Origin of the sequence: Isoptericola hypogeus (genome assembly GCF_039531145.1) — a bacterium.
Lineage (GTDB): Bacteria > Actinomycetota > Actinomycetes > Actinomycetales > Cellulomonadaceae > Isoptericola > Isoptericola hypogeus.
This window is the reverse complement of record NZ_BAAAPM010000010.1, coordinates 1-57,671: the sequence shown is the minus strand read 5'-3', so window position 1 is coordinate 57,671 and position 57,671 is coordinate 1. Positions and strand designations below refer to the sequence as shown.

The 57,671-nt window shown below is 70.5% G+C and carries 36 protein-coding genes and 1 pseudogene (1 of these 37 running past the window's edge); 21 read left to right on the top strand and 16 right to left on the bottom strand.

Annotated elements, in window-relative coordinates; all coding sequences use genetic code 11:
* The 5 genes and pseudogenes from ABD254_RS20295 to ABD254_RS20280 form a co-directional block, all read left to right on the top strand.
* Window positions 1–61 carry the 3' portion of a S8 family serine peptidase gene (locus tag ABD254_RS20295; protein ID WP_344250674.1) on the top strand. Its footprint begins 4,061 nt before the window's first position, so only the last 61 of its 4,122 coding nucleotides appear in the window; its start codon lies beyond the left edge, outside the window; the stop codon is at window positions 59–61.
* Between the two features lie 309 nt (window positions 62–370).
* Window positions 371–1,228, top strand: a pseudogene (locus ABD254_RS21465) (choice-of-anchor J domain-containing protein); the annotation flags it as partial.
* 111 nt (window positions 1,229–1,339) lie between these two features.
* Window positions 1,340–3,148 (top strand): Kelch repeat-containing protein, encoded by a 1,809-nt coding sequence (locus tag ABD254_RS20290; RefSeq protein WP_425553901.1) that lies wholly within the window; start codon window positions 1,340–1,342, stop codon window positions 3,146–3,148.
* A 62-nt stretch (window positions 3,149–3,210) separates the two neighbouring features.
* Window positions 3,211–7,629, top strand: a complete 4,419-nt coding sequence (locus ABD254_RS20285; RefSeq protein WP_344250672.1) for a S8 family serine peptidase — start codon at window positions 3,211–3,213, stop codon at window positions 7,627–7,629.
* 174 nt (window positions 7,630–7,803) lie between these two features.
* Complete coding sequence (locus ABD254_RS20280) at window positions 7,804–12,057, top strand: S8 family serine peptidase (RefSeq protein ID WP_344250671.1); 4,254 nt, start codon at window positions 7,804–7,806, stop codon at window positions 12,055–12,057.
* 342 nt (window positions 12,058–12,399) lie between these two features.
* On the opposite strand, the gene ABD254_RS20275 is transcribed toward ABD254_RS20280, so the two are convergent.
* The 3 genes from ABD254_RS20275 to ABD254_RS20265 all read right to left on the bottom strand — a co-directional run bounded on the left by ABD254_RS20275 (window position 12,400) and on the right by ABD254_RS20265 (window position 18,703).
* Window positions 12,400–14,586 (bottom strand): M66 family metalloprotease, encoded by a 2,187-nt coding sequence (locus ABD254_RS20275; protein ID WP_344250670.1) that lies wholly within the window; start codon window positions 14,584–14,586, stop codon window positions 12,400–12,402.
* Window positions 14,587–14,801: 215 nt separating this feature from the next.
* A complete protein-coding gene (locus ABD254_RS20270; protein ID WP_344250668.1) occupies window positions 14,802–17,756 on the bottom strand; it encodes a hypothetical protein in 2,955 nt (984 codons plus the stop codon).
* The gene (locus tag ABD254_RS20265) at window positions 17,753–18,703 is read right to left on the bottom strand and encodes a hypothetical protein (protein WP_344250667.1); all 951 of its coding nucleotides are present in this window, start codon (window positions 18,701–18,703) and stop codon (window positions 17,753–17,755) included. The genes ABD254_RS20270 and ABD254_RS20265 overlap by 4 nt, the downstream gene beginning before the upstream one ends.
* On the opposite strand from ABD254_RS20265, the gene ABD254_RS20260 reads away from it, so the two are divergent.
* Entirely contained in the window at window positions 18,690–18,902 is a 213-nt protein-coding gene (locus ABD254_RS20260) for a hypothetical protein (protein ID WP_344250666.1), read from the top strand. The two genes, ABD254_RS20265 and ABD254_RS20260, sit on opposite strands and share 14 nt — an antisense overlap.
* A gap of 773 nt (window positions 18,903–19,675) precedes the next feature.
* On the opposite strand, the gene ABD254_RS20255 is transcribed toward ABD254_RS20260, so the two are convergent.
* Window positions 19,676–22,336, bottom strand: coding sequence for a hypothetical protein (locus ABD254_RS20255; protein WP_344250665.1), 2,661 nt, complete (start codon window positions 22,334–22,336; stop codon window positions 19,676–19,678).
* 240 nt (window positions 22,337–22,576) lie between these two features.
* On the opposite strand from ABD254_RS20255, the gene ABD254_RS20250 reads away from it, so the two are divergent.
* From ABD254_RS20250 to ABD254_RS20230, 5 genes are all read left to right on the top strand, one after another.
* On the top strand, window positions 22,577–23,599 hold the full coding sequence (locus tag ABD254_RS20250) for a LacI family DNA-binding transcriptional regulator (protein WP_344250664.1): 1,023 nt from the start codon (window positions 22,577–22,579) through the stop codon (window positions 23,597–23,599).
* Window positions 23,600–23,779: 180 nt separating this feature from the next.
* On the top strand, window positions 23,780–25,894 hold the full coding sequence (locus ABD254_RS20245; RefSeq protein ID WP_344250663.1) for an alpha-galactosidase: 2,115 nt from the start codon (window positions 23,780–23,782) through the stop codon (window positions 25,892–25,894).
* A gap of 64 nt (window positions 25,895–25,958) precedes the next feature.
* Complete coding sequence (locus ABD254_RS20240; protein WP_344250662.1) at window positions 25,959–27,284, top strand: ABC transporter substrate-binding protein; 1,326 nt, start codon at window positions 25,959–25,961, stop codon at window positions 27,282–27,284.
* Window positions 27,285–27,347: 63 nt separating this feature from the next.
* Window positions 27,348–28,292 carry a carbohydrate ABC transporter permease gene (locus ABD254_RS20235; protein ID WP_344250661.1) on the top strand — a complete coding sequence of 315 codons (945 nt, stop codon included), beginning with the start codon at window positions 27,348–27,350 and terminating at the stop codon, window positions 28,290–28,292.
* On the top strand, window positions 28,289–29,179 hold the full coding sequence (locus ABD254_RS20230) for a carbohydrate ABC transporter permease (RefSeq protein ID WP_344250660.1): 891 nt from the start codon (window positions 28,289–28,291) through the stop codon (window positions 29,177–29,179). Before ABD254_RS20235 ends, ABD254_RS20230 begins: the two co-directional genes overlap by 4 nt.
* 85 nt (window positions 29,180–29,264) lie before the next feature.
* On the opposite strand, the gene ABD254_RS20225 is transcribed toward ABD254_RS20230, so the two are convergent.
* From ABD254_RS20225 to ABD254_RS20210, 4 genes are all read right to left on the bottom strand, one after another.
* Window positions 29,265–30,746, bottom strand: coding sequence for an MATE family efflux transporter (locus tag ABD254_RS20225; protein WP_344250659.1), 1,482 nt, complete (start codon window positions 30,744–30,746; stop codon window positions 29,265–29,267).
* 140 nt (window positions 30,747–30,886) lie between these two features.
* Window positions 30,887–31,330 carry a MarR family winged helix-turn-helix transcriptional regulator gene (locus ABD254_RS20220; RefSeq protein ID WP_344250658.1) on the bottom strand — a complete coding sequence of 148 codons (444 nt, stop codon included), beginning with the start codon at window positions 31,328–31,330 and terminating at the stop codon, window positions 30,887–30,889.
* A gap of 227 nt (window positions 31,331–31,557) precedes the next feature.
* Entirely contained in the window at window positions 31,558–34,227 is a 2,670-nt protein-coding gene (locus ABD254_RS20215) for a hypothetical protein (RefSeq protein WP_344250657.1), read from the bottom strand.
* 195 nt (window positions 34,228–34,422) lie between these two features.
* Window positions 34,423–34,938, bottom strand: a complete 516-nt coding sequence (locus ABD254_RS20210) for a hypothetical protein (protein ID WP_344250656.1) — start codon at window positions 34,936–34,938, stop codon at window positions 34,423–34,425.
* Between the two features lie 283 nt (window positions 34,939–35,221).
* Here ABD254_RS20210 and ABD254_RS20205 point away from each other — a divergent pair, with 283 nt between their 5' ends.
* Window positions 35,222–36,088 carry an endonuclease/exonuclease/phosphatase family protein gene (locus ABD254_RS20205; RefSeq protein ID WP_344250655.1) on the top strand — a complete coding sequence of 289 codons (867 nt, stop codon included), beginning with the start codon at window positions 35,222–35,224 and terminating at the stop codon, window positions 36,086–36,088.
* A gap of 15 nt (window positions 36,089–36,103) precedes the next feature.
* Here the strand turns inward: ABD254_RS20205 and ABD254_RS20200 are convergent, their stop codons facing one another.
* The 3 genes from ABD254_RS20200 to ABD254_RS20190 are packed head-to-tail and all read right to left on the bottom strand — an operon-like array spanning window position 36,104 to window position 42,388.
* Window positions 36,104–39,301 (bottom strand): DEAD/DEAH box helicase, encoded by a 3,198-nt coding sequence (locus ABD254_RS20200; protein ID WP_344250654.1) that lies wholly within the window; start codon window positions 39,299–39,301, stop codon window positions 36,104–36,106.
* The gene (locus tag ABD254_RS20195) at window positions 39,298–41,169 is read right to left on the bottom strand and encodes a phospholipase D family protein (protein WP_344250653.1); all 1,872 of its coding nucleotides are present in this window, start codon (window positions 41,167–41,169) and stop codon (window positions 39,298–39,300) included. The genes ABD254_RS20200 and ABD254_RS20195 overlap by 4 nt, the downstream gene beginning before the upstream one ends.
* Window positions 41,162–42,388 carry a DUF6361 family protein gene (locus ABD254_RS20190; RefSeq protein WP_344250652.1) on the bottom strand — a complete coding sequence of 409 codons (1,227 nt, stop codon included), beginning with the start codon at window positions 42,386–42,388 and terminating at the stop codon, window positions 41,162–41,164. Before ABD254_RS20190 ends, ABD254_RS20195 begins: the two co-directional genes overlap by 8 nt.
* A gap of 89 nt (window positions 42,389–42,477) precedes the next feature.
* Here ABD254_RS20190 and ABD254_RS20185 point away from each other — a divergent pair, with 89 nt between their 5' ends.
* Window positions 42,478–43,299 carry a GIY-YIG nuclease family protein gene (locus ABD254_RS20185; protein ID WP_344250650.1) on the top strand — a complete coding sequence of 274 codons (822 nt, stop codon included), beginning with the start codon at window positions 42,478–42,480 and terminating at the stop codon, window positions 43,297–43,299.
* 190 nt (window positions 43,300–43,489) lie between these two features.
* On the opposite strand, the gene ABD254_RS20180 is transcribed toward ABD254_RS20185, so the two are convergent.
* The 4 genes from ABD254_RS20180 to ABD254_RS20165 are packed head-to-tail and all read right to left on the bottom strand — an operon-like array spanning window position 43,490 to window position 45,266.
* The gene (locus ABD254_RS20180) at window positions 43,490–43,738 is read right to left on the bottom strand and encodes a hypothetical protein (protein ID WP_344250649.1); all 249 of its coding nucleotides are present in this window, start codon (window positions 43,736–43,738) and stop codon (window positions 43,490–43,492) included.
* A complete protein-coding gene (locus ABD254_RS20175; protein WP_344250648.1) occupies window positions 43,735–44,514 on the bottom strand; it encodes a hypothetical protein in 780 nt (259 codons plus the stop codon). Before ABD254_RS20175 ends, ABD254_RS20180 begins: the two co-directional genes overlap by 4 nt.
* Window positions 44,511–44,741, bottom strand: coding sequence for a hypothetical protein (locus ABD254_RS20170; protein WP_344250647.1), 231 nt, complete (start codon window positions 44,739–44,741; stop codon window positions 44,511–44,513). The genes ABD254_RS20175 and ABD254_RS20170 overlap by 4 nt, the downstream gene beginning before the upstream one ends.
* Window positions 44,742–44,759: 18 nt before the next feature.
* Window positions 44,760–45,266 (bottom strand): NYN domain-containing protein, encoded by a 507-nt coding sequence (locus tag ABD254_RS20165; RefSeq protein WP_344250646.1) that lies wholly within the window; start codon window positions 45,264–45,266, stop codon window positions 44,760–44,762.
* Between the two features lie 399 nt (window positions 45,267–45,665).
* Between ABD254_RS20165 and ABD254_RS20160 the strand changes: the two genes are divergently transcribed.
* Window positions 45,666–48,839, top strand: coding sequence for a PD-(D/E)XK nuclease family protein (locus tag ABD254_RS20160; RefSeq protein ID WP_344250645.1), 3,174 nt, complete (start codon window positions 45,666–45,668; stop codon window positions 48,837–48,839).
* Entirely contained in the window at window positions 48,836–52,168 is a 3,333-nt protein-coding gene (locus ABD254_RS20155; protein WP_344250644.1) for a UvrD-helicase domain-containing protein, read from the top strand. Before ABD254_RS20160 ends, ABD254_RS20155 begins: the two co-directional genes overlap by 4 nt.
* Before the next feature lie 3 nt (window positions 52,169–52,171).
* Here the strand turns inward: ABD254_RS20155 and ABD254_RS20150 are convergent, their stop codons facing one another.
* Window positions 52,172–52,576, bottom strand: coding sequence for a transposase (locus tag ABD254_RS20150; protein WP_344250643.1), 405 nt, complete (start codon window positions 52,574–52,576; stop codon window positions 52,172–52,174).
* Between the two features lie 426 nt (window positions 52,577–53,002).
* Between ABD254_RS20150 and ABD254_RS20145 the strand changes: the two genes are divergently transcribed.
* The 6 genes from ABD254_RS20145 (at window position 53,003) to ABD254_RS20125 (ending at window position 57,627) form a co-directional block, all read left to right on the top strand.
* Window positions 53,003–53,800: a hypothetical protein gene (locus tag ABD254_RS20145; protein ID WP_344250642.1), complete on the top strand. Its 798-nt coding sequence runs from the start codon at window positions 53,003–53,005 to the stop codon at window positions 53,798–53,800.
* 152 nt (window positions 53,801–53,952) lie between these two features.
* On the top strand, window positions 53,953–55,038 hold the full coding sequence (locus ABD254_RS20140) for a DNA methyltransferase (RefSeq protein WP_344250641.1): 1,086 nt from the start codon (window positions 53,953–53,955) through the stop codon (window positions 55,036–55,038).
* A 338-nt stretch (window positions 55,039–55,376) separates the two neighbouring features.
* Window positions 55,377–55,853, top strand: coding sequence for an EVE domain-containing protein (locus ABD254_RS20135; RefSeq protein WP_344250640.1), 477 nt, complete (start codon window positions 55,377–55,379; stop codon window positions 55,851–55,853).
* Between the two features lie 582 nt (window positions 55,854–56,435).
* Window positions 56,436–56,975 (top strand): transposase family protein, encoded by a 540-nt coding sequence (locus tag ABD254_RS20130; RefSeq protein ID WP_344250639.1) that lies wholly within the window; start codon window positions 56,436–56,438, stop codon window positions 56,973–56,975.
* A complete protein-coding gene (locus ABD254_RS21460) occupies window positions 56,942–57,127 on the top strand; it encodes a hypothetical protein (RefSeq protein WP_425553887.1) in 186 nt (61 codons plus the stop codon). The genes ABD254_RS20130 and ABD254_RS21460 overlap by 34 nt, the downstream gene beginning before the upstream one ends.
* 80 nt (window positions 57,128–57,207) lie before the next feature.
* A complete protein-coding gene (locus ABD254_RS20125) occupies window positions 57,208–57,627 on the top strand; it encodes an integrase core domain-containing protein (protein ID WP_425553886.1) in 420 nt (139 codons plus the stop codon).
* The last annotated feature ends 44 nt before the right edge of the window (window positions 57,628–57,671 follow it).

Sequence of the window (57,671 nt, the reverse complement as noted above, 5' to 3'; positions counted from 1 at the left end):
CACCGACACGCCGTGCCCGAACCAGTCAGTCAAGGTGACCCTCCGGGTCAGACAGCCCTGACCAGGGCGGCCCGCACCAGCAGAGCGACTAACCAGCCGGTCACGAGGACAAGAGGTCACCATGCCAGGACACGCTCCGGACCAGCGCACCGTGCGACCCGACCCACCGGCACCGGCCGGCACGCTCAGCCGTCGCCTGCTCGGTCGCTGCGATCGCTGTCGCGCTCAGCGTCGTCGCGCCACTTCGTCCAATGCCGCTGCGGGGGCCGATGGCGACCGCGTAGCTCCGCACCGTGACGGACCGCGGGCCGCACCCTGACGGACGGTCGTACAGCGAGCCACATACACACGATCTGAGGAGCTGGCTGGGATGAGGCAAGTCACACGAGCGGTACTCGCCGCCACTGCGGGCCTGATGGTTGCCGGGTCGGCGGTCTTCACCACCGCACCGGCCAGCGGCGCACAGCTCGGAAAAAGCCAGGCCGCTGGCGGGACCGCCACGATCACCGGGCGGGTCACTGACGGGTCCGGTCACGGCTGGCCGCTGTACGCCAAGATCACCATGGTCGGGGTTACGGACAGCACGCACTACACCCGGCCGGGCACCGGCGAGTACGCCATTGAGCTGCCCGCCGGATCCTCCTACGACCTGACGATCGACCCCGTCTACCCCGGATACCAGACCGTCACCGCGACCGTCGAGCTGGACGCCGACGGCGTCGACCATGACATCGCCGTCCCGGTCGACGAGGCCACCTGCGCCGCGGACGGCTACGAGTTCAGCTACGCCGCCGACTTCGACGACCGGGCACTGCCCGCGGGCTGGTCGGTCGTGGACCACAACGCCAACGGCGTCGGCTGGGTGTTCGACGACCCACGGAACCGAGGCAATCGGACCGGCGGTTCGGGCGGCTACGCCATCGTCGACAGCAACTTCTTCGGGGACGGCAACCGGCCGGACACCCTCCTGGTGTCGCCGGTGGTCGACCTGTCCGGCGTCACCGATCCGGAGATCGGGTTCAACCAGGAGTTCCAGTACCGCAGCGGCGAGATCGGCGACGTCGACCTGAGCCTCGACGGCGGAGCGACGTGGACGAACGTGCTGCGGCAGACCACGGCCAGGGGAGGGCAGCGGACCACCGTCCCGATCCCGCAGGCCGCCGGCCAGACCGACGTTCAGGTGCGGTTCCACTACTACAACGCGAGCTTCGACAAGTGGTGGCAGCTGGACGACATCTCCCTCGGGGAGCGGACCTGCGACCCGGTGGAGGGCGCCTACGTGCTCGGCACCGTCACGGACGCCAACACGGGGGCGGCCCTCGACGACGTGGCGGTGACGATGGGCAGCGTGTCCACGCGGACGGTAGCGACGCCGGACGACGCGGGCCTCGACGACGGATTCTTCTGGATGTTCACCACGACCCCCGGCCCGCAGGCCGTGACGGCTACCGGCGCGAGGGGATACGCGCCCAGCACCCGGCAGCTCGACGTCGACGCTGTGACCCAGGCCGAGTTCGCCCTGCGGGCCGGACAGCTCTCGGTGTCGCCGGGGGGCGTCGAATCGAGCCTCGAGCTCGGTGACCGGACCGCCACCCAGACGGTCAGCGTCACCAACACCGGCACCGCACCGGCGCGCGTCCGGCTCGGCGAGGCCAGCGGCGACTTCGTGATGCAGACGCCGGACGGGCAGACCCAGAGCCTCCAGCAGATCGAGACGTCCGACGGCGCTCCGCTCCAGACCTCGGACGTGCCGGTGACTCTCGCGGCCTTCGCCGACCCGTCCGAGGACCAGGCCTCGGCCGAGCCGACGGCCGCACCGTGGACGGGCATCGCGAACTACCCGCAGGCGATCATGGACAACCGCGTGGTCACGCTGGACGGCACCGTCTACTCGCTCGGAGGTAGCAGCGGCGGGCGGCCCACGGCGAGCGTGTGGATGTACGACCCGGCCACCCTGGCGTGGGAGCAGGCCGCCCCGCTGCCCGCCGCCCGCAGCGCGATGACCGTCGGCGTGGTGGGCGGCAGCATCGTCGCGTCGTCCGGCTGGGCCGCCGGCTCGCTCAGCGGAGCGACCTGGCGGTACGACCCGCTGACCGCCGAATGGACCGGCGGCGCTGCCAACCCGGCCCCGCGCGCGGCCGCGGGCCAGGCAGTGCTCGACGGCAGGCTTTTCGCGGTCGGCGGCTGCACCACCGCCGGCTGCACCCCGACGTCCGACGACGTGGTGGCCTACGACCCGGCGGCCGACCGCTGGGAGACGCTCGCGGACTACCCCCTGCCGGTGGCCTACGCCTCCTGCGGTGCGGTCGAGGGACGAGTGGTCTGCACCGGCGGCAACGACGGTTCGGGCGCCACGCCCGCGACGTACGCGTACGACCCGCAGGACGACGACTGGTCCCGGGTCGCGGACGCACCGGCCGCCAGCTGGGGTGCCGCCTACGCGGTGGCGAACGGTGACCTGACCGTGGTCGGCGGCATCCAGTCGGACCAGATCACCAACGCGGCGTTCGCCTACGACGGCGTCGCGGACGCGTGGCACCCGCTGCCCCACGCCAACAGCATGCGCTACCGGGGCGGCGCGGCCTGCGGCTTCTACAAGATCGGTGGCGCCTGGAGCTCCACCAACGCCGACCGCGTGAACGAGGTGCTCCCCGGGTTCGACGGCTGTGCCGTCGGCGAGGCCGACGTGCCGTGGCTGACCATCGACGGGACCACGGCGGACCTGGAACCCGGCGAGTCGCTGACGCTCGAGGTCACCACCCGTGCGGCGGTCGACCAGCCGGGTACCTACTCAAGCTCGGTGCGGGTGCGGGAGGACACCCCGTACATCGCACCGTCGGTCCCCGTGACGATGACCGTGACACCGCCCCGCTCGTGGGGCGCGCTGACCGGGGTGGTGCGGGGCGTGGCCTGCGACGGCACCGCGGCGCCGCTCGCCGGCGCCACCGTCACCGTCGACGCGCGGTCGACGGGCTGGACGTTCGCGACCGACGAGAACGGCTCGTACGCCTACTGGATGGACCGGCGCCACAGCCCGCTCGAGGTGTACGGCTCGAAGGACGGCTACCGGCCCGAGTGGACCACCGCCGCGATCAAGGGCGGCCAGACGACCACCGTCGGCTTCGACCTGGACGAGGTCGGATGTTGACCGGCCCGGCCCCACGGCCGCACCACGCCGATTCTCCGCACCACGGACGAAAGAGGGTTGTCATGAGTCACGTCGGACGACGGTTCTGGGCCGCCACGACCGGCCTGGTGCTCGCGGTGCTGGCCGGCGTGCCGGCCCAGGTCGCGACGGCCCAGGCCGCGACGGCGCAGGGCACGACGGCGCACGCGGGCACGGTGGCGGGCTCGTCCGTCGCGGTGGACCCGCCGGAGAAGATCCGGCCCGGCCTTGCGACGACGCTGGAGGCCAAGGGCAAGGCGGACTTCTGGGTACGGCTCGACGCCACCGCTGACCTCACACCGGCGAGCCGGATCCGTGACTGGGACGCACGCGGCGAAGCAGTGGTGAAGGCGCTGAAGGCCAACGCCGACCGGTCGCAGCGAGGCCTGGTGGCCCGGCTCGACGCCGCGGGGGTCGACTACGAGTCCTTCTGGGCCACGAATTCGGTCTACGTCGAGGACGGTTCGGCACAGCTCGCCAGGTCGCTCGCCCAGGTGAGCAGCGTGAGCCAGCTCTGGCCGGCGCGCACCTACGGTGAGCTGGAGCCGGTCGACGAAAGTGCCGACAACGCGCCGCAGGCGGTGGAGTGGGGCCTGGCGAACATCAACGCCGACGACGTCTGGTCCGAGCTGGGGGTCGACGGCGACGAGATCGTCATCGCGAACATCGACAGCGGCGTGCAGTACGACCACTCCGCACTGGCTCGCCAGTACCGCGGCGCGAACGTGGACGGCACCGTCAGCCACGACTACAGCTGGCTGGACACCTCCGAGCACTGCCCGGGTAACGCCCCGTGCGACACCAACGGCCACGGCACGCACACGATGGGCACCATGGTCGGTTCGGACGGCGGGGCGAACCAGATCGGCGTCGCGCCCGGTGCCCGGTGGATCACCGCGAACGGCTGTGCCACATGTTCGGACGTGGATCTGGTCGAGGCAGGGCAGTGGATGCTGGCCCCGACCAAGGTGGACGGCACCGCACCGGACTCCTCGATGCGGCCGAACATCATCAACAACTCCTGGGGCAGCCAGACGCCGTCCAACGATCCCTTCCTGGAAGACCTTTCGCAGGCCTGGAGCGCCGCAGGGATCTTCGGCGTGTGGTCCAACGGCAACAACGGACCGGCGTGCGCGACGTCGGGTTCGCCGGGCAGCCGCACCGTGAACTACTCCGTCGGCGCGTACGACAGCAGCAACCAGATTGCCCCCTTCTCCAGCCGGGGTGCCGGGCAGGGCGGGGCGATCAAGCCGGACATCGCCGCACCGGGCGCCTCCGTACGCTCGGCGCTGCCCGGATCGGCCTATGGCATCGCCGACGGCACGTCGATGGCCGCCCCGCACGTCGCCGGTGCGATCGCGCTCCTGTGGTCGGCGGAACCCGCGCTGATCGGCCAGGTGGAGGCCACCCGCCAGCTGCTGGACGGGACGGCCGTCGACGCAGAGGACCTGCAGTGCGGCGGCACCGCCGACGACAACAACGTCTACGGTGAGGGCCGGCTGGACGCCCTGGCGCTCGTGCGGGCCGGCGACGTCGGGCCGTCCGGGGTGCTGACCGGCGCCGTGACCGACGAGGTCACCGGGGACCCGCTCGCGGCCGCGACCGTCCGCGTCGTCGGCGGCGGGGTGGACACCGCCGTGGACGTGGGACCGGACGGCGCCTACACCGTCAACCTGCCGGTCGGCGACTACGAGGCCACCGCGTCAGCCTTCGGCTACGTCCCGCAGACGAGCACGATCATCGTCACCGAGGATGCCACTACCACCCGAGGCTTCGCGCTGGTGGCCGCGCCCTCCTCCACGATCACGGGGCGGGTCACCGACGGCTCCGGGCACGACTGGCCGCTCTACGCGAAGATCACGGTCGCCGACGTCCCGGACGGGGTTTTCTACACCGAACCGGCCACCGGCCGCTACCGCATCGCACTGCCCGCCCACGCGTCCTACCAGCTCACCGTCGAGCCGGTCTACCCCGGGTACGAGCCGGTCGTCCAGACGGTCGACCTCGGTCTCGACGACGTCGCCCGCGACCTGGCGGTACCCGTGGACGTCGAGGCGTGCACGGCGTACGGCTACGACGCCACCTACGAAGGGACGGTCGAGGACTTCGACGCTGGCACGTTGCCCGCGGGCTGGTCGGTCGTCGACCACATCGGCACCGGCGGGGTCTGGCGCTTCGACGACGTACGGCAGCGCGGCAACCACACCGGAGGCGAGGGTGCGTTCGCGAGCATCGACAGCGACTACTACGACTGGGGCAACGACCAGGACTCGTCCCTGGTCACCCCGGTCCTGGACCTCACGGGCTTCGACACCCCGTCCATCGGGTTCCACCAGGACTACAACGACTACCAGGAGGAGTACGCCGACGTCGACCTGAGCCTCGACGGCGGCACGACGTGGACCACGCTCCTGCACCAGACGGCCGACGTCCGCGGCCCCCGGCTGACCACGATCCCGATCCCGCAGGCGGCGAACCGGCCGAACGTGCAGGTGCGCTTCCACTACGCCGAGGCGAACTTCGACTGGCACTGGCAGGTCGACGACGTCTACGTGGGCAACCGTTCCTGCGATCCGGTGATCGACGGCGGCTACATCGTCGGCACCGTGCGGGACGCGAACACCGACGCAGGTCTCGCCGGTGCGCGCATCGTCGTGGACGAGCGGACTGTCAGGTCTGCTGCGACACCGGCCGACCCCGGTCTGGACGACGGGTTCTACTGGGCGTTCAGCGAGACGGTGGGTGCGCAGGACATCGCGGCGTCGGCGGACAGCTACGTGACCCGCACCCAGCAGGTCGACATCGTCGACGGCGTCACCGAGGCGGATCTCTCCCTGGCTGCCGGCCAGCTGAGCGTCGACCCGAACGAGGTCGGGTCGACCCTGACCCTGGGAGATCGGACCGGCACCGACTCCTTCACTGTCACCAACACGGGCACGGCGCCCGCGACGGTCCGGTTCGGCGAGGGCCGATCCGGGTTCGAGCTCCAAGGGGCGGACGGGGAGACGACGAGTCTCGCCCAGATCACCGGTGCCGTCGGTGCGCCGCTGCAGCGGCTCGACGTACCGGTCTCGCTCGCAGCCGGCGGTGAGCCGACCAATGCGCCCGCCGAGAACGGACCTGCCGCGGCCCCGTGGACCACCGTCGCCAGCTACCCGCAGAAGATCATGGACAACGGCGTGGTCACCCTGGACGGCAAGATCTACTCGCTCGGTGGCGGGAGCGGTAGCGGCGTGACCGGGAAGATGTGGAGATACGACCCTGCGACGCTCGCCTGGACCCCTGCTGCATCCTTGCCCGCCGCGCGCAACGCGATGACCGTCGGCGTGGTGAACGGCCAGATCGTGGCGGCCTCGGGGTGGGCAGACGGCGGCCCGAGCCCGCGGACCTGGCTGTACGACCCCGGCTCCGACGCGTGGTCGACCGCCGCGGACAACCCGGCACCCCGCGCCGCAGCAGGCCAGGCAGTGCTGGACGGCCGCCTGTACGCGATCGGCGGCTGCACCTCGTCGGGATGTACCCCGACGTCCCGCACGGTGGTCGCCTACGACCCGGCCACCGATACCTGGGAGTCGCTGGCGGACTATCCGCTCTCGGTGGCGTTCGCCTCCTGCGGCGCGCTGGACGGCCAGGTGGTGTGCACGGGCGGCAGCGACGGTTCCGCGGCGACCCAGCACACGTACTCCTACGCACCCGACGAGGACGCGTGGACTCGGGTGGCCGATGCGCCGACCGACACATGGGCGGCTGGGTACGCCGTGGCGAACGGCCGGCTGATCGTCGCCGGCGGAGTGCAGGGCGGTGCGGTGACGAACGCGGTGCACGCCTACGACCCGGCGAGCTCCTCGTGGAGCGCGCTGCCCAATGCGAACACCGCCCGGTATCGCGGGGGTGCCGCGTGCGGCTTCTACCAGGTCGGGGGTGCCTCGGGCGCTACCAACGCCACCGAGACGAGCGAGATGCTCCCCGGGTTCGGTGAGTGCACTGTGGACGCGTCGGATGTCGAGTGGCTCAAGATCGACCGGACCGGGATGTCCCTGGAGCCGGGCGACTCGGTGACGGTGCAGGTATCCATGCGGTCACAGGTCGAGCAGCCGGGCACCTACACCAGTTCCATCTGGATCCAGGAGGACACGCCCTACGCCAAGCCGGCCATGCCCGTCACGATGAGGGTCACCCCGCCGTCGACGTGGGGAAAGCTGGCCGGGGTGGTCCGGGGCGTCGCCTGCGACGGTGCGGCGACATCGCTCGAGGGCGCCACGGTCGCTGTCAACTCTGACAAGTCGGCGTGGACCTTCGCCACCGGGGTGGACGGGTCGTACGCGTACTGGATGGACCGGCGGAACAACCCGCTGTCCGTCGTCGCCGCCAAGGACGGCTATCGCAGCCAGGGCGCGGCGGCGGCCCTCCGCGGCAAGGTCGAGACCACGGTCAGCTTCGACCTGGAGCAGGTCGGCTGTTGACGGTGCGGGGCGGGCGCCCGGGTTCCCGGCGCCCGCCCCCACGGTGTGACCTGGACACCTCGCCGCCGAAGGATGCGGGATCCAGGCTGACGGACTCACCCCGGGCAGCCATGCCCGCACGGGCGTCCCTGGGCACCCGCCCTGAAGGACGCGCCGAATGACCTGGAGGACGCAATGCCGAGAACCAGTCGACGAATCGTGGCGGCGCTGGCGGTGGTGGTGGCCATGCTGGTCGCGGCGGTGACCGTGCCGGCGCTGGCGATACCCGCCCTGACCAGGGCCCAGGCCTCGGACCCGGAGGGCCCCGCCCGGATCGCCCCCGGCCTGGAGAGGAAGCTGGACGAGCAGGGCACGGCCGACTTCTGGGTGCGCTTCGACGCCGAGGCCGACCTGGCCGCCTCGGCACGGATCGACGACTGGGACGAGCGAGGCCAGGCCGTGGTCGACGCCCTGCGGGAGACCGCGGACCGGTCCCAGCGCGGGGCGGTGGCCCGACTGAGGTCCAGCGGGACGGCGTACGAGACCTTCTGGGCGACCAACGCGGTTCTGGTGCACGACGGCACCCCGGAGCTGGCCGAGGCGATGGCGACCACCAGCGGGGTGAGCGAGCTGCGCGCCCCGCAGTCCTACGGCGGTCCGGAGCCGATCCAGGACACGACGGCCGCAACCCCCCAGACAGTCGAGTGGGGGGTTCAGGACATCCGCGCCGACGAGGTGTGGGACACCGGCGACACCGGTCAGGACATCGTCGTGGCCAACATCGACACGGGAGTGCAGTTCGACCACCCGGCCCTGGTCGAGCAGTACCGCGGGAACAACGGCGACGGCACCTTCACGCACGACTACAACTGGTTCGACGTGACGTCCAACTGTTCGGCGGGGCCATGCGACAACCACGGCCATGGAACCCACACGATGGGCACGATGGTGGGCAGCGACGGCGGCGAGAACCAGATCGGGGTGGCCCCGGGAGCCCGTTGGATCACCGCCAACGGCTGCGACAGCTGCACCGACGCGGACCTGATCCGCGCCGGCGAGTGGATGCTGGCACCCACCCGCACCGACGGCACCGACCCCGACCCGGGCATGCGGCCCCACATCGTCAACAACTCCTGGGGATCGGAGCAACCGTCCAACGACCCGTTCCTCGAGGACGTCTCGGTGGCCTGGAACGCCGCAGGGATCTTCAGCGTCTGGTCCAACGGCAACAGCGGGCCCTCGTGCGCCACGAGCACCTCGCCCGGCAGCCGGACCGTCAACTACTCCGTCGGGGCCTACGGCAGCAGCGGGGGGATCGCCGGCTTCTCGTCCCGAGGATCCGGCGAGGGCGGGGCCATCAAGCCGGACATCAGCGCCCCGGGTGCCGGCGTTCGCTCGGCTCAGCCGGGGTCGGTGTACGGCGAAGCAAGCGGCACCTCGATGGCCGCGCCGCACGTGGCCGGCTCCGTCGCCCTGCTGTGGTCCGCGCACCCCGAACTGGTGGGCGACATCGGCACCACCCGGGCGCTCCTCGACGAGACCGCCAGGGACACCTCGAACCTGCAGTGCGGCGGGACGGCAGAGAACAACAACGTGTTCGGCGAGGGCCGGCTGGACGCGCTGGCGTTGGTACGGGCCGGTCACCAGGGTCCGACCGGCGAGCTCGCCGGCACGGTCACCGACTCCGAGGGCGTGCAGCTGTCGGGTGCGACGGTGCACGTCGTCGGGGGCGAGGGCGACCGTGCCGTGGACCGGGACCTCACCGTGGGCCGCACCGGGGGCTGGTCGCTCACCGTCCCGGCGGGGGAGTACACCGTGACCGCCTCGCGCTACGGCTACGTCGATCAGGCCACCACCCTGACCCTCGCCGAGGACGAGACGGTCACGCACGACTTCGCACTGACTGCCTCGCCCACAGGGGACATCACCGGCACTGTCACCGACGGCAGCGGTCACGGCTGGCCGCTCTACGCCGAGGTCTCCGTCGAGCATCATCCCGAGGCGAGCACCTTCACCGACCCGACCACCGGTGAGTTCGCCGTCGAGCTCCCCGAGGGCTCGTACACGGTTCAGGTCGAACCCGTCTATGCCGGCTACCGCACGTTGACCCAGGAGGTGGACGTCACCGCGGCCGGCGAGGTGATGGACCTGGCGCTGCGGGTGGACGACAACACCTGCACCGCCCCGGGCTACGCCTGGGAGACCGACGGCACGACGACCGATTTCGACGCCGGCCAGCCCGAGGGCTGGACCGTGGTCGACCACAACGGCAGCCGGAGCATGTGGCGCTTCGACGACCCGCGCCGCCACGGCAACCTCACCGGCGGCTCGGGTGGCTTCGCCGTCGCAGACAGCGTCCTCGCCGGCTCCGACACCTCGCTGGTCTCCCCCGTGATGGACCTGTCGGGCCATGACGACCCGGCGGTCCGGTTTCGGGAGGACTTCCGCTACCTCGGTGGCGAGATCGCCGACCTCGATGTGAGCATCGACGGAGGCCAGACCTGGCAGACCGTGCGCAGCCGACAGTCCAGCTCGCGGTCGGCGCAGGTGCGGGTGCCGCTGCCGCAGGCAGCCGGGCAGGACGACGTCCAGATCCGATTCCGCTACCACCGGGCCTCGGTCGTGTACTGGTGGGAGATCGACGACGTCTTCATCGGCGAGGTCGCCTGCGCGCCGAGCGTCGCCGGTGGGTACGTCGTCGGCACCGTCCGCGACGCCAATACCGACGAGCCGGTGATCGGCGCCCAGGTCACCGTCAGCGAGACCACGCACGTCGCCGGCCGGACCCCGGAGGACCCCGAGATCGAGGACGGGTTCTTCTGGGCCTTCGCCCCGTCCAGCACGGCGACCTTCTCCGCGGCGGCTCGGAACTACGCACCGCGTCCCACACCCGTGGAGGTCATCGACGGCGGCGCCGTCTGGCAGGACCTGGCGCTGGACGCCGGGCGGCTGGAGATGACCCCCGAGGTGTCCAGCACCCTCGAGCTGGGCGACGAGCCCGCCACCGAGACCGTCACGATCACCAACACCGGGACGGCTCCCGCGACGTACTCGTTGGGCGAACGCGACCCTGAGGCTCCCGCCGCCGAGAGTGCGCCGCAGGACGCCGCCTGGAGCAGCGCTCCCGCCCTGCCATACGACGTCTGGGACAACGGGGTCGTCGCGCTGGACGGGAAGATCTACTCGATCGGCGGCGCCACGAAGGACGGACCGCTCGTCGGCAGCCGGGTCTACGACCCGGCCGACCGGACCTGGTCGAAGATCGCCGCCCTGCCCGTGGCTACGGCCGGGATGGCAGTCGGCGTCGTCGACGACGTGATCGTCGCCACCGGGGGTGCGCAGCTGGCCGGTGTCAACCCGGACACCTATGTCTACGACCCGGCCGCAGATCGCTGGACGGAACGCGACGGCGCGCCGGTGCCCCGGAACCATGCCGCCAGGGCGGTCCTGGACGACCGGCTCGTGGTGGTCGGCGGCTGCCCGTTCTCCTGCGCCGGGTCCGCCGGGTCCGACGACGTGTTCCGCTATGACCCGGTGGCGGACGAGTGGGACGAGCTGGCGCCGTACCCGGTGCGGGTCTCGTTCCTCTCCTGCGGGGGCTTCGAGGACCGGATCGTCTGCTCCGGCGGCGACGGCGAGGCCCGGGACAGCCTGCACACCTACTCCTACGACCCCCGGACCGACGGCTGGAACCGCGTCGCGGACGCTCCGGAGTGGAGCTACGCCAGCGGCTCCGACGTGGTGGGCGGCCGCCTGGTCATCAGCGGCGGGATGCTCACCGGGTCCAAGGTGACCAACCATGTTTGGACCTACGACCCGGCGCAGGACACCTGGTCGGCGCTGCCGAACATGAGCAAGGCCCGGTACCGCACGGGCGCTGCCTGCGGGTACTACCGGGTGGGTGGCTCCAGCGGGTTCTCGACCACCTACTCCGACGTCGAACAGCTCTCGGGCTACGACGCGTGCACGCCGCCGGTGGAGGACGTGCCGTGGCTCTCCATCGACCCGGTCGGGGAGACGCTGGCGCCGGGCGAGCAGGTCACCGTCGACGTCACGCTCTCCGGCGAGGTCGACCAGCCCGGGGCATACGGCGCGGAGCTCCTGGTCGAGGAGGACACGCCGTACCGGGTGGCGCCGGTGGCGGTCCAGCTCACGGTGGACGCGCGGGCCACGGGCAGCAAGCTCGTGGCGCAGGTGACCGTAGTGGCCTGCGACGGGACCAGCACCGCGGCGGATGATGCCGTCGTCGGTGTCGACGGCGCCCGCGGGGCCTGGACGCTGACCACGACCGACGGTACGGCCGCACGGTGGTTCGACGTCCGCGACGGGGAGCTCATCGCGGCGGCCTCGCTCCCCGGCTACCGTCCCCAAGGTCAGGTCGTGCGGCCGGTCCCCGGCCGGACGGTCACGGCGGCCTTCGAACTGACTGAGCTGGAGTGTGGGCCCTGAGACCAGATCCGGGCCCAGCGACGACCCGCTTGAACTGCGCCACTCGTCGAGGTCACCTCGCGCACGGCGATACACCTGATGCCAGCAGCACGGTACGCCCAGGCCCGGGATAGACGCCGGAGCGAGTCTGTCACTGACCACCGCACGGCCTCGTCGGCCGGTTCTTCCACCAGCACCCGCAGGCACCACAGGTCACCTCACCCGTGCGACAGCCCCACTGTCGTCAGCGAAGTGGGGAGTGATCGAACACTGGCGACGACCCGCTACCTGTCGTCGCGGCGCAACCTGGCCCGACGGCGGCGGCCGCCGCTGTGGCGCCGTCCTGTGTGGAGCCGATCGGCCTCAGCCGGTCGGGTCCTCATCGGTGGGCCGCTCGTACACCTCGACGGTCACAGCGACCGACGCCTCAGCGCCGCTGATGCCCAGCGTGACCGTGTGCTTGCCCTTGTCGAGCGCCACCCAGGCGTCGAGCCCGCGGGCGACCTCCTTGCCGTCGATACTCCAGACCGCCGACTCGTCGGCCGCATCCTCGGCGACGCCGAATGCCGAGCCCCACAGCCGCAGCTCCTGCCCGGCGGTGTACGTGCGCCCGTCCTGCGGGTGCAGGATCGCCACCTGCGGCGCCCTCTCGGGCACCGTGACCGTGACGGGTTCGGATGCCGTCGAGTGGAAGCCGTCGTGAGCGACGACCTGCAGCAGCACCTTCCCGGCGGGCAGCACGTCCGGGCCGACGGTGAACGATCCGCCGACCAGCCCTGTGGCAACCGAGCGCCATTCCTCGCCGTCGGCCGACCAGCGGACCCAGTGGTCGGATGCGCCCTTCGACTCCCACCGAAGTGTGACGGAACCGTTCTTGGCGGACCTCGGCCGGGCGACGTCGACGGTCGGCGATTCGTCCGGCGCCTCCCGGCGCCAGACCACGTCGTCGCCGTCGACGATCTCGAGCGCGGCGCCCCCTTCGACGTCCGGGAGGAGGACCTGTGCCACGTAGCTGCCGCCGTCAGCGGCGTCGGACACGAGCGCATCGTCGGCGCAGCCGCAGCCGGACGCCGCCGTGGTGAGCCGTCCCAGCTGGCCTTCCGCGATGACGCGGCCCTCGCCGTCGACGAGGCGTACGCCGAAGCGGGTACGACCAGCGACCGGAAGGTCGGTGTACATGCCGGTCCGGGCGACGTCGACCTGGTCGACGAGTCTGCCGTGGTCGACCTGGACGATCACGGAGATCACGCGCTCGAAACGCGAGGGCGGGAACACTGGCAGCTCCACCTCCTTCTTGAGGTCCAACCACCACCACTCCTTGAGCTGGACCTCCTCCCACACCAGATCGTGCCACCAGGGCCAGTCGATACCCACCGTGGTGGGCGTGAACTGCTGGTTGTCCGTGAGGCGGCCGTAGTTGTACGGCGAGATCCACTGTGGACCGGCGTAGCCCATGACATCGCGGTGGACGTCCGGCGTCTTGACCTGTCCGTTGTTGATGTCGAGCCCGTACTCACCTGTCCGCCCCTGCGCGACCCCGGTCGGGTCGTAGGGCTCGTAGGCCGGGAAGTTCGGGTCGGCGTTCGGCGCGCCGCCCGACGGCGCGTGCGGCAGCCCTGCAGCATGCCCTGCCTCGTGCGCGAGCGTCCACGGCTGTCCGATGGGCCCGACGGCGACGCCCCCGCCGCCGCAGCCGCCCACCGGGCCCATGGGGGTGCCGGCCGGCAACAGCCCGTAGTAGATCCAACCTGCCTGGTTTCCGTCGGCCGTGCGCACCCCGGCCACTCGCGCGTGCAGGGCGTTCCACTGGGTGCCGCAGCCCGAAGCCGGGAACGAGGTGTCCTGCAGGTGGTTGGTCTGCACGAGCGATCCGGCGATCCGAAACCTCGCCGCGGAACGCACCGGAAAGATGGTCAGCGCCACTCCGGCCATCGCCTGAAGATCGCCGACCGTGGGCGCGGCGAGCTGCAGGTTCGCATTGTTCGAGATGCTCGTCGGGCCGTTGTACGAGATGGCGACGCCGGCCAGCCGGAGGGTCTGGCGCAGGGTGGCGCCGACGTTGAGAGTCCTCTCGATCGTGGTGGATCCCGCCGACAAGTGGACCACCAGCCGTAGGTACCCCTGCACCTCCGAGGCCGGAACCACGAAGTTCACCGTGCGGCCGATGTCGCCGCGAACCGTCTCGTAGGGGGTGAACAGGCTCGGTTGCGTGCTGGGCGTCGAAGACGAATGTGCGGAAAGTATCGCGACGTCCTGGTAGAGGAACCCGAACACCCGGCGCTGCAGCCTGAGGGTCGCGTTGCCGATCGCCTGGCTGCCGATGAGGCTGCGCACGTACACCCGCACCCACATCGGCTTGTTCGCGACGATCCGCTGCGCGTTGTCACCCTGCCGGTCTCCGGGGTCGGTCAGGTGCAGCTCGGAATCGAAGAACTGGATCGCCTGCGTGACCTCGATCCCGCTGACCCAGGGCTTGAAGAAGACGCTTGCCGTATCGAGCTCACGAAGCCGGTCCAGTTCGGCGTGGTGCGCCAGGCTGGTGATGTCCATCGCTGCTCCTCGGGTGGTGCGAGCACCGATGCTCGCGCCTGTAAAGATCCGCGCGGCGGACGGCGAATACGTGATCGCTCTCGGCAACTCCAGCTCGCCGCGCGACCGCTTCTCGCTCCACCTTCGTCGCGAACAGCGCGATGGTCAGCACCCCGGCGCCGTAGACCACCCACTCGCGGGTGGCCTGAGCGGCGCCGGCGCGGCCGAGACGGCGCCTACGCCAGGCTTGCCGTCACCGTTCCTTCGCTCCGCACGGAGAACTCCAGCCGGATCTGGGTGAGTCGGCTCCAGTCGATCCCTGGCGGCAGCTCCTGGGGCCGAAGCGCGATCCGCCAAGTAGCGAACGGACCGACCGGCGCGATGCTCGGCAGCTCGCCGGGGACCGTGTCTTGCCAGAACGTGGCGCGCGTCTCGATCATCGGCGCAGTCCCTCCCGCGCCGGGGCGGTACTCGAAGGTGCGCTCGATCGGATCGTGCTGCACGTCGACGAGCTCGCCGTCCGCGGAGGCGAGCTGCTCGTCACCGAGCTGGCTCAGGTGCACCTGGAACGTCTGCCCGGGCCTAAGAGCGGACTCCAGACCTTCGAGGTAGCACCGCACGTCGTCCAGCCGTACGTTGAACAGCCCGGCGAACGGCGAGTCGTCAAGCGAGGTGGACCGGTCCACCGGAGGGATCTTGTGCTGGACGAAATGGGCTCGCTCGTTCAGGTCGTCGTCCGTCCCGCGGTCCTTCGCGAGCGTGGCCGCCGCGCCTCGTGGCCCACCGCCGGGGATCGTCACGACGATCGGCTCGGCGCGCCTGGCGAGGCCGGTGGTCTGCAGCGCATGCACCGACCCGAGCGCCTCCGCCTTGAGCGCGCCGAGAGCGGACGCGACGTCCTGGGGCGTGACGTCGCCGGGATTCGGGCCGGCGAAGGTGGACGCGAACACGTCGGTCGTCGTGTCGAGGGACCAGAACCGGTACGCGCGAGCTGCCAGGTACAGCTCCTCGATGCACCGGTCGCGTGCCCGCGAGTAGAGCTGCTGCACATATCCGTCGAGTGCCGGGGCGGAGGCAGCCGCGAGCGCCGCCTCGCCCAGAGCACCGACGGCCTGTACCTGTGCCAGCGTTTGGGTCGCCCCGGCGAGCTGGCCGAGGGTCGCGTTGTAGTCGAGCACTGCGGCGTTGCGGGCGAGCACCGCCTGCGTGTAGTCGTCCATGGCCTTCTTGGCGTCGTCGGCGCCGTCGATGGCCGTGTAGCTGCCGAAGAGCGAGTCGAGGTCGGACTGGGTCGCCAGGAGCTTGTACCCGTCGGGATCGTCGAGCGTGACGATCCCGTTCGACATGACGTGGTACGCGTCCTGCGCAGTCTTCACCGACTGGCCGAGCACGTCCAGCCGTTTGACGACGGCGGACTTCGACGCGGTGGTCCCGTCGTCGGCTTCGACGGTGGTCAGCGTCGACTCCCACATCTTGAGCTCTTCCGTGCCTGCGACGGCGATCATCGCGGGCGGGTCCGCCGCTGCGTACGCCGACTGCTCGACCAGCCCGAGGAACTGGTCGAAGGACGGCAGCGTGAACGCGCTCTTGACCCCTTTGACGAACTTGTCGGCGGCGGCCTGGAGGGAGTGCTTGAGGTCCGCGATGTTGCCGGCGGCCGTGTCGATCTGGTTTCTCAGCGAGTCGCGGCGCGCGGTGAGGTCGGTGATCTGCTGCTGCACCGCGGCGGCGGTGTGGCGGGAGGATGCGAGGACGGCACCCGCCTGTGCGGCCCGCTGACCGGCGTCCGTGCGCGCGACCTCCCACTGCTGCTTGAGAGTCGCGACGGCGGTGAACAGCCCGATCGACCCGGTCGTCAGGTCGCCGAGGAGCGCCTCGTAGTCGTGCATCGCGCCGAGCGGCGCCCACGATGACGTGTGGCCGAAGGTGTCGTTGGTCGGCAGACGCAGGCTGGCGTACAGGCCCTGCGCGACGGCACCGGCGGCGGTCCCCGGCACGTAAGGACCGACGGCCATGAGCCAGGCCAGACGGGCGAACAGCGCGGCGACCTCGTCGCTGTCGTCGCGATCGAGCCCGAGCGCGTCGCGGCGGGTGCGGTCCATGAGCATCGTGAGCTGCACCGGTTCGGCGGTGAGCGCGATCGCCGCGCCGTCCGCCGAGGGCGTCACCGTCGTCGGGTGGGGCTTTCTCGTCGCGACGACGGCCGCCTGGGGAGTATTGGGGGCCAGGGGCGCGAGGACGGACCCCGCCTTGCCCGCCTTGAGCTCGATCACGGTCTCGCCACCGCCCCCGTATGCGCCCTTGCCACCCGCACCCGGAGTGCCGTCCTTTCCGTGGGATCCCACCGTGCCGTCCATGCCGGACGGCCCGTCTTCAGACGTCACGGTGGGCGGTGCGGCCATCGGCGACAGGGCGTCCATGCCGATCGATCCGCCGTAACCACCAGGACCCCCGGGGCCCCCAGGACCGCCCGGGCCGCCCGCACCGGCGGCGGCCCCGTCAGAAGCGTCCCACTGGTCGACGGGCGTCTTCATCTCGGCGTCCCAGCCCTTGCCGCCGTCTCCGCCGGGCTGACCTGGCTGACCGGGCTGCCCGGACTGCCCCGACCCGCCCACAGCCTTCAGCTCGAGGGTCGTCCCCGGGGCGTACTCGATGCCCCCGCAGCGGATGTCGATCCAGCCTGCGTCGTAGCCTTGCTGGCCAGCGGCGCCGGCGGCTCCGGCCGCACCGCACGTGCCGTTGCCCGGGTACCGCCACTTGTCGGGGATCAGGAACTGGTAGGTGTACTTGCCGTCGGGGCCGTCCTTCGCCTGGGGGAGGACGACGAGAGCTCCTGCGGCGCTCGGCGGCGCGAGGCCGCTGACGTCGACGACACACGCGGCGTCCCCGAACGCGTCGGTGCCGACCTCGAGCACCCGCGCGTGGATCTTCACACCCCGCGAGCGTGCTGTCAGGACACCCTCGCAGCGCACGACGTCGCCGTACACGACCAGGTCGGCCGTGTCGGGCACGTTCACCGCCGTGTACCCCGCCGCGGCCGCCGAAGGCGGCGCGCCGGCCGGGACGAGCACCACCGGCCCCGACGCGCGCACGGTCACGGTGCGCGCGAACCCGTCGCCGTCGAGGTCGGTCTCCTGGGAGAACCCCGGGCCGAACAAGACGGCCTGGGCTTCCGTCGTCGTCGGGCTCACGACGCTGCGACCTTGGCCGGGCTGAACAATCCCGCGTTGACGTAGAAGTCGGTGTTCTTGGCGACGCTCGCCGCGATGGCTCGCAGCCCGTCGCGAAGCTGACCGACCGCCGCGTCTGCCAAGAGCAGACCCCCCAGTCCTTTCTGGATCTTCTTCAACCGGACGTCGTACAGCTCGATCTTGCTGGCGACCTCGCGCTCGGCGCTGAGATAGGCCGCACCCGTCCGGACTGAGCCGTCCGGCGTCGCCTTGGCCAGCCGTTCCAGGCTCGCCCCGAACCCTGAGTCGAAGACGTTCGACACCGCGGCGGCGGTGGGCTTGTCGATCCTGCCGAGCGTCGTGCTCCCGTAGGTCTTGAGCCGGGACCAGAAGCTCGCGTAGGCCTCGTTCTTCAGCGCCGCGTCGAACTTCACCCGGGCAGCCGGCGGCCTCGGCAACGGGATTCCGTCCTTCGACGAGGCCGCGAACGCCCCGAGCCGATCCCGCAGGCCGCCGGCCGGGTCGGCGAGCTGGCTCGCCTGGTCTCCGAGCTCACCGCAGATCGCGTCGACCACGCCGGTGAAATGGAGACGCAGGTAGGTCGCCGGGAACTGGGCCACGGCGTCGCGATAGTCGGTGAGGGTGTCGCTCAGCCTGGTGGCGATCGGCTCCAGTGCCGCGGAGTCGAACGGGTCTGCGTCCTTCTGCCTCTGCCACGCCTTCAGGTCCGAGGTCGGGTCCGGGAGCGCCTTGAACGCCGCCGCGTAGCCGTCCTTCACCCAGTCGTCATCGATCTCCTTCGCCTTCGACTTCCCGATCCTTTCCATGTGCGAGGCGAGTGCGCTCCACGCCTTGGCAAGGTTCTCCGAGTTCGCGGCGACGACTCGCTCCTGGTCGCCGAGGCTGTGCCGGTACGTACCGTCGGGCTTCCTGAAGATCCCCACCCCACCACGGGTGCTCCCGACCAAGGCGGAGAACTGCTGCGAGACACCGGCGAGGCCTGTCGCCGCCGGCGTCGCCGTCCCTGGCCCTCCGGAGCCGGAGCTCGAGGAGCTGGAGCTCGAGGAGCTGGAGCCCGAGGAGCTGGAGCCCGAGGAACTGGAGCCCGATCCGCTCGTCGTGCCACTGCCGCTGCCCGTGCCAGGCGCTTGCTGCGAGGTCGACTGACCCTGCGGTGGGGTGGTCGTGCTCCCGTCGCCGGTACCAGTGCCCGACGTGTCGCCCGACGACCCGTCGTGGTCGCCCTGGCCGCCGGGTGGGACTCCCTCACCGGAATGAGTGCCGTGCCCCGGGGCCCCGGGGTCATCGTGCTCTCCCGAGCCGCTGTGATCACCTGTGCCGTGTTCGCCCGTGCCGTGCTCGCCGGACCCGTGGCCGCCTGTCTCGCTCATCGTCGCTCCCCGGACGCCTCATGGCTCCCGGGCACCTTCGGTCCGGCGCGCCGCCCTCTGTCTCCTGGCCAGGCCAGCATCCGAACGATGTCCCGCATACGCACGAGGTGGGAACGAATTCACCCGCACAAACGGGGTGCACCGCGGACATTCGAGACCGCAGCGCGTAGACGGCGAGTTCTTCGACCTGGAGGGTCTGCGCGGGTTTGTTGGCATGCCGGTCTGTGTGGACCGCACCATCGTCCCGCTCGCGGTCTGCCCGGGAGTTGACGGCGTCGACTTCGCCGACGCCTCGGACCGGCCGGCGGCGCAGTTCCCGCGCGGCCCCGGTGTCAGCGCGATCAACCCCAGGGCATCCTCCTGCTGCTCGCGCTGCTGTGGCAGTTCACCGCGCCGACCGGCTGACCGTCGCGGGTCGTGATGGGCGTCGACCTGCTCGTCGAGAAGGTGTGCGGCCGAGGTCTCCGTCGAATGCCCTGACCACCACCCCCGACGGGGGAGCGCCCGCCCCGAGCTCAGGCTCGAGGCGGGCCCCCTCGTGATGTCGGATCAGCCGCGGCCGGTCACGCGCCGGGTCGTCGGTTCGCCTGCGACCAGCGGCGCGTGGCCGGTCACGCGCCGGGTCGTCGGTTCGCCTGCGACCAGCGGCGCGATGGTGATCGCGTCGATGTTCGGCGCGAACGCCTCCGGGTTCCCGAACCGCAGCGGCCGGTCGGCGGTCGCGAGGGTCACCGGGACGGTGCGGTCCCAGAAGCTGTCCCACGAGAACGTGTAGCGGAAGTGGGTGGCCCCGGCGACGGAGTCGCCCTCCCGGACCTGCAGCTCCCGATCGACGACCTGCGGGTTGTAGTCGTGCTTCCCGGAGAGCTCCGCGTTGGCGTACCGGACGGTGACGTCGTAGTCGCCGGCGGCGTCGAAGCCCGCGGCGCGGGCGATCTCGAGGTAGTTCTCCTCGCCGTCGCCGAGCCACTCGACGACCTTGCCGCCCGAGGCGTTGGAACCCGAGGCTGCGCTCTTGCTCGCGACGACGGCGGTGCCGTGGAGGTCGGTGTCCTCTGCCTCGACGGTGACGGCGGCGTCGTCGGACGCACGCGTGGTCGTCACCGACTCGACGAGCGCCCCGGTGACCGACGTGAGCTCGAGCTCGTTGATGCCCTCGGCGAGGTGGACGCGGGCCGTGGAGACCCATGAGCCGGGGCGCGGGGTGTCGAACGTCGTCGCCGCACGCCCGTTGGCCGACAGCGTCAGGTCCGAGGACGCCGACGTCGTGTGCCGCACGGCGATGTCGTAGTAGCCGGACTCCATCGCGGTCGCGTACACCTCGGCACGCTGGCCGTCACCCTGAACCCCAGCGGATCCCTGGGCCTTGCCGCCGTCCCAGTCCAGGCCGGCGCCACCGGCGAAGCGCATCGTGCGGGCCGGGTACGCGGTCGGCTCGCCGTCGCTGACGTCGGTCAGGACGAGCTTGTCGAGCGTGATGTCGGCGTTCGGCAGCAGCGTTCGGCCGTCCTCGCTGGCCCGCAGCGAGAGCACGTGCTCGCCCGCGGCGAGCTCGACCTGCACCTCGGTGCTGCCGCGGTACTGCCACTTCTGGGCGCTCGTGAGCGCGAGGTCGGCGGTGTACTGGACGGGCTGGTCGAGCGCGCCGTCCACGAAGAGCGCGTGGCGTCCGGGGACGCCGGGCGTGGCGCCGATGACCTGCAGGCGGTAGGTGCCGTCGCGCGGCACTGTCACGGTCCAGTCGGCGCGAGAGGTGGCCTTGTTGAACGAGCCGACGTCGTGCCCGCCGGAGGCGAGGAACTTCCAGCCGCCGTCGCCCTGCGGGTCCTGGGCGTAGACCTGGGCGTCGGTGAGCGCGGTGTCCTCCGCCTCGATGCTCGTCGTCCACGTCGGCGCGGCCGCGGCCTCGTGCGCCTGTGCCGGGGTGACGAGCACCTGGTACGCGGCGTATCGGTCGTAGGTGTCGAGGTCGAGCGCCAGCTCCCCGGAGCGCACCGTCGCGCCGTCGAGCCGCTGCACCACGCGCGGGGTGCTCGAGAGCCCCTGGGCCCCGGACAGGGTGACCTCACGCACCTCGACGTCCACCTTCTGGCCGAAGGTGCGCCGGTCCAGGCCGGACAGGTCGAGACGGACGTCGTCGTCGGTGCCGCCGAGCAGGACGGTCGCGCGGCGGTTCGCGGCGTCGATCGCGCCGATGCCCTGCAGGGTGTCGACGGTGTCCGGGTGGGGCGGGTCGACCTGGACGGTCTGGCTGCCCTCGAGGTCGCCGTACCACTTGAACATCCACCAGCCGGCGTTGGCGCCGCCGGCGCGGGCGGTGTTGTCCGACAGGTTCCCCGCGTAGTTCCAGTAGGCCGTCTGGGCGTCGACCTTCTCGTCCTCGAACATCGACAGCCACTGCACGAGCTGGCCGGGCACGCCCATGTCGCGCAGCATCCCGTACTCGGTGATGTTCACGTGGATCGGGTCGATCCCGAGGTCCTGCTCCAGCTGCCGGTAGTCGCGCATGTGGGAGCGGAAGGTGGCGAGGTTGTCGATGCCGAGCTCGTGCCAGATGAACACGTCGGGGAGGACGTCGTTCGCCTTGGCGTAGGTGAGGTAGTCGGCCGACCGCTCGGGCTGCCAGCGGGTGTCCCCGGGGCCGCCGATGCGGGCGTGGCCCAGCCCGTGCCGGTCGTAGACCTCCTGGATCTTCTCGTACGTGGCCTGCCAGTCCGCGAGGAACTGGTCCTGCTGCGCGGCCCAGTCCGGGTACCAGTTGCCGCCGTCGGGCTCGTTGAACGGGATGAACAGGTACTTCTCGGGGTGGTCGGACTGCGTGGCGACCGCCTCGGTGACGAACTCGACGATCTCGAGGTAGTCCCACACGCCGTTCGACTGCTCGACGAAGGTGCCTGTTGTCTGGTCGTAGGTGCGGGCGTCGCCGGGGCGCTTGCCGCCGTTGTAGGACCAGTCGGGGTAGTAGTCCTGGATGTAGATCGCCAGCTCCTGGCCGTGCTTGGCGAAGAAGCCGTCCTCGATCGTCAGCGCGTCGCCGCTGGGGTGCTGGGTGCCGTAGGGCGCCTTCTGGGACGAGTTCGTAATGTGGGCGCCGTCGATGAGCGCCTGGGTGGGTACGCCGTCGTCGCCGAAGCCGTACAGCGTGCCGGTCGCGCCGCCACGGAAGTCGCCGGTCGTCTGCGCGAAGTCCACGGACAGGACGTCGGGCACGGATCCTCCTTCGTCGGGTGCGGGCGCCGCCCATCCTGCCTGCGCGGAGACGCCGAGCGCGGCGACGGTCGCGGCGGCTAGGACGCGGCGGCCTAGGCCCCTGTGATGCACGCTTTCACGTGGCTGGGTCACGATCCACTCCTTCGTAGCTCCTGACGCCCGTCGTCGGGCGCCCTCGCCCATGAAAGCGTGGATCACACTCGTCCACAAGAGTGCGCGCCGGTCGCGTAACCTTGCGGCGTGAGCCAGGTCCCGAGGATGAAGCCGCCCGTCATCGCCGACGTCGCGCGGGTGGCGGGCGTGTCGGTGCCCACCGTCTCGCGGGTGCTCAACGGCACGGTTCCCGTCAGTGCCGAGCGTCGCGAGCGGGTCATGGCGGCGGTCAAGCAGCTGGGCTTCCGGCCCAACGGCGCGGCCCGGTCGCTGGCCAGCCAGGCCGGCTCGATGATCGCCGTCTTCGCGGGCAACACCACGCGCTACGGCTATGCGGCCACCATCCAGGGCATCGAGGAGGCGGCGCGTCAGGCCGGCTACATGGTGGTCATCTCCGTCGTGGAGACCGCGGACGGGCCCACTGTCGAACGGGCCATCGACCACGCTCTCGGTCAGCCGCTGGCCGGGGCGATCATCCTCGAGTTCGACCCGCCGGGCGTCGCCGCGCTGGCGCAGATGCCCTCCTGGCTGCCCGCGGTCGCCGCCGCGTCGGGAGGCTCGTCCGACGAGGCGATCTCGCACGCGTACATGGACGACCGCTATGCCGCGACGCAGGCCACCCGTTACCTGCTCGACCTGGGGCACCAGACCGTGCACCACGTGGCGATCCCGTCCGTCGGGGTGGAGAGCCCGCGCATGGTCGGGTGGCGCGAGGCGCTGCGGGACGCGGGGATCGAGCCGCCGCCGGTGATCCATGCTGGGTGGGACCCGCTGGCCGGGTACGACGCCGGGGTGCGGCTGGCGCGCCACGAGGCGGCCACCGCCGTGCTCGCCGGCAACGATGAGCTCGCGATCGGCGTCATGAAGGGGCTGGTCGACTCCGGGCGGTCGATCCCGGGCGACGTCAGCGTCGTCGGCTTCGACGACCACCCCCTGAGCCAGCTCTGGATGCCGCCGCTGACGACGGTGCGGCAGGACTTCGTGGGGCTCGGCCACCAGGTGTTCGGACTGCTCGTCGGGCGCATGGAGGCGGGCGAGCCGCGCCCCTCGGTGCGCATGGTGCCGGACCTGATCGTGCGCCGGTCGACCGGTCGCCCCGCGCCGCGGTAGGCGACGGGACCGGGAGGACGCTGGCGCGCGCCGGCGCAGCCGGGCGCGCTCGCGGGCTCGCTGAAACCGGGAATCAGATCTCACCCGGTCACTGGCCGACGGCACTTGCATTTTCAGATGATCGACGCTTTCATAGCGTGATTGACGACGCGCCATGGCGGCGAAGGAAGCGAGGCAGAGATGCCGGATCGGGCCGACGAGGGCCGCGAACTGATGACGTGGGGTGACGGCGCCCTTCGGCTGGTCGTGCGCCGCCCCCTGGACGGCCCGGTCGCCGTGTCCCTGGTCCAGGCCGGTGAGCGGCCGGGCCCGGTGGTGCAGCCGCTCGTCGAGATCCTCGCCGTCGGGCACGGGCACCGCTCCGCGAACCTGCGGAACACCGCGACCGAGATCGGCGCGCGGCTGCGGTACGTGCGCCACGAGGTGACCGGGACCCCGGGCTGGGAGCGGCTCGAGGTCGTGCAGCGCGACGACGTCAGCGGCCTGGAGGTGCACTCCGTCCTGCGCGCCCGCGCCGGCGGGACGTCGGTGCAGGCGTGGACGTCCGTGCGCAACACGGGGTCGTCGACAGTGCACCTCCAGGCGGTCTCGTCGCTTATGCTCGCCGACCCCTGCGGTCCGGACGGACTGGACGACGTCCGGTCCCTCGAGGGCGACAGCGAGTGGCTCGGTGAGTGGCGCTGGTCGTCGCGGCCGGTGCGTGGCCAGGACGGGCTGCCCGCGCTGGGCCTCGTCTCGCACCAGCGCCAGGACTCCCGAGGTGCACGCGCCGTCGTCAGCCACGGCACCTGGTCGTCGGGGGAGCACCCGCCCACGGGCACGCTCGCCACGGAGTCGGCCGGTCTGGCGTGGCAGGTCGAGCACCCCGGGCCGTGGCGGATGGAGCTCGGCGTCCGGCTGACCGCCGACGACCGTGAGGCCCTGGTGCTGGGCCTGCTCGGCCCGACGGACGCGGACCACGCCTGGGTGCGCAGCCTGGGGCCGGGCGAGGAGTTCACCTCGGTGCCCGTGTCGGTGGCTTGGGCCGACGGCGACTGGCAGGCCGCGGTGGGCGAGCTGACCCGCCACCGCCGCGCAGACCGCCGACCCGCCCGTGCGGTCGGGGCCGTCGTCTTCAACGACTACATGAACACGCTCATGGGCGACCCGACCACCGACAAGCTGTTGCCGCTGATCGCGGCGGCCGGCGAGGCCGGCGCCGACTACTTCTGCGTCGATGCCGGCTGGTATGACGACGGTGGCGACTGGTGGGACTCCGTGGGGGAGTGGCAGCCGTCGCGCGTGCGCTTCCCCGACGGCGGGCTCGACCGGGTCCTCGACGCGATCCGGGCCGCCGACATGGTTCCCGGGCTCTGGCTGGAGCCTGAGGTCATCGGCGTCCGCAGCCCGCTTGCGGTCCAGCTCCCCGAGGAGGCGTTCCTCCAGCGGAACGGCGTGCGGATCGTCGAGCACGGCCGCTACCTGCTGGACCTGCGTGACGAGCAGGCGCGCAAGCATCTGGACGACGTCGTCGACCGGCTGGTCGACGAGCACGGCGTGGGCTACTTCAAGCTCGACTACAACGTCACCCCGGGCCCCGGCACGGACCGCGATGCCGACAGCGTGGGCGACGGCCTGCTGCGGCACACCCGCGCGTACCTGACCTGGCTCGACGGCGTCCTCGAGCGGCACCCGAGCCTGGTCGTGGAGAACTGCGCGTCCGGGGCGATGCGCGCCGACAACGGGCTGCTGTCCCGCCTCGAGCTCCAGTCGACGACCGACCAGCAGGAGCCGTTGCGCTATCCGCCCGTCGCCGCCGGCGCGCTCGTCGGCGTCCTCCCGGAGCAGGCGGGCAACTGGGCCTACCCGCAGCCGTCCATGTCCGACGCGCAGATCGTCTTCACCATGGTGACCGGCCTTTCCGGCCGGCTGTACCTGTCCGGTCGGCTCGACGAGATGAACGCCGACCAGCGCGCGCTCGTCGCCGAGGGCGTGTGGGTGTCGCGCGACTGGGACGACGCGGCCCGCGACGCGGTGCCGGTCTGGCCGCTGGGGCTCCCGGACTGGGAGTCGCCCTGGGTTGCTGTCGGGCGCGCCACCGCCGACGAGACCTTGCTGGCCGTCTGGTGGCGCGGCGGCGACCAGCGTGAGCTCTCGCTCCCGGTGCCGCGCGGCACCGTCGAGGCGGTCTACCCCGCCGAGGCCACGGCGTCCGGCCTCGAGATGAGCCCGGAGGACGGGCGACTGCGGCTGCGCGCGGCCACGGGCGAGCCCGCGGCACGAGTACTGAAGATCCGCCATCAGGACGCGCGGTAGCACACCGTCGTCCAGCCAGGTCCCGACGTCATCGATGACGACGGGCGAGTTCCGAGGAGCTGATATGAAGAAGTATCTGACCGGCGCGGCCGCGGCCGCAGCAGTGGCGGCACTGACCTTGACCGGCTGCAGCGATCCCACCGCGGGCACGGGTGCGGGCGGTGGCGGGGGACAGGCCGTGGAGTGGCCCGACGCGACCGCCGACCTCGCCGGCACCACCCTCACGATCTGGGCCGCGCAGAACTCCAACACGGTGCCCGAGGCGGTCACGGCCGCGTTCGAGGAGGCCACGGGGGCGAAGGTGGAGATCGTCACGATCCCCGACCCGTACGAGCAGGGTATCCAGACCAAGGTCGCCACCGGCGACAAGCCGGACCTGGCGTTCTGGCAGCCGACGGCGTCGATGCTCACCGCGCTGAACGCCCCCACGAACCTGCAGCCGCTCGACGGCGCCCCGTGGCTCGACTCCTACAGCCCCGAGGTCAAGGACATCACCGGCACCCTTGACGACACCCGCTACGCGGCCCTCATCACGAGCCCGGCGGTGCAGGGCGTCTACTACAACAAGGAGGTCTTCGCCGAGCACGGGATCACGGAGACCCCCAAGAGCTGGGACGAGTTCGTCGAGCTCGGCCGCACTCTCAAGGGCGAGGGCGAGACCCCGTTCTTCGAGATGGCCGGTGACCAGTGGGCGACGCAGTGGTGGGTGCAGGTCCAGCTCGCCGACGCTGCCGCCGACGGACTGTGGGACCGCGTGAACACGGGTGAGGAGAAGTTCACCGACCCGACCATCCTCGGCGCGATCGAGACCTACAAGTCGCTCGTCGACGAGGGCCTGTTCAACGACGACATCAAGACCGCGACGCTGGAGGACCAGGCCGACGCGCTGCTCACCGGGGACGCGGCCATGGCCGTGCAGGTCAACTCGTTCTTCGGGCAGCTGCAGGCCAAGGCCGACACCGCCGAGCTCGACGAGGCGATCGGGTTCTTCCCGATCTCGCCCAGCGGCAACGTCGCGACCGTGATCCCCGACCAGTCCAACGCGCTGGTGGCGTTCAAGACCGGCGACGCCACGCGCGAGGCCGCGGCACGCCAGCTGCTGTCGTTCTGGCTCGGCGACGGCTACGCGGACTTCGTCGCCGACCGGCAGACCGTCTCCCTCCAGCCCGACGTGCCCACCCCGGACGGCGTGCCGCAGGCGCTGAAGGACGTGCACGCGTCGCTGGCCGACTCCGTCGGATCCATGCAGTCCCTGGCCGTGGCCAACCCCGACCTGTACATCTACCTGGCCGACATGATCCAGGGCACCACGACCCCGGACGAGGTCGCCCAGCAGACCCAGGACCAGTTCGCCCAGCTCGCCCGCGCCCAGGGCGTCGAAGGCTTCTGAGCCCAGCCGTGGTGCCGGGGCGGGCCGTCGCCCGCCCCGGCACCACCGAAAGGTGATGCACCGATGACCGCGACCCTCAGCACAGGCACACCGGCCCGCCCGGCGTCCACGCCCCGACGCACTACGCCAGGCAGAGACGAACGCACCCGCAAGAACCACCCGGCGTGGTTCCTCGTGCCCGCGTTCGTCGTCCTGGGCGTGTTCTTCTTCGTCCCGACGATCTTCAACTTCGTCTACGCGCTGACGGACTGGTCGAGCTTCAAGGCCTCGATCTCGTTCGTCGGGCTGCGCAACTTCGCCGACCTGCTCAGCAGCGGCACCCTGCTCTCGTCGCTGCGCATCACCCTGGTCTACGCGGTACTCGTGGCCATCTTCCAGAACCTGTTCGGGCTGCTGCTCGCGCTCCTGCTCGAGCGCGACACCCGCGTCAACCGGTTCGCGCGGGTCATGTTTTTCATCCCCGTGATCATGTCGGCGCTCGCGGTCGGGTACGTCTTCCAGGCGATGCTCAAGCCGGACGGCGCGGTCAACGGGATGCTCGGCACCCTCCTCGGCACCGACGTGACGATCCCGTGGCTCGGCTCCACCACCTGGACGCTGCTCGTCGTGGCGCTCATCCACTCCTGGAAGTGGATGGGCCTGTCGATGCTCATCTACCTGGCCGGACTCAAGACCATCAACGAGGACGTGCTCGAGGCGGCCCGGCTCGACGGCGCCTCCTCGTGGCGCACCTTCCGCGACATCCGGTTTCCCCTGCTCGCGCCGGCCATCACCTTCAACGTCGCGACCGCGCTGCTGGGGTCGATGAACGGGTTCGACATCGTCCAGGCGACCACCGGCGGCGGCCCCGCCCGGACGACGGAGCTGCTCAACATCTTCATCTTCCGGACCTTCGGTCAGGGCCTGTTCGCGCAGGCCACGACGATGAGCCTCGTCCTGTTCGTGGTGGTCGTCGCCCTCGCGTTCCCCGTCATCCGCAACCTTCGCAAGCGGGAGGAAGTCCTGTGATCTCGCAGACCGCTCACCCCAGCGCCCTGACCCGCTCCCGCACCACGCGGTGGACCGCCGGCGGCCGCACCGGCACCTGGCGCACCCTCCAGCCTGTCGTGGCACTGCTCGCCGTCGTCGTGCTGATCGGCATGCCGCTGTGGATCGTCGTCGTCACCGCCGGCAAGACTCAGGCCGAGGCGCTCAACCCCAACCTCGCCCTGCCCACGACGTGGCAGTACCTGGAGAACTTCTCGGCCGTCTGGGACCAGGGCCGCCTGCCCGCCGGATTCTTCGGCAGCCTGCTGATCATGGTGCCCGCCGTGATCGGCGTGCTCGTGCTCGGCTCGCTCGCCTCGTGGGTGCTGGCCCGCCGCACCACCCGCGGCTACGCCGTGCTCTACGCCCTGGCGATCAGCGGCATCGTGCTGCCCCCCGCCGTCGTCACCATCGTGCTGCTGCTGCGCCAGCTCGGGCTCGCCGGCACCGCCGTCGGGATGATCGGCGTCTACATGGGCATGTACATGTCGACGGTGATCTTCTTCGTCACCGGGTTCGTGCGGACCATCCCGCACGAGCTCGAGGAGGCCGCCCGCGTCGACGGCGCCGGACCCCTGCGCGTCTTCGGCACGATCATCCTGCCGCTGCTCGTGCCCGTGCTGTCCACCGCCACGATCCTGATCTGCCTGTACGTGTGGAACGACGTCTTCTACGCGTTCTTCGTCGTCGGCGGGAGGCTCGACACCCTGCCGCTCAACCTGTTCCAGGTCGCCAGCGCCGGGCTCTACCTCGACAACTGGCACCTGATCTTTGCCTACGTGATCCTTATGAGCCTGCCGCTGCTGGTCGTGTTCATCGTCGCGCAGCGCAAGATCATCTCGGGCATCACGTCCGGGGCGGTGAAGTAGTCCCGCGCCGAGCGCGCGGGCCGGGAGATCGTCCGCCACAGCGGGCATTCGCCTCGGCCCGCCGTCGGGCAGGTCGCACGCTCGATCAGGCTTCCGCCTGCTCGAGCGCCTGATCGGCGCGCTCGGGGCTGCCGTCGGCAAGGCCGTTCTCGATCCGGCGCCGCGACGCGACCAGCAGTCCAACGCCGACCAGGCACACGAGCACCTCGCTGACGGTGAGCGCCCAGATGATGCCGGCGAGCCCGAACCAGAGGTTGCCGAGGATCACGATGGGGATGAACAGCACGCCCTGCGACACCGACATCACGATCGCCGGGGTGGCCCGGCCGGTCGCCTGGAACAGCGACGTCATGAGCCCGGCGAAGCCGTTGGCGATCATCGCGACGAGCTGCGCCGTGAGGATCGTGGCGCCGATGGTCAGGACAGCGGGGTCGGAGACGAACGCGGAGAACACCTGGTCGCGGAACAGGATCACGACCGTGGAAAACAGCACCCCTAGGCCGCCGACGGTGAGTCCGGCCACCCGCAGGGCGGCGACGAGGCGGCCGCGGTCGCCCTTGCCGTACGCGTAGGCGAGCAGCGGCAGGATGCCGAGCGTGACACCCATGAGCAGGAACTCGGGCACCTGGGCGATGCGGACGGCGACGCCCATCGCAGCCAGCGGCCCGTCGCCGTAGGCCGCGGCGAGGTTGTTGAGCACCAGCGAGGTGACGATGAGGAACGAGGCCTGCAGCAGCTCGCCCACGCCGACGCCGAACACGGGCTTGATGACGTCGCCCGACAGGGTGAACCAGCGCGGCGCGAGGCTCATGTGCTCGCTGTGCCGGGTGAGCCAGGTGGCGAAGTAGGCGACGACACCGAGGTTGGCCAGCCCGGTCGCGAGGGCCACGCCGGCGACGCCCCAGTGCAGCACCAGGATGAACAGCACGTCGAGCAGCAGGTTCGCCACCGTGGAGGCGACGAGGCCGACCATGACCTGGCGTGAGGCGCCCTCGGCGCGGACGAGCTGCTCCAGGCAGAACGCCGCGGCGAGCACGGGGACGAAGGCGAGCATGACGGCGACATAGGTCGTGGTGGCCGACGTCGCGGCGTCGGCCGCGCCGAGCAGCGAGACGAGCGGGCCGAGGAAGACCAGCCCACCGGCGCCGAGCACGACGCCGGTGATCACCGCGCCCCAGACGGCGAACGACGAGACGTGCTTCACCTTGGATGCTTCGGCGGGGTCGCTCTCGGCCGCGCCCAGGAGGCGGGAGACGAGCGCCCCGCCGCCGACGCCGAACACGCCGCCGACGGCCATGACGAGGCCGAGGATCGGGGTGCCGAGCGTGACCGCGGCGAGCAGCGCGTTGTCGTGCAGCGAGCCGATGAAGCCGGCGTTGATGACGTTGTAGACGGCGCCGACGATCATCGCCGCGGCCATCGGCACGCACAGGTGCACGAGGGCGCGGACGATCGGCGCGGAGGAGAGGTACCAGCGGTTGGTGCCGACGGCGTCGGCCTCGCCGGGTGCCTGGGCAACCGGCGAGGATGGCGACTGGTCGGGGGGAGTGAGGTCGGTGGTGCTCATGGCGGCTGCTCCTTTTCGGGCAGGCTCGAGCGCACGCCGACGGGACGCCGGCGCGGCGGAGCGGAACAGGGTGTGGGGGAGCGGCCGACGCGCGGGGCGCGGGTCGGTCGGGTCACATCAGGTACGTCAGGACGGTGAGGTCAGTCCCGGGTGGGTTGCGGCAGCTCGGCGACGATCTTGCCGAGGAGCCGTTGCAAGGTGGCGCGCTCGTCGTGGTCCAGGGGCGCGAGGATCGTCTCGTCGACGGCGGCCATCGCGTCGGGGAAGCCGGCGACGAGCGCGGCGCCGGCCGGGGTGGCATGGACGCGCTTGACGCGTGCGTTGTCGGGTGCCGGGCGGCGCTCGACGAGGCCGCGCTGCTCGAGCCCCTTGAGGAGGCTCGTGACGCTCGCGGCGCTGGTGCGGCTCACCGCGGCGATGTCGCGCTGGATCGCGCCGGGGTTCTGCACGAGGTAGCCGAGCACGAAGGCCTGCTCGTGGCTGATCTCGCGCTCGCGGATCCAGTCCTCGCCGGCCTTGCGTTGCGCCCACCCGATCCAGCGGACCAGCTCGAGGCTGCTGGTGGGCATGGGCTGCTGGGTCATGATGAGGACTCTAACCGTTAGAGATCTAACTGTCAACGAGTGCGCCCTCAGCTCGAGGCGGCGCGTGGCCGCATGGCTACCGCAGGGCGTGAGTCACGTGCTCCGCAAGGGGCGACGGTGGCCAGCCCGTCGGCCCGTTCCTGCTCGGCTCCGGGTACGCGGGCGTGGACCGGGAGCGGTGGCATCTGCGCCGGTGTCTCGACCGCATCGTGAACCTGGCCGCGGTCTCAGACGACCTTGATCGAGTGTGCCCTGGCGCTGGCTCCGGTGAGGTACTTCGCGGCCGTCGAGGAGGGGGTGAACGTCACCACGACCGGATACGTCCGAGGGCCACGCTTCCTGGGAAGGGACACGACGACCTTGCCCTTGTTCGACGCGGTGAGCGACACCTTCTTGGTCGTCGTGCCGACCTTGACGGTGACGGTGCCGACGGGCGCTCTGACGCCTGTGGCCTTGACGGTGACGGCCACCTTCGGTGTCGTCGTCCGGCGGATCGTCGTGGCGGCCGGAGTCCCTGTGACGGTCGGCTTGACCTTCGGCACGACCGCGGTCGACCCCGTGGTCGTCGAGGCACTGGTGTAACCGGACTTGGTCGCGGTGACCTTCACGCTCAGGCGTGCACCGACGTCCGAGGTGCTGACCCGGTAGCTCGACGTGGACGCCCCAGGGATGGCCCGACCCGACCGGAGCCACTGGAATCGCACGGTGACGCCGCTCGTCGACCACCTGCCTTGAGTGGCGGTCAGGAGCGACCCGACCTTCGCGCTGCCGCCGATCGTCGGCGCGCTCGTCGCACGGGGCGCCGGGCCAGGGAGCACCTTGGCGGACGTCGTCGTCGACGTGGCGTCACGGTAGTCGACGTGTCGCGCCGTGATCCTGGCGGAGAGCTGGTGGCCGGCATCGGCTGCGACGGGCCGGTACGACGACGACGTGGCGCCCTGGATCGCCGCGCCGTCCCGGAGCCAGGTGTAGGCATAGGTGGCGTTCGGGACGTTCCAGGTCCCCGGCTTGACGCTGATGGCGGTGCCGACCGCCGGCGGCCCGGAGAGGGTCGGTCGCGCGGTGTTCGTCATGGTCACGGCGATATCAGCACCCGTGACCGCGGAGCCGCAGCTTTCGACGGTGACGGTCTTCCCGGACGTCGTGTCCCCGCCGGAATAGTAGGTGGCCGAGATCTTAGGGTCGTAGCTGTGCCCTCCGGCCGAGACCGAGTACCTGCCGGGGGCAAGCCCAGTGATCTTGAACTCGCCGTCCTCGTCCCTCCAGCCCGACCGGCTGGACGTGTCGTCGTCGAGGTTCGTCGCGGAGATGCCCCACAGCGTCATCTGTGGCCATTGATCGAGTCCGGTGACCCGGCCCGAGATCGAGCCGCATGCCGTGAGCGCCACGTCGACGTTCTCGGTGATCTCGCCGCCGACGAGGGTCACCGGCTTGGCGCCGGCCATGCTGAGCGAGCCGTCAGCACCGTCGTAGTACCTCGAGGCGAAACCTTCTCCGCCCTCGAACTTCACGAGATAGCTCCCTGGTGCGATCCCGGCGCGGTCGAGCGACCGGCCTGAGATCACGTATTCGCCCCCGGTCCCGTCGGGCCATGCGGGCGTGTCGTACGCGTGCCGCCCGTCGGTCGTATAAAGAGTCACGCCCCGGGCGAACTGCGGATCGAGCGCGGGACCGTCGATACGGCCGGTGATCCGCCCACCCGGGAGCGCGTCCATCGAGAGCGCAAGCTGCGCTCCCGGCGTGATGTCGATCAGCTCAGCGGCGTCGGCATCGGCGACGCCGGGATAGTAGGTCGGGAGGTAACCCACCTGACCCGCGTCGGCGTCGATCCTGAGCCGCCACTGCCCGAACACCCGCGTTCGGAACGTGTAGACGTCTGCTGACGAAGTCCCCCAGTAGTCAGCACGCACCGTCCCGTCCGGGGCCTCGAGATACGCGTCACCGATGCCCCAGACGTCGCCGTCGATTCCGGTCACGCGCACGGTGACGGAAGCGCTGGGCTGCGGCTGGTAGGCCACCCGCAGCAACTGGGACCCGTTTCCGACGGTGACCGGGACATGATCTGCGGCGACGGCATCGTCGGCCTCGTCACGAACCGTGACGAAGTAGTCGCCGGGCTGGAGGCCGTCGACCGAGAACTCATTCTCGGCCTCGACGCCGTCGGACGGTGTCCAGGTGCCGTCGAAGAGCCAGCCCGAACCGTGAACCGTGCCGTCGGCGTCCTCGACCGTCACCCACGGCCTGGCGAAGTCACAGTCGTCCGCCGCCACCTGCGAACAGTCCTTGTCGACGACGACGGTCAGGAGCCCGGCCCCGTCGTCAGCAACGGCCGGGGCCGTCGCAGCCACCACCATCGACATCGTGACCGCCGCCGCGGCCACGACGCGTCCCACACGTCGCACGGGAACCTCCATGTCAGGGCACGTCGATGGCGCCCAGGGCACGCTCCGGGAACCCGTGGCGCAGCCGAAGAATAGGGCCACCGACGACGACGCAAGTCCACGCGCGCGGGTGAACTTGGCCAGGTCGTGCCCACGGACGTCGACCAGCCCTCGCATGGGGGCGCTGGGCCGTCCCCGTGGGGCCGCGGACGCGGGGTGGCCGCGACCGACCGGCCCGAGTTGTGACCGTCCAGCTCGGCGCGGGCCTGTGCTCGCCGGACATCTCGTTCCGTGCGACGGAGCCAGTCGGCGAGCGGATCGACGTCGGAGAGCACACGATTGCGCAGGGCGTGGCCGGTGGGATCCAGCGCCCGAAGCCAGTCGGCGTATCGACGCATGCGGTCTGGAATCGCGTTCGGAACGAGACTGTGTGCGCGCGCAGGTCGTCGTAGCCGACGAGCTCCCGCGGCGCAGTTCCCGGACGCCCCTCCTCCAGCCCCACGATCCCGAGCGCACGGGCGCGCACGAACATGCTTGCCAGCCGCGTGTCCCGGAACTTGTGCGCTTGCCTGACCGGTTCCCAGTCGGCGTCGTACGGGTCGTGCAGGCCGCCGATGCGCTCCCGTCCACCGACGAGCCGGCCGGCCCTGAGGCCAGCGTCCAGACCTCCGCGGCGGGTCACCTCCCCGGCCGTTGCTTGCCCCGTGCGGCCTACGGACTCGGAACGTGCGATGGCGGGGCGAACTGGGGCTTGTTTCCGACCAGGTGCGTGAGCACCTGCAGGAATCGGAAGCCGTCGTCGCCATACTGCTTGGTCGACTTGCCGGCGATCGCGGCCAGCTCGTTGACCCGACGAGTGAACTCATGGTTGAGCACCAACGTGATGTCCTCGAACGCTTCGAGCCCACTGACGATGCCGGGCGGCACCTTGGGGGACCAGAACTCCACCGTCGGGGAGTCCTCGTTGTAGACGTTGCGGGCGTACTGGAGCGCCCTGTCCACCTTCCGTCGGACCGTCTCAACGGACTTTGCGTTCCCGCCGTAGTTCAGGTCATCCAGGTGGATCGCAACCTCAGCGATCCAGACAGACTGCTCCTCGCCCGCGCCGGCGATTCCGATGACATCGATCTCGCCCTGCTGCTCCGGAAGGTAGGCGTTGTACGCGACGGTGTGGCATCCGCGAACGTGGCGCAGGTACGCGCCCACCAGCGACTCTCCGATCTCCATCGATCGCTCCTTCGTCAGAAGATGTCGTCACTCGGAGACTCGCACACACCTATTGGGTGTGACGGTCTCGCTGCGGGTGATCTCGGCCGGGCAGGGGTATGCCTACCTTCTGCGGTCGGTCGTGACCGGCGAAGGGAACGCACCGCAGGCGTCGGCGTTCACGCGATACTTCACCGAGGCGGGGACGCCGCCGGGGGTGCCTCCCATCTGCCCGGTTCGGTGAATCTACTGAGACTGACGTCTGCCGACACGTTCACCCGTGTCGTGGGGCACCATCGAAAGGGTGCTCACGGTGATGTCATGGAACATGAACCAGCGCGAGTCGGCGTGGGACCGCCTGGAGGAGGTTGCGACCCGCAACGACGTGTCAGTCGCGCTGCTCCAGGAAGCACGCCGTCCCGAACGGTCGCTCCCCGCAGGGTGGAACGTGCACCCGCCGGCGGACGACGGGGCCCGATGGCGCATCGCCGTCCCGCGCCACTATCAGGCGGCGGACGGCAGCCTCCGCGAGACGAGGCGGCGGTTCGCCTCCGCCGTCGTCGGCCGCGACGACCTGTCCTTCACTCCGCGGGAGCCGATAGAGCTTCATCAAGCGGCCGAGGGGACCTTCGCAGCCAGCCACCCCGGACAGTTCGCCGTGGCCGACATCGGGCTCAACGGCGGACGACGCCTGACGGTGGTGAGCCTCTATGGGATCTGGGATCGCATGCTCGACAGCGGTGACATGTACGCCGAGGCCACGCTGCACCGGGCGATCTCCGACCTGACGATGGTCTTCCAGGAGCGCGGCAACGAGCATGTGCTGGTGGCCGGGGACCTGAACATCTACTCGTACGCCGACGGCACGGTGTGGGGCGACCGCTACCTCACCGTGTTCAGCCGGCTCGCCGCGTACGGCCTCGAGGCCGTCGGACCGTTCCGCCCCGACGGCGAGCCGCGGCTTGACCGCTGCCCGTGCCCCGACGTCGAGTGCCGGCACGTCAACACGTTCCTGTACCGGTCCGATCGGGGGAGCCGACCGCACCAGCTGGACTACGTCTTCGCGACGCCGGCACTGCGTGACCGGCTCACCGCCTGCTGGGCGGACCCCGACCCGGACTGGCCGACCCACAGCGACCACCGGCCGGTTCTCGCGTCGTTCGACCTGTGACGGCGCGCCGCGCCGCTACGGCAGCCCGGGCGCGCTGAGGTCCACGCGCATTCCTTCGACGTCTTCCGCGCTGAGCTCGGGGTACTGCTGTTTGAGGAGCTCGAGCATGTCCTCCTGCCGCGGTTGGCCGAATGTCAGTCGGTAGACCGCGACGTCCTTCTTCAGTCGGGCCAGGCGCGTCTCGTCGGAGCTGAGCGCGAACGGTGCGACGTGCCGCTGGATCTTCGCGTCGCCGAGGTAGACCCAGTGGGGCGCGAACGCCCCCAGCCGCGCGTCGGCGGCGTCAGCGGCGATCCGGTAGGCGGCGTCCCACGGGTCGGGGTCGGTGCTGCGCAGGATCTCGTCCGCATGCTGCTGGGCGATGTTCCGCCGGACGGCGTGCCCGTCGTATCGGTCGATCCGTCCCTCGCGCTGCTCGAAGTCGATCGGGCTGGCCGGGGTGTTCCAGTGCACGATCGCGTGGCACCACCAGTGGAAGTCGATGCCCTCCTGCCCCACGCTCGTGCTCGCGAGGACGAAGGGCCGGAACGGGCTGTTGAACGCCTGCCGAACCTGGGGCAGGCGGGCGCTGTCCTGCTCCTGGCTGCGCCCGCCGTAACGAAGTGCGAAGTGCGAAGTGAGCGTGGGACGAGACTCCGGGTCGGCGGGGTCGAAGATCTCCAGGCGGGCGGGGCGCAGGGCGATCGCCTCGCCGGCGGTCCGTGCGATGTCGAGGAGCCTCTGGTCGTCCAGCGTGGGCGTGCCCTGGGCGACCATCAGATGGTGCAGGTACTCGTCCATGACGGACTGCAGGTTGCCCCACGCGCAGTAGCGAAGCACCGAGCGCCAGTAGACGGCGTCGGGGGTGACCTGGTCGAGGAGCAGCGTCGTCTCCGGCTTCGCGAAGAGGGTGCGCAACGACGACGCCAGGTGCGCGGCCGCGGTCCAGATTCCCTCGGGCGTGACGTTGTCGCAGGCCGCGCTGATGCGCTGGAGGGCACGGTACGCGATGTTGGCGGGGGAGTGAGCGGCGACCTCGGCGAGCGACGTCAAGGTGCCTTCGGAGACGTTCCGGTCCTGCGGCATTGATCGGCACGCGAGCGCGAGCTTGACGTGGCGCGAGAGCAGGACGTCGGGGTCGTCGGGGTCGTCGTGCCCGGCCAGGGCGGCGACGACGGCGCGCAGCGGGTCGCCCGCCCGGGCGATCCCCTCGGGCAGCGAGTCGTCGCGGGCGAACGCCTCGAACCAGTGCGAGGCCTCCTTCGCGCTCGCGGCGTCGTGTCGGTGGGAACCCAGCAGCCCGCGCACGGCGTCGACCATCGTGTCCTGGCCGACGGCAGAGTCGCGGGTCCGACGTTGGACGAGCGGGTCGCCGAGGCGGGCGAGGCCCGGCATCGGCCAGAACAGCGCGAGGTGGGCCATCGCGGCCGGTCGGTCGTCGGCTGTGCGGTCGACTCGGTATGCGAGCCTGCCGCGTCGGCTCCGGCGGTCGGTCTCGCGCTCCTCCCTGGTCCGGTCCGCCCACGCGTCCCCGGCGGCGAGCCGGTCGGCCTCGTAGCTGAGCAGCGCGGCGACGGCCGTCGGCGTCGCCGTCCAGGAGGAGAAGACCAGCCGCTTGGTCATGGTGCTGGCATTGGCGTCGCGATACGGGCCGCCGGGTGTGAGGTAGGAGAGCGTCGGCGGGAGCCACAGGAGCCGCCACCATCCGTCGTCGAGCGTCTGCTCCCTGAGCCAGCGCAGGCGCGAGTTCCCCATGTCGGGGTCCAGTGGTCGCAGGTCGCGCAGCCGTTCGAGGTCGAGGTGGCGGGTGCGTCCGAGCAGTCCTTTGACCCGGAACTCACGCTCGGGGTCCTTGAGCGCCTCGCGCACCTTGTCCGCCACCTTGTACCCGTCCATGAAGTTGGCGAAGTACGGCGAGGACTTCCAGTACTCCACGCTCAGCGGTGCGTCGACGGCGCGGGCGAGGTCCTTCAGGGCCACGAACCCGAGCAGGGAGTCCGCGCTGACGTCCTCGATCCGCGCGACGTGCTCGCCTCCCATCGCCTGCGCGAGCAGTCGGGGGCGCTCCGTCCGTGTCATGACGCGGAGGAGGTCGGCACGCAGCCCGGACGTGCGCTGGGCGGCGGGCAGTCCGGCGACCACCGTCTCGCGGTAGCGGGCGAGGGCGGCGTCGATCCGGTCGGCGGGGTCGTCGTCGCCCCACCGCGCCAGCCACCGCACGACCTGCATGAAGTCCTTGTGGTGGTCCTCGTCCTCTTCCGCGTAGGTGAACGGCTTGTAAGGGGTCGCGGAGAGCAGCAGCGTCTTGGCGACGGGCAGGCCCGTCCCGTCGTCGGCGCTGCCGTGGTCGAAGAGGTGGTGTGCGAGCTCGCCGGCCTCCGTCTCCTCGTCGAGGAGGTGCCGGAACCGCTGGAACTCGTCGAGGATGACGAGGTCGGGCTCGAGGAGCTGGACGCTCTCGCGCGCGAGGGTCGAGCGCATCGCGCCCACCAGGCTCCAGACCCGATCCCAGGGGACGTCAGGTGCTTCGAGGAGCTCCTCGAACCTGCCCACGAGCGAGCTCCCGTCGGCGTCCGGCCGCCGCGCGGCGCGGAGGAACGCCGACCGGACCGTCTCGTCGACGTCGCCCGCGAGTTCGGCTCGCAGCCCTTCGACGTAGTGGTCCCCGAAGCGCTCCGGCGTCCCGACGCTGCCCTGCAGGATCCGGAGGGCGCGCTTCGCCCGTGCCGGCTGGGGCCGCAGCCCGATCTCGTCCTCGAGCAGCAGATAGAGCATCGCGCGCTCCTCGGCCTTGCCCGACCGCCACCCGCGCTCGAACGAGGTCCCTGGAGTGAAGGAGACGAGGTTGACCGGCTTGGTGAGCCCGCGCCCGGTGGCCGGGCGCAGGTGCCGGGAGTGTTTCGCGAGGAGGGTGAGCCGGCTCGCGAACGCGTGGTGGGAGTCGCCGGTGACGTTGAGCTTGCCGAGGTTCTGGTGCGCGAGGTCGCCGTTCGAGCAGACGTACACGACGTCGATCCGGTCCACCGAGTCGTCCTTCTCGAGCTCCTCGATGGCCCGCGCGATCACGCCTCGCGCGACGATCGTCTTGCCGAGCCCGGTCTCGTCGGCGACGAGGAACCGGCTCGCTTCCCGGGCGCCGTAGAAGCGGTCGATGATGTGCGCCACCGTGTTGCGCTGGAATGGGGTGAGCCCGGCGAGCACGGGCTCGGCGCTGAACGGCTGCGGCGCGGTCATAGGCGGTCCCTCCCCGCAGGGTCGTCCAGGGCGGCGAGCGCACCCCGGACGGGGGTCCAGAACGAGCCGAAGCCCGCGGGCAGCACCGCGCGGCCCGCCTTCGTGCTCTCGAGCCGCTCGACCAGCCGGTCGAAGTCCCTGAGCGCGCCCGGGTCGGTCGCGAGCGCGTTGACGACGATCTCGAACGTGCCCGCCCCGCGCCCGGAGACGAAGCCCCAGCTCCCGCCGTCCGCGGCGGCGTCCGCCGCGGCCAGGAGCGGGCTCCCGTCCCCGACCTTGAGCAGCAGTGCGAGGAAGCGGAGGAACTTCTCGGGGGTGTTCACCTGGCGCGCGAGCACCTCGTCCAGGCGAGACGGCGGGTCGCCATCGAGTGCGGCGTGCACGACCGTGGAAAGCTCGAGCGGGCGCGACACCGTGGAGTGCTCGTCGTCCCGCACGAACAGTGCGACGAACGGCGTGACGTCGGCGAGGGGCACGGGGGAGAACACGGCGTCGACCGGCCGGCCGGGCGTCAGGCGGACGGCGTGGCCGGGGCGGGTGAGCAGCTCCGCCCGGACGCTGCAGCCGGGCCGGGATGGTAGCGCGGTGGCGCTCTCGAGGTGCAGTGCGTAGACGCCCTCGCCCGCGGACTGGACCGTGAGGGAGAGAGGGATCTCGGCGAGCGCCCGCAGCTGGTTGCGGAGGGAACGAAGCAGCTCCTCCTCCGGGTCGGGTGGCTCGCCCCCGCCGCTCGCGTACTCCTGCAGGATCCCGGCGAACGGCGCCTCGGGTCCGAGATACGTGGCGACGCCGAGCTTCGTCGGGCCGCCCACCAGCTCCACCGCGAACTCGACGTTCCCGCCGTATGCCGCCGACGTCGCGTTCGGCGAGCCGACGACCACATGGGCCTTCCAGTCGCGTTCGAACACGGTGATCTTGGCGTGCAGGCCGCTGAGAGTGTCCACCTCGGGGTGGTGCGTCGACGACGGGCCCGCTGGTGTGTCGTCGTGACCGCCGTCCTGTACGCCGTCGGTCTCGTCGCCGGGGGAGCCGAGTACGGCGAGCGGGTCGAGGATGCGCGTGCTCGCCTTCCGGAGGGCGGCGGGGTCGAGCCGGTCCAGCGCCTCGGGCCGGGAGACCACGGTGACCTCGCGGCTTCTGGCGGTCAGGTGGGCGAGACCTTCCTCGTCGCAGAATGGCGAGACCACCAGGTGGCGATAACCGCTGAAGTCGGGTGCGGTCCGCGGGCCGGAGAGACCGAAGGCGTGGAACGCGATCCTGTCGACGTGCGGTGGAAGCTCCCACTCGATCCGCTCGGCGGCGTCCGCGAGCGCGTGGATGCGCGCGGCGCGGGCCGGGTCGAGCGCACCGACGGTCAGCGTGGGGACGTGGCGGAGGAAGTCCGCCAGAGGGCGGTTGGCCGGGAGCTCTCCGCCGGACGGGCGCCCGTCGAGGGAGACGACGGCGTCCCAGGCGGTCGAGGCGGTGAGGTTGCGGGTGGAGCACAGCAGGCGGAAGCGGTCGGCCTGGCCGTCGGCGCCGTACCGCAGGAACCACACCTTCGGGTGGAACAGGTAGCCACGGCGGGGGCGCCGCACGGGATGGACCATCGGCTCGAGGTAGGCCATGAGGTCCGAGTGCTGGGCGGGCACCGCCACCTGCCCCGCCTGGCAGAAGACGTCGACACGGTCGGTGCAGGACCGCACCGCTTCGAGCGTCGCGACGGGGTCGGACGTACCGCGGATCTCGAAGGAGGCGAAGGCCAGGGGTGGTACCAGCGCCGTCGTCATGTCGAGGGTGAACGTGGTGGCCACGGCCCCGCTCAGGTAGTAGCCGGGCGGCGGGCGGAGCTGGTCGAGGAGGACGACACGGCTGTCGGGCTCAAGCATCGGCGCCCGCCTCCTCGGCGCGGGCCAGGCCTTCGTGGACGTCCGTGACGAGCCGTCGCACCTGCGCCCACCGGTAGGTTAGGCGCCCCGTGCCGGAGGCGCCGCTCCATACGCCGAGCATCTTGGTGTTCTCCAGGCGGGATTGCCCGCGCTTGGTGGTCCGCTCCCGCTGTGCCACGAGTCCGCGGAGCCGGTGCCCGGGGTCGTGGGCGGCGTCGGCGGCCGTACCGTCGCGGACGGCCGTCGTCCAGGTGGTGACGAACTCGCGCGTCCGCGCGGAGACGCGGGCTGACGCCACGAGGTCCCAGAACTCGCCGCCGTCCCACTGACGGAGCAGGTCACCGTGGGCGTGCGCGTCGTCGAGCCAGTCGGCGTAGGCGTCCTCGAACCGGGCCACAGGATCCTCGACCCGCGTGTACCCGGCTGCGACGTAGCGCTCCGCGACGAGCAGGTTGTACAGGAGCGCGGCGCCGTTCATCACCAGCGAGAATCCGTGGGCCCGGTCGAGCAGGTGCCGCGGCGCGGCCGGCGCCCTGAGGCTCACGCGGTCCTCCCACGGCGCCGCCACCTCGTCCGGCGGACGGTCCGACTGGAGCAGGTGCTCGAGGAGCGTGCCGCGTGACGCCTCGATCATCCGCTCCCGCAGCCACCGGGCCTCGTCCGAGGTCAGGGTGAGCCCGCCGTCGAGCGTCGTCGGAAATCCTGGGGGCGGCGGAGGGATGGTGGGATGCCACTCGCCGACCCGGCGGGCCACCAGCTCGTCCGCAGCATCCCCGTCGCCCATGCCGAGCACAGCGCCCGTCAGCTGATCGGGGTTCAGCGGTCGGGTGAGGATGCCGTACGTCTGCAGACCTGACCAGAACAGCGCCGAGGGCAGATTCTTGACGGCCGCGCCCGCGCGGCGCCCGATCACGCCGTCGTCCTTCCTCTGGACGAGCACCTCAACCAGCCTTCGTTCCGTGTCGCGGGCCCGGCGCGCTACGTCGCGTCGCGAGCTTGTCCGAGCGGCGTGCTGGAACGACCACGGGACGATGAGGAAGTACCGGGAGCGGGTCTGCAGCACCGACGTGCCCGGGAACAGCAGGTCGCTCAGCGCGTCGCGAATCTGCCCGATACCTAGCTCGTCGCGGCTCTCCTGCTGCGAGAACAGCTGGATCACCTCACGGATGCGCCGCTGCTCGTCCGCTGAGGTGTCCAACCACGCGACGGTCGATGCCATGCAACCTCCGATTGCCTGCGGCACGATCGTGACATCGGCGCCGAGGGACCGCGCGTCGAATCTCGTCGACGCACACGGGACGGAGACCCATGACCGAACTCGACAGCAGCGACCCGGATGTGGAGCCGGAGCGCCCGCTCACCCCGCGCGAGGAGCTCGCGGAATTCGTCGCCGGCCAGGAGGGGCGGATCGGTGACGTCTTCACTCTCACCGGCGATGGGTTGGGTGCTCGAGATATCGCAGAGCGGCTCAACGTCGACACGCCCGGCTTCGTGTACCAGTACCAGGCTTACGCGAACGCGGCACTCGACGGCCTGGTGCCCCAGAGTCCGACGACGCTCAAACAGGCCCTGTCCGCGCTGAACGGTCTGGTCAAGCGGGGGAGCGGCACGCTGTCACCAGCCGCTTTCGAACTGCTCAAGACGAACCGTGCCCGCGTCCTCGCGGCCCGTGAGGAGGTGGATCCGGAGCTGGAGGCCCGCGAGGACCTCGAAGCCGAGCGCACCGAGCAGAACCAGATCGGCGGTCTGCGAGGGCTGGCGGGGATCTATGCCTTCTCGTACGGGTGGTATCTCGAGAGCCCGCTCGACCCCGAGGGCGACAACACGCTGATCAAGGTCGGCAAGGCCCGCGATGTCGCCGGGCGGATCGAAGAGCATCGACGTGGCGCTCGTGCGCACATCCCCGAACCGCTGGTGACGATCCGTGTCTATGTCGGTGCTCGAGACCTGGACAAAACAGAGCGGGACTTCCACCGACTGCTCAGCACCGCCGGGCACCGGAACCCGCGGCGCGAGGAGTACGCGCGCCGCATGCGAAACGAGGTCGGCAAGGAGTGGTTCCTGACGAACCGCGCCTTCCTCGACGCGATCGCGACGGCGCTCGACCTGCGCACCGTCTACGCCGAGTAGTGGACGGAAGATGCGGCATGGAAATCAGGAATGCCTCGGACCGTCAGGTCGTCAGGGCCATCAACTCGGACTCGATCTCGTCCGAGGACCTTGTGAGTCGTGAAGGCTGGAAACTCATCTGCCAGGTGCGGGGCCGCAACTTCGCCGCTGTGAACGAGGTGGCGTGGCAGGACCTCTGTGCGCGCCGCGGCTACCTGCTACGCCGGGGGAATTCACGGGGCTTCTGACCCGGCTCGCCGGCCTTCTCGATGCGGGCACGGACGTCCTCGGGAACGATCACCCTGCCCGTCTCCAGGTTCGTGTACGTCCACCCGAAGGCGTCGGGGCAGCCGGCGAGGGCACAGGCGAACATCTCGTCCTTCTCGCACGCCTCGATGGTGCTTGCCGCCTCGAGGACCGTCTCGACCCCGTCAGGGTCGGTGACCTTCCAGCGGGTCATGCCACCCAGAAGCTGTCGCGGCTGCGGGAGAACTCCTGCCCGCGGCGCAGAGTGGCAACGGCCTCGTGGCGGTCGCGCCGCCGGGCCGGTCGCTTCCATCCCGAACAGCACCAGCACTGGCTCTTGCGGTCGCGACCGTCCGGGTCGAGATGCAGGTTTCCGCCCGTCTGGTCGGCACTGCCCCACGACCGGCGTTCCGTGCGTGCCATAGGTCGAGTCTCGCACGACGCCATGGCCGTGATCACGTGCACGTCGTGCAGTGGCAGCTCCAGGTAGCAGGTTCCACAGACAGGTCGCCGAATGGTCGTGGTTGCGCAGCACGGCAGCGGCACCGACCCGATCTCCTCGATCCGATCGCCGTCGTACGAGTCGACGATCCCCTGGACGACGAACCGGGACCGGGTCACCTTGGCGCTGATGCGCCAGCCGGGGACGGCGTCCGTCAAGGTTCGGCCGTTGAATGCGTCGGCCTCGTCGTAGTACCCAAAGGCGACGTAGGCCCCAAACGGAGGGATCCAGTAGTGCTCCGGCGGCTCCCAGCGCGTCAGGAACTCCCAGGACTCTGTCGGGCACCAACCCTGACGAACGAGCTTGCTCCGTGCGGTGTCGTCCCACCCGTCAAACCGTTCCGGATCAGAAAACAGCTCCGAGACCCAGTTCCAGATGTTGGCGTCACGGATGCCGAACTGGCGGAGGCCGTCGTAGTAGCTCTGCGGGTCGTCGCTGTAGCGACGCCGGATGGTTCGGGCGGCGTCGAGAGATGCGGTGCGGTTCACTGCTGACCGTCCCGGCCGTCGACCCTGTGGTGGTTCTCTCCCCAGGTGAGAGGCCGGTTGCGCATCGGGTCATCGCGCCGGTCGTCGTAGACGCGCAGGATGACCTTCTCGTCGCAGTCGGCGCAGGTGATCACGTCGACGTGCATCCAGCCGTGCGCGCGTTCGCTCACGGGTGTGTGTCGCCCGGAGGTGAAGACGTGGGCGCAGGGGGTGTTCGGGGTGCTCATGCGATGGTCCTTGTGTGTTCAGGCGGCGAGGGTGGTGGCCGACGCCTCGACGAGCGACGGCAGCAGGACGATGCGGCGGGCGGCCAGGCGCAAGCGAGCGCTCAGTTGCTCGGGGCGGGCGACGACGGTGGTGCCGACGCCATGCGCGGAGAGCCGGGCGAGCGGATCGGCGAAGATTCCGTCTCCGGAGTAGACGACAACGTGGGAGTAGCGGGCTGCCACCTGCTCGTCGAGGGCTTCAAGGAGCGCCCGATCGGCCCCGTCCTTGCCGTGCTGCGCGACGCGCCGTGCGTTTTCCCACCCCGCGAGGGCGAGCGCGGCATCGGAGCTGCTGGCAGCGACGACCCAGAGGTGGGAGCCCGGGGCCTGCGGGTGGGGTGCAACGAGTTCGCGGGCGTTACGCACCCTGTCGGCGGTCAGGCGTCCCGTGCCGCAGATGTTCTCGACATCGACGAGGTGCAGGGTTCGGCCACGTGCGAGATCGGCGTTGCGCTGGGCACGACGGGACTTGCGTCGAGTGGTCATGAAGGCTCCGTTCTGTGGTCAGTCCACAGGAAAATGGGGGATGATCTTTGCAAAACCATTGCTGGCGAGGCTCGCGGATCCGCCAACGCAAGTCGCCCCGTGTCCCTGAGGGGCACGGGGCGAATCGTTGGCGTCGGCTAACGGCTAGCCGGCTCCTAGAGCCCGGAGCTGGATTTACCGTGGGTAAACCTGGCATCGGGTCGATCGGACCACAAGGGTCGAACGAGAAGAAATAATACCATATTCGTGACCTGCGTGTCAACTCGACGTGAAGGATTCTTGAAGATGACTCTCGCCCGGCCGTCGACGGGCACCAGCAGCGTGGCTCCGCGCGCCCGTTCGAGCGATCGACGGTTGCTCGTGCTTCCATGACCTGGAGGTCGACGCGAGGGAGGTCGCGTGCTCAGCACAGTCCGCACGCCCTACGGGGCGCCCGCCCTGGACCGCCTGCGGACGGTGGTCTCGGATCTCAAGCAGCACGACCCGATGACGCAGGTCGCGGTGGTGACGCCGACGCACCTGGCGGGCACGGTCGCCCGGCGCCACCTGGCCCGCCACGGCATCGCCCGACCCGGCGCACCCACCAAGCCCGGCATCGCCGGCCTCGAGGTCACGACCGTCACCCGCCTGGCCGAACGCTTGGCCGCCCCGTCGCTGGCGCCACGGCGCCCAGCCACCGGCCCAGTGGTCGCGGCGGCGTGGCGGACCGCGCTCGCCCGCGACCCCGGTCTGTTCCACGAGGTCGCCGACCACACCGCCACAGTCGAGGCGCTCGCCGCCGCGCACCGTGAGCTGCGCGAGGTCGACGCTGCAGACCTCGACGTCCTCGAGGCCGAGGGCCCCGCCACCACCCGGGACCTCGTGCGGCTCCACCGCGACGTCACCGCCGCGCTCGCTCCGGCCTGGTACGACGCCCGCGACCTCCTCGACGCGGCCGGAGCTCGCGCCGGTGCGGTCACCGAGCCCGTCGTCCTGTACCTGCCGCAGGACCTGACGCTCCCGGAGCGCCGGTTCGTCGACGCGCTCGCGGAGTCCACCGAGGTCGTCATCATCGCGGGCGTCACCGCTACCGATCGCGGCGACCGGCACCTCGACCGGCTCGCTCCCGATGCCGGCGGTAACACGGAAGCAGCCGAACCACCACACGTCCCCACCGCCACCCGCATCGCCAATGCCTCGGACTCGGACGACGAGGTCCGCGGCGCTGTCCGCGAGGTCGTCGCGGCGCTGCAACAGCACGAGCAACGCGCCGACCGCATCGCCGTCCTGTACACAGCCCGCGACCCGTACGCCCGCCTGCTCCACGAGCACCTCGCCGAGGCGGGCATCCGCGTCAACGGCCCCGGCTCTCGCCCGGTGGCCGAGCGCGCGCTGGCCCGCACGGTGCTGGAGCTGCTCGCGCTCGGCCCGGCGGACCTGCCCCGCGCCGACCTCTTCCGCGCATTGGCAGGAGCTCCGGTCCGTGACTTCGCCGGCTCGCGCATCCCGGTCTCGCGGTGGGAACGCCTGTCGCGCGAGGCGGGGATCGTCGGAGGACCCGACTGGGGCGGGCGGCTCGCGGACTTCGTCGCGGCGGCGTTGCGAATCGCCGCGGCCGACGAGGACGACGCACGCCCCGGGGCGATCAGAGCAGCGCGACACCGCGCCGAGACCGGCGCCGAGCTGCTCGCCTTCACCACCCACCTGCGCGACGAGCTCGCGCGCGGTGCCGACATCACGTCGTGGCGCGAGCTGTCCGTGTGGGCGCTCGACCTGGTCACCGCCCTCATCGGCGACGGCCCCGACCTCCAGAAGCTCCCGCCCGAGGAGCAGTACGCCGCCACGGCGGTGACCAGCGTGCTGCGCGGACTCGCCATGCTCGACGACGTCGGATCCCCGGCCTCGCTCGAGGCCCTCGCCGATGTGCTGCGCGCCGAGTTGGAGAACGCGCGCCCACGGGTGGGCAAGGCCGGCGACGGCGTGCTCGTCGCGCCCCTGTCGTCCGCCGTCGGGCTCGACCTGGACACCGTCGTCGTGGTCGGCCTCAGCGAGGACCTCTATCCCGGCCGCCCCCGCACCGACGCGCTGCTGCCGGAGATCGTGCGCACCGCCGTCGAACCGCTGCGCACCCCGCGCGACCGCCTCAACATGCAGTTCCGGCACCTGCTCGCGGCCTTCGCGTCCGCGCCCGACGCCGTCGCGTCGTTCCCGCGCGGCGACCTGCGGTCGTCCAGCCACCGGCTGCCCAGTCGGTGGCTGCTCGCCTCGCTGCGCGCCCTCGCCAACGACCCCACCCTGTCCGCGACCCGCTGGGATGACGCCGACTACGGCGACGCCATGGCGAAGGCGCCGTCGTTCGCGGGGGAGCTGCGACGCACGGCCCGCCTCGCCACCGGCGGCGAGTGGCGGGTGCGCGCAGCGCTCACCGGGAGCCTCGACGACGCCGTCGCCGCCGCTGCCCGTGAGCTCCTGGCCGCGCGACGCTCGCCCGCGTTCACCCGCTTCGACGGCAACCTGCAAGGCGTCGACGGCCTCCCCGCCTACGCCTTTCACGATCGGGCCGCCGACGAGCGCGCCGTCTCACCCACGATGCTCGAGGGCTACGCCGCCTGCCCGCACTCGTTCTTCGTCTCGCGGCTGCTCGGCGTGCGACCGATCGAGCAGCCCGAGGAGATCGTCACCGTCCGCTCGCTCGACGTCGGGAACATCGTCCACGGCGCGTACGAGCGCTTCGTCGCCGAGTGCCGGGACGCCGGCGACCTGCCCGGCCCCGGCGCCTCGTGGCCCGAGCCGGCCCGCCGTCGCCTGGCCGCGATCACACGCGAGCTTTGTAACGACGTCGAGCGCCGCGGCCTGTCCGGCCACCAGCGGATGTGGGACGACGAGCGCACCCGCATCGAGGCTGACGTGCTCGCGCTACTCGACGCCGACGGCGCCTGGCGCGGGGGCCTCGGCGCCCGCCCGGTGGCCAGCGAGCAGCGGTTCGGGTTCGACGATGGCGACTCGGCGCCCGCGGTGGAGGTCGTGGTGGCCGGGCCGGACGGCAGCGGCACGGCCGGCCGCGTGCGCCTGCGCGGCAGCATCGACAAGGTCGACGTCGGCGCGGGCGGCACCGTCTACGTCACGGACATCAAGACCGGCTCCCGGACGAAGTTCAAGGACATCAAGGCGGGCGACGAGCTCGTGGGCGGCACGAAGCTGCAGCTGCCGGTGTACGGGCTCGCGGCCCGGGACGCGTTCGGCGGCGGGACAGCGGGTGTGGCGGCGTCGTACTGGTTCGTGCGCAAGGACCCGGGACGCATCGAGGTGCCGCTCACGCCGGAGCTGGAGGCCCGGTTCGCCGCCACGATCGGCGTGCTGACCCGGTCCATCGCTGCCGGCATGTTCCCGCTGCGCCCGCCGGATGCGCCCGACTTCGCGTACACCCAGTGCCCCTACTGCAACCCGGACAGCATCGGCCATGGCGAAGCCCGCGGCCGGTGGGAGGCCAAGCGCCTCGCGCCGGAGCTGGCGGAGCTCGTCGGCCTCCTCGAGCCCGACGCCCTGCCCGCGCCCGATGCGATGGACGGCACGACGGACGGAGGCGACGCATGACGACCAGCGCCCCCGCCGTCGTCGACCAGTGCGCCCGCGACCTCATCGCCGAGGCCACCGACCGCACGCTGTTCGTCAACGCCGGCGCGGGCTCCGGCAAGACGACGGCGCTGGTGCAGCGGGTGCGCACGCTGGTGCTGCGCGACGGCGTCCGGCTCCGCAACGTCGCGGCCGTCACCTTCACCGAGAAGGCGGGCGCCGAGCTGCGCGACCGGCTGCGGGTGGAGATCGAGAGGGCGCGCCGCGACGCGGACGACACCGGCGATGCCGAACTCCGCCGTCGTGCCGATGAGGCCCTCGACGACCTGGACGCCGCCGCCATCGGCACGCTGCACTCGTTCGCGCAGCGGATCCTCACCGAGCACGCGATCGCGGCCGGGCTGCCGCCGCTGCTGGAGGGGATGGACGAAGTCGGGTCGTCGGTGGCGTTCGAGGAACAGTGGTCGGCGCTGCGGATCGCGCTGCTGGACGACGACGAGATCGCCCCGGCGCTGCTGCTGGCGCTCGCGGGCGGCGTGAAGCTCGACGACGTGCGGGCGCTGGCGAAGGGGCTCGGCTCCGACTGGGACCTCATCGACGAGCGCGTGCTGGGGGGAGAGCCGGAGCCCGTGGTGCGGCCGAAGGTGGACGACGTCGCGCGGCGAGCGCGGGCGCTGCTCGCGCTGCGCGAGCATTGCACGAAGCCAGACGACAAGCTGCTCGCGAAGCTCGGCCAGCTGGAGGGGTTGCTCGGTGCGCTCGACGCCGCGGTGGACGATGGCGGCCGGCTCGCGGCGCTGCAGAAGATCAAAGAGCTGAAGTTCGGGCTGGGCGCCAAGGGGAACTGGGCGATCCCGGTCGACGAGGTGCGCGAGGCCGGGAGGGAGGTCGCCGGCGTCGCCGCCGTGGAGGCGAAGCGAGTCGTCGACCGCACGCTGCGGATCCTCACCCGCTGGACGGCCGAGCAAGTGCTTGCCGCGGCCGAGGACCGCCGTCGTGAGGGCCGGCTGGAGTTCCACGACCTGCTGGTGCTCGCGCGCCGCCTGCTGCGCCGCGACGCCGAGGTGCGCGAGGCCCTGCACCGCACGTACACGCACCTTCTGCTCGACGAGTTCCAGGACACCGACCCCATCCAGATCGAGCTCGCCGCGCGAATCGCGGGCGGCAGGGACGCGACGGCGGAGCGCTGGCAGGACGTCGACGTGCCGCCGGGCCGGCTGTTCGTCGTCGGCGACGCGAAGCAGTCCATCTACCGGTTCCGCCGCGCGAACATCGCCACCTACCTGTCGGCGCAGGAGCGGCTGGGGGAGCGGGTCAGCCTCACCACCAACTTCCGCACCGTGCCGGCGGTGCTCGACTGGGTGAACGCGGTGTTCGGGCAGGTCATCGTGCCGGACGCGGACAGGCAGCCGGAGTACGAGCCGCTGGCGCACCACCGCCGGTTGAGCTTGTCGAAACCAAGCATGTCGAGACCCAGCGGCGTCGTCGTCCTCGGCGCCGACGCGCACGCTGACAAGCCGTCCGCGACCGTGCTGCGCGAGCGCGAGGCGGCCGATGTCGCGGGCGTCGTGCGGAGCGCGATCGGCGAAGGCTGGCAGGTGCAGGACCGGTCGTCCGGCGCGGACGGCGACGGCTGGCGCCCGGTGAAGCCGGGCGACATCGCCGTCCTGGTGCCCGCACGCACGTCGCTGCCGCAGCTCGAGGACGCGCTCGACGCCGCGGGCGTGCCGTACCGGGCGGAGGCGAGCTCGCTGGTCTACGAGGCCGCCGAGGTGCGCGACCTGCTCGCGTGCGCCCGCGCCGTCGCCGACACGAGCGACGAGCTGTCGCTGGTCACGGCGCTGCGCTCGCCGCTGTTCGGCTGCGGCGACGACGACCTGTGGCGGTGGAAGCACGCCAGCGGGCGGTTCACGGTGTTCTCGACTCTGGAGGGGACGACGGCGCCTGGCGTGGCGGACGGCCCGGTGGCCGCGGGGCTGGCGTGGCTGCGGGATCTGTACTTCCGGTCGCGGTGGGCGACGCCGTCGGAGGTGCTCGGCGCGATCGTCGAGGGGCGGCGGATGCTGGAGGTCGCGGCGCCCGACCCCCGGTCGCGAGACGTGTGGCGGCGGCTGCGGTTCGTCGTCGACCAGGCGCGGGCGTGGGGCGAGGTGTCGCACGGCGGGCTGCGCGCGTACCTCGCGTGGGCGGCGCACCAGGGCACGGAGACCACGCGGGTGGCGGAGTCCGTGCTGCCGGAGACGGACGTCGACGCCGTGCGCGTCATGACTGTGCACGCGGCCAAGGGGCTGGAGTTCCCGGTGGTGGTGCTGTCCGGGATGACGTCGCAGTCGAGGCGGCGGGCCGGTGTCAAGTTGCTGTGGCCCGACGGCGGCGGGTACGCGGTGCGGGTCCGCTCCGGCGTGGAGACGGACGACTTCGACGTGGTCCAGCCCGTCGACGAGCAGATGGACGAGCTGGAAAAGCGGCGACTGCTGTATGTCGCGGGGACCAGGGCACGTGACCACCTGGTGGTGTCGCTGCACCGGGTCGATGGGTCGAAGGCTGGCTCGGCGGCGAAACTTCTCGCCGATGAAGGTGGAGCCGGGTCGCTGGGGGAGGAGCGGTTCGCGTCGGCGTCGGACGGCGAAGCGCCCGGCGGCGGGGGTGGCCGTGGTGCGCGCGAGGACGACGGCGTCGGGCCACCGCCCCCGTACGACGAGTGGTTGGCGAGCGTGACCGCCGCACGGGCGAGCAGCGACCGCGACGCCGCGGTCAGCGCGTCGGGACTGGAGGGGACAGAGCCGGCGCTGGTGCTGGCCGAGCCCGACGACGTGGCCGAGGGGCGGGCCAAGGGCGGCCGGGATCTGGAGCTGCCGCCGTGGTCGAAGGGCCGGTACGGGTCGGCGATTGGCCGGGCGGTGCACGCCGTGCTGCAGGCGGTGGACCTCGCCACTGGCGACGGCGTGGACGAGGCCGTGGCCGCGCAGTGCGTGGTCGAGGGCGTGGTGGGCACCGAGGACCTGGTGGCCGCGCTGGTGCGGTCCGCGCTGGCCAGCGACCTGGTACGGCAGGCAGCAGAGCGGGAGCACTGGCGGGAGACCTACGTCGGGACGCTCGACGACGGCGGCACCGTGCTCGAGGGGTACGTGGACCTCGCATTTCGCGACGACGACGGCACGCTCGTCGTCGTCGACTACAAGACCGACGCCGTGCCGCCCGGGGCGTACCCCAGCAGGCTGGAGTACTACGGTCCGCAGCTTCGGGCGTACGCGCAGTGCCTGGCCGACGTGACCGGCGCGCCCGTCCGCGCGGAACTGCTGTTCCTGCATCCACGACAGGCTGTGGCCCTCGGAGTACCGGTTGAATGAGGCTCATCCCATTCGCGGGTGTAGCCGGGGCCTGAAGCCGCCGGCTTCCAGGAGTGATCGGGCGATGTAGTGGGTGAGGTTGCGGAAGGCGAGGGCGGAGCCGCGCAGGTGCTCGAGGCGGCCGTTGATGGCTTCGGTCGGGCCGGTTGCTCGTGCCGGGAAGATCGAAGAACGCCAGGACGTCCGCAGCACGCTTCTCCAGCGCCCGAGGGCGACGAGCTCGCTGAGCGCGGCCGGCACGCCGTGGGACAGCGACTCGATCACCGCGGTCATCAGCGCACGGCCCATCGCGCGGTCGGGGTGGCGGTAGGCGGCGATCATGCGCTGGTAGATGCCCCAGGTCGCCTCGACCTCGACGTGCTCGTCGGCGGCGAACAGCGCTTCGAGCCTGGTCTTCTGCTTGGACACGTCGAGGCGCTGAACCGATAGCGGAGCACGAGAGGCTGTCGGAGGCCTGGGTCCGGGGTGCCCGCAGGTCATCGCGTGCGACGCCGTAGGCGCCCTTGACGCGGGGTGTAGACGGGCCGAATGCTCGGCGGTCGGCGCGGTGCCGGATGGATGCGGCTTCGGGAACTCTCGGGGCTGCCTTCGTCATGTCGGGGAGGCCGGACGGGTGGGGTGCGCGGAGCGAGCTTGCGAGCGGAGCGCGGGGCCCTGCCCGGGAGGCCTTCCCGCGCGGCGGAGCCGCGCGCTTGAGACAACGAGGAAAGTCCTCGCGGCTGCCGTGCCCCCGCGGACGTCCTGCGCCCGTTGATGCAGGCCCGGCGCAGGCGGCGTCCTTCACAGACAGGGGTTGGGCGGCAAGTTGTCGGACCTGACCGCTACAGTGTGACGGTGACCCGAGACGCCGACTACACAGAGATTCTCCTCTCTCCGCTGCGCGAGTCGGCAAAGTACTTGCCGAAGATGGGAAAAGTGGAAGAAGTCGACCTAGACGGCTTCACTAGGCTCTACGGGGCCGACCCGCTGTACCATTGGATGGGACTCGACAGCCCGCTGATGTTTGCGGCACATAAGGCAGCCGGCGGCATGACGTCTGTATATCGGCAGCTCGGTATTGGCTGCGAGCGTCTGTTTCGTCAGGTCATCCGCGACGAGCTTGGGCTCAATTCTGAACAGGTCAAATGGTCGTACGAGTACGTGGACGAGGACAATAACGGAAAAGTCAAGAAGCGGACACTTGCGCTGGACGGCCGGATCGAATTGGCTGACGTCAATGATAGGGCTCAGCGGAGCCGCGTCGAAGACTGGATCCAGAGCAGGGCCGACCACTTGAACATCATCGCTCCAATTAAGGGCGCCGTGTTCGAGGTTCGACAAGGCTACAAGTCGGCAGACTCGAAGAGACAGAACGCTGATCTGACGAACGCAACTAGGGCGCTCGGATATCTGCTATTGCCAACTCTGGTCATCATGTCGACCCAGATCAACCATGTCGTGCGTCAGCGCTATGAATTGGGCAATTGGGCTGTGCTGATGGGGACGGCCGACGTCGACGACGCTGCGACATCAACCTTCGCTTTCTCTAAGCATGTGCTTGGTTACGATCTCGCTGGGTACTTCACGCGAAATACGAGGACTCTCCGCGCGGAGGTTGAATCCATCTTGAAGGCGCTGCTGGAGGCGAAGTGACAACTATCATTGATCGAGTGGCGCTCTCGAGAAACGAGCACCTTACGTTCCGTGCCAACATGGGTGTTGGTCGTCATGGTTGGCTGAGACTAACGCCAGCATACGGGGTTCGTCTCGTACGCGAGAGGATAAAGGATCTGCCCGAGGGTTCCGTGATCACGGATCCGTTCTCCGGCACGGGCACGACTCCGCTTGCTGCTGCAGAGCTCGGCTACTTTGGCCAGTCGGTAGATGTCAACCCGTTCTTGATCTGGCTCGGTAACGTGAAAACGCGAAACTACGAGGAAGGTTCCCTGCTTTCGGTCTCGGAAGCGTGCGACCACGTCGTCGCCGAGGCCGCGCGATACGAGCAGGATGCTGATCTGTGGCAGCCGAGCCTGTTCAAGATCGAGAAGTGGTGGGGCGCGGGTGCCCTTCATGCGTTGAAGGGAATTCGGGAAGGAATCGATTCCTTTGAGGGCGAGGTGCGCGACCTTCTCGAGATAGCTCTCTGTCGCACGCTAATTTCTTCGAGCAACGCCTCCTTCAATCACCAGTCGATGTCTTTCAAGGACACGGATGAATCGGCAGCGCTTTTCGACGTGGATACAGTTGCTGCCACTCTAGGACAGTTCTCGAGCGAAGTGGCGAGCGTGGTCGAGTCTGCCCGGTTCGACCTCGAGGGCTCGGCGGAGATCAAGCGCGGCGATTCTCGAGACGGCGTGGATGAGTTGCGCAAGGCTGATCTGGTTTTGACGTCCCCGCCCTACGTGAACCGGATGTCTTACATCCGCGAGCTTCGGCCGTACATGTACTGGCTCCGCTACCTCGACCAGGCTTCGGATGCGGGCGACCTGGACTGGCGCGCAATTGGTGGAACGTGGGGCACGGCGACATCGAAATTGAACTCGTGGACGCCGCAGACTGCGACTCCGGTTGACGGGCCGATGGCGGCGGTGTGTTCTCAGATCAGGAGCGACGGGGGGAAGAATGGCCCGCTGCTTTCGACATACGTGCACAAGTACTTCCACGACATGTGGCTGCATTTCCAGGCAATTACAGGACAGGTCAATTTGGGCGGTCGTGTCTCGTACATCGTAGGAAACTCGACTTTCTACGGGCACGTAGTTCCCGCGCAAGACTGGTATGCAGCGATGCTAACTGAGCTCGGTTATCGGGACGTCCGGGTCGAGACGGTGCGCAAACGGAACAGCAACAAGGCGCTCTTCGAGTATGACGTCACGGGGGTCCGTGTGTGACTGTTATCAGAGGAAACGCCAAGAGCGGTGTCGCTTTGACGCGCGCGAATGATGGTCGATTCCAGGTGCTCGCGGGCGACGAGATCCTAGTGGAGACGAGAGTCGAGTCTCTCGCGATGATCACGTACGACGAGGCGGTCCGCGAGCGAGACCCCGCCAGGGAAGCCCGGGAGCGGGAGCGGGCGGCCTTCGACATCCACTCAGCCCGGTGGGAGGAGTTTGGAGCGCGGTCCACCAAGAATCATGGTCGTGGCGGCAGGGGTGGACGAGGTGGGGTCTGAGTCCGGGCAAGCTACGTCATACATCTGGTGGGCGCTGTCCCGGAGGGGTACCCTTGCATGACTTGGTTTCTCTGCTCGGTCTCGCGAGACCACACGCACAACTGGGAACTTTGCAAGGAGATCGGCCTTTTCGGGTACAGTCGCGGTCTCGCCAGTGCTAAGCGCGGTGATCATCTCCTTTTTTGGGTCGGTGGGCGCGGTTATGTCGGATACGGCGTCGTTGCGTCAGGCGCGCGGGTGCCCAGTTCATCTGCAGAGACGCCTTGGGCCGGCGGGAAGTATCGTTTCAAGTCGGTGATTCCATTCCGGCTTCTCACGGAGATTAATGGCGGTCTGCGTCTAAGGTTCGACAGAAACGTTCAGGAGTTGACAGGGTTCAACACGGCGAAGTTGCAGCGCGGTGTGGCCGAAATTGATGATGCTGCTGCGTCCCTTGTGGTAATGCGGCTGCTCGAGATCGAGCTCGAAACGAAGGCGTCGCTTGGAGAAGGCGACCCCCACGACCCGGAGACGTTGGGTCTGCTGCACGGATAGGTGACGTTGATGATGTAGGGGTCCGCGTCGTCCGGGCGTGTGACCCTATCGGTGACTGACGGCCTGCTGGCCTGTCCTGGAACTGATCCGTCCGCGCTCGGGCGGCGTGGGCGTTGTCCGACGCATGTCGGCCAGAGGCGAGCATGACTTCATACGAGCCTGGTCAGCCCCGTCAACGTCTTGTCTGCCCGGCCCCTGGCCGACGTGCCCATCAGCGAAGGGCAGAAGGCCATCATGACAACTTCCATCACTGAGCTTTCCCAGTAGCGGGTGTGTCGTCGGCGACACGCCGTGGGGGCTGACCTGGGGTGATGGAGTGCGGGACTCCGGTAGAACGGGTCGTTCCTACCACAGAGCGACCAGAACCGGAGTCCCGCGTGCCCGATCCTGTCATGCCCACCGACGGCCTGTCCTTCCACGAGGACACCCATGACGATTCCCTCGACGATGTTCGTGATGATGTCGTCGTGGAGTACCGGGCGGTGCTGCCGTTGCGAGCCAGGACGGTGCGGTACGTCGTCGGGTTGCTCGCCCGGCATCAGGGCGAGCTGGGTACCCGCACCGGGGCGTCGGACTCTTCGGGTGTGGGACCAGGCGGTGGTCGCGTTGCGGTGGTACGTCGACGGCACGAGGGTCAAGCAGCTCGCCAGGGATGCTCGGATCGGCCTGTCGACGGCTTACCGGTACATCGACGGGGCCCTGGGCGTGCTCGCCAAGGCGATGCCGTCCCTGGCCGGGGCGTTGTTGGCGGCGAAGATCGCCGGACACGATCGGGTGATGATCGACGGCACGCTGATCCCGACCGACCGCCTCAAGGTGCCCGGCCCCACCAAGGGTGTGGACCTGTGGTGGTCGGGCAAGCACAAGAAGCATGGCGGGAACGTGCAGGTCGTCACCGCCGCCGACGGGTGGCCGATCTGGGTCTCGCCGGTATGCGCGGGCCGCACCCACGACACGACCGCGGCCCGCACCCACGAAGGCCTGCTGAACGCGCGCACGCCTGGTCCCTCGATGAGACCGGCGCGTCGTCCGGGAACCGGTACGCGCTGGCCGACCTCGGCTACATCGGGGAAGCAGACCGTCTCACGGTGCCCGTCAAGACGCCCAAGGGCGCCACCCTGACCGCTGACCAGAAGTGCTACAACCTGCTCCAGGCCGCGCTGCGCGCGGTCGCCGAGCGCGGCAACGCGCTCCTCAAGCGGGACAGGGCGCCGCTGGCCGACCTCACACCTACGTCCACACGTTCTCCGGCTGGGTCTACGTCGCATTCGTGACCGACGTGTTCAACCGCGAGATCGTGGGCTAGCAGGTCTCTCGCTCGCTGCACACCGACCTCGCCCTGGACGCCCTGCGCATGGGCGTCAACCAGCGCACCCGCGACGGCCACGACCTGTCCGGACTGGTGCACCACTCCGACCGCGGAGCCCAGTACCGAGCCATCCGCTACCGCGAAGCCCTCGCCGAGCAGGACGCCGTCGCATCCGTAGGCTCCAAGGGCGACTCCTACGACAACGCGCTCGCCGAAGCCCTGAACTCCCTCTACAAGGCCGAACTCATCCGCAACCGCGGACCCTGGCACGGCATCGACGACGTCGAGATCGCGACCGCCGAGTGGGTCCACTGGTTCAACACCTTTCGACCCCACGGCGCCCTCGGCGGCCTCACTCCGCAGGCCTACCGGGCGGCGCACCTCAGAGCCTCCGAACCCCGTCAGAACCCGTCCCCGACCTCACCGACGCCAGATAACCCGGCCTCCACCAAACCCGGGGCTTGACAGTCGGCCGGTGTCGGTAATTTGTTTTTTTTGGGGGGGGGGGG

What these genes read in the sequence shown, in the direction of transcription:
- ABD254_RS20290 (WP_425553901.1), top strand. Translation starts at nt 1,340, where the DNA reads ATGGGCAGCGTGTCCACGCGGACGGTAGCGACGCCGGACGACGCGGGC.
- ABD254_RS20285 (WP_344250672.1), top strand. Translation starts at nt 3,211, where the DNA reads ATGAGTCACGTCGGACGACGGTTCTGGGCCGCCACGACCGGCCTGGTG.
- ABD254_RS20280 (WP_344250671.1), top strand. Translation starts at nt 7,804, where the DNA reads ATGCCGAGAACCAGTCGACGAATCGTGGCGGCGCTGGCGGTGGTGGTG.
- ABD254_RS20275 (WP_344250670.1), bottom strand. Translation starts at nt 14,586, where the DNA reads ATGGACATCACCAGCCTGGCGCACCACGCCGAACTGGACCGGCTTCGT.
- ABD254_RS20245 (WP_344250663.1), top strand. Translation starts at nt 23,780, where the DNA reads ATGCCGGATCGGGCCGACGAGGGCCGCGAACTGATGACGTGGGGTGAC.
- ABD254_RS20240 (WP_344250662.1), top strand. Translation starts at nt 25,959, where the DNA reads ATGAAGAAGTATCTGACCGGCGCGGCCGCGGCCGCAGCAGTGGCGGCA.
- ABD254_RS20235 (WP_344250661.1), top strand. Translation starts at nt 27,348, where the DNA reads ATGACCGCGACCCTCAGCACAGGCACACCGGCCCGCCCGGCGTCCACG.
- ABD254_RS20225 (WP_344250659.1), bottom strand. Translation starts at nt 30,746, where the DNA reads ATGAGCACCACCGACCTCACTCCCCCCGACCAGTCGCCATCCTCGCCG.
- ABD254_RS20220 (WP_344250658.1), bottom strand. Translation starts at nt 31,330, where the DNA reads ATGACCCAGCAGCCCATGCCCACCAGCAGCCTCGAGCTGGTCCGCTGG.
- ABD254_RS20210 (WP_344250656.1), bottom strand. Translation starts at nt 34,938, where the DNA reads ATGGAGATCGGAGAGTCGCTGGTGGGCGCGTACCTGCGCCACGTTCGC.
- ABD254_RS20200 (WP_344250654.1), bottom strand. Translation starts at nt 39,301, where the DNA reads ATGACCGCGCCGCAGCCGTTCAGCGCCGAGCCCGTGCTCGCCGGGCTC.
- ABD254_RS20195 (WP_344250653.1), bottom strand. Translation starts at nt 41,169, where the DNA reads ATGCTTGAGCCCGACAGCCGTGTCGTCCTCCTCGACCAGCTCCGCCCG.
- ABD254_RS20190 (WP_344250652.1), bottom strand. Translation starts at nt 42,388, where the DNA reads ATGGCATCGACCGTCGCGTGGTTGGACACCTCAGCGGACGAGCAGCGG.
- ABD254_RS20185 (WP_344250650.1), top strand. Translation starts at nt 42,478, where the DNA reads ATGACCGAACTCGACAGCAGCGACCCGGATGTGGAGCCGGAGCGCCCG.
- ABD254_RS20180 (WP_344250649.1), bottom strand. Translation starts at nt 43,738, where the DNA reads ATGACCCGCTGGAAGGTCACCGACCCTGACGGGGTCGAGACGGTCCTC.
- ABD254_RS20170 (WP_344250647.1), bottom strand. Translation starts at nt 44,741, where the DNA reads ATGAGCACCCCGAACACCCCCTGCGCCCACGTCTTCACCTCCGGGCGA.
- ABD254_RS20165 (WP_344250646.1), bottom strand. Translation starts at nt 45,266, where the DNA reads ATGACCACTCGACGCAAGTCCCGTCGTGCCCAGCGCAACGCCGATCTC.
- ABD254_RS20155 (WP_344250644.1), top strand. Translation starts at nt 48,836, where the DNA reads ATGACGACCAGCGCCCCCGCCGTCGTCGACCAGTGCGCCCGCGACCTC.
- ABD254_RS20135 (WP_344250640.1), top strand. Translation starts at nt 55,377, where the DNA reads ATGACTTGGTTTCTCTGCTCGGTCTCGCGAGACCACACGCACAACTGG.
- ABD254_RS20125 (WP_425553886.1), top strand. Translation starts at nt 57,208, where the DNA reads ATGGGCGTCAACCAGCGCACCCGCGACGGCCACGACCTGTCCGGACTG.